Below are 57,671 nucleotides of genomic sequence, written 5' to 3'. Positions count from 1 at the left end.
ATGTCGGGCGGCCAGCGCCAGCGCGTGGCCGTCGCCCGGGCCCTGGCCATGGACCCGGAGGTGATCATCGCCGACGAGTCCACCTCGATGCTCGACGTGTCCATCCGGGTCAGCCTGCTCAACACCCTCGGGGCGCTGCGCGACGACCTCGGGGTCGGGTTCCTGTTCATCACCCACGACCTGGCTGTGGCCAAGTACTTCGCCTGGGACGGCGAGATCGCGGTCATGTACCTGGGCAAGGTCGTCGAGCAGGGCCCTGCCCCCGAGATCGTCAACGACCCCCGCCACCCCTACACGCGGGCCCTGGTATCGGCGGTGTGCGAACCCGACCCCGACCTGGCACGCACCAAGGAACGGGTCCGTCTGCGCGGCGCCGACATCCCCGACCCGACCGACCTGCCGCCCGGGTGCGACTTCCATCCCCGCTGCCCCCTGTACGAGCAGGGGCGCTGCGACACCGAGCGGCCCCCGCTGGTCGGTTCCCGGGGCCCTCGCCTCCTGGCCTGCCACGTCGTGAACGGGGCGGGGTGAGCGGTGTGCTCCTCATCGGCCGTTTCGGTCTGGCCGTCGGGGCGCTGTTGGTGGTCACCAGCGCGCTCACGGCGGCCGTCCATCCCCCCGGCACGGCCGAGTCCGTGATCAGTGTCCTCACCGTCGGCATCGGCGTGCTGGTTCTCGTCCTCGGTCTGCTTGCCCTCCTCCTCGAAAGGAAGCGCCACCAATGACCTCCGCCCCCCGACAGAACGCGTTCCTCCACGACCTGAGCCGGCGCCGTCTGCTGCGCGCGGTGGGGTTCGGTGCCGCCGGTGCGGCCGGTGCCGGGCTCCTGACCTCGTGCGCGGGCGGTGACGCCTCCGGTGACGGGCCGACCCGGTTCAACGGGGTCTTCGACTTCGACCTCGACTCCCAGACCCGCAACGTGCACACCGAGGACGGCGCCCTGCTGCTCAACTCCGTGTACAAGGACCTCTTCCTGTGCACGGGCGCGATGTTCAACTGGGCCTCCCACGAATGGGACCACTTGCTCCTGGAGGGCCACGAGTGGGACGGCGACGACCTGCTCGTCGCTCTCGAACCCGGTCTGCGTTGGAGCGACGGGGAGGAGCTCGACGCCGACGACATGATGTACAGCTACGCCATGCGGATCCTGGAGGCCCCGCCGTGGGGTTTCGGGTTCCCGCAGGTGCAGGAGATCGAGAAGGTCGACGGCCTCACCGTGCGTCTGGGTTTCGATGATCCCTTCGAGAACATCGAGCGCAGCATCCTCAAGCACCGTATCGTCTCCAAGAGCACCTACGCCGACCTGGGGGAGCGGGCCCTGGCCCTGGTCCAGGACGGGGTGCGCCAGGGCGACGACGAGCACACCGAGTGGAACGCCGAGTACATCGAGTTCGCCCCGGAGGGGATCGTCTGCAGCGGGCCGTACAAGTTCGACGAGGCCCGGATGTCGGACGCGCGTATCACCTTGGTGCGCAACGAGGACGGCTATCAGGGCACTGAGGTCAACTTCGACGAGGTCGTCGTGCACAAGGGCGACAACCGGCAGTCCGCGCTGCTGGTGCAGCAGGGCGAGGTGGACTACTCGACCCTGGCTCCTTCGGCCGCCGACCAGCGGGCCTTCCAGGAGGTGGAGGGGTTCACCTGGATCGAGCACGCCGGGTACGACGGCGTGGGCCTGATGTTCAACTACGCGGCCAAACCCGAGCTCGAGGACGTGCGGGTGCGCAAGGCCCTGGCCCACGTCCTGGACGGCGAGCAGATCGGCCAGGTGGCCCGGGGCGAGGGTTATCACCGCATCGAGTACTACGCGGGCCTGGTCGACCGGCAGGCGGAAGAGATCATGTCGGCCGAGGAGCTGGCGGAGTTCGAGACCTACGGACAGGACCTGCAGAAGGCGGAGGAGCTGTTGGAGGAGGCCGGTTGGACGAAGGAGGGCGGGTCCTGGCTCCTGCCCGACGGGTCTGCGGCCGAGTTCGAGGTCATCGGGGTGGCCGGCTGGAACGACTTCGAACTCACCGCGACCCAGGTCGAGGAGGCCTGGAACGGTTTCGGGATCAGTACCACGGCCCGCAATGTGCCCAAGGACAACCCGTGGGGCATCTGGGGCGCGGGTGACTTCGAGGTGGCGGTGCGCCATTGGGGCAACCCCGAGCAGCCCGATCACTGGGGTGCCTTCCAGATGAACTTCCTGACCGAGAACGACCCGGGCGGTGAGGCCCCGGGACAGTCCTTCGAGCTGCAGGTGGAGAGTCCTTCACGGGGAGAGGTCGATCTGGAGGAGCTGGTGGCGACCGCGCAGCGGGGTGGAACGGAGGAGGAGCGTACCGAGGCGCTCAGGACGATGATGATCGTCTTCAACGAGCTGCTGCCGCGCGTGCCGATCTGGGGGTACACCTATCTGTCGCCCGCGGTCGAAGGGGTGCGGGTGGAGTCCTTCGCCGAGGACCACCCGGCCGACCAGAACGAGCAGTACCAGGACAACCACGTGATCCTGCAGCTCATCCAGGGGGACCTCCGTCCTGTGCAGGAGTGATGTGGAATTTTCGGGCAGGGGCAGCCTGTGATCCCGGCGGGTGCCCCTGTCTTCTTGTGTTCATAATCTCCTCCGTCCGGACGGTTGTTTTGCCGTTCCGGAGGCTCAGAATCGAGAAGTAACCACAGGAACAAAACGGGCATACTCGTACAAATCACTCTAAAGTCAGTGTACTGATCTGCCTCAGTGACAGGCGTTCCCGCATGTCAGGGCAGGAACGCTGAACCTCTTCCCGAGGGATCTCCGATTCCTCTGCCAAGGCGGTCCGGCTTTGTTAGTCTGGCGAACCGAACGACGGTTCTCGGTGTAAGTACAGGAATTGTGCGGGGTATGGATACTTGTCTGATGTCCGGCTCACACGGCCGGGTCGGCACCCGCTTCTTCCGTGCACGCACCTCCCGGGCCCGTCGCGGCGTTCCCCCGGCGAGCGGGGCGCCCGGTCGAGACGGGGGACCGANGGGGGCCCCCCGCCGACCCGCCCACCCGAGTCGAGGAGACGAGATCGTGGCACAGGCGAAGTCACCGCACGACGGCGACGACCCCCTCCTGCCCCGGACGGCGTCGACGGGGGGCGGACAGGAAATCAGGCGAGAGGGACGGCTGCGCCGGGCCATCTCGCGGATGGTCAGAGCGTACGAACCCCCGGAGACCGAACAAGGATTTCCCGTGCATCAGCCCGTGCATCGGCACTCGCAGAATCCAGACGGACACCCGTCCGGGACCAGTGGCGAAGGCGCCACGGCCCCCCGCTCCGGCTCCGCGGAGGACGGTCACCGGCCCTCTGCCCCGGCGAGTGCGCCCCACTCCCACACGATCCCGCGCGCCGATGTCGACGATGTCGACGACGGCACCGCGCAGGTCGGTACCTGGCGCGGGGTCGGACTCGACGAGTCCGAGCCGCGCAGCCCGCAGCCCCCTGTCACGACGACGGACACCATGACCGATACTCCCTTCTCGTCAGAGAACGCCGAGCCCAACGACCGCCACGGGCAGCCGCCGCAGGGATGGGGCGAGGAGCACCACCGCCCCATGCCCCCGCCGCCCCCGTATCCCGGGCAGTACCCGGCCCCGCACGGGTACGCGCCGCAGCCCCCCGCGCCGCCTCAGCCGCCCCACGACCCCTACTACTACGCCCGGCAGCCTGCGGGCCACGGCCACCAGCCCCCGCAGACCCAGGCGCCGCCGCAGGGCTACGGATACCCGCAGCAGGAGGAGTACCCGGCCCCGCCGCAGCCCTACCCGCCGCACCAGGGCTACGGGTACCCCCCGCAGGGTTACGGATACCCGCAGCGGGGAGAGCACCCGGCCCCGCCGCAGCCCTACCCGCCGCACCAGGGCTACGGGTACCCCCCGCAGGGTTACGGATACCCGCAGCGGGGAGAGCACCCGGCCCCGCCGCAGCCCTACCCGCCGCAGCCGATGCCGGCCCAGCAGAACCCCTGGCCGGTGCCCTACCAGCAGCCGGGCTCCCTCCAACCGAGCCAGCCGGTGATGTACCCGGGCCCCTTCGGGCAGCCGGTCCAGCACATCATCGTCTTCACCCCCGGCCAGCAGCCGCAGGTCATCACCGCCGACGCCGTCGCCTCCACGCTCGTGCCCGAACGCACCGAGTCCGACCGGCGCGACGACGGCAGCACCGACCGTACGCTCACCACCGCCGACCCCGCCGAGGGCGATGCCGACGATGGGCCGGGTGAGGAAGCCGCCACCGGGGCCCCCGCCCCGGAGGAGCCCACCGGGACCGCGCAGCAGCCGGCCACCCGGTCCGACGACGGGACCCGGCCCGAGCAGAAGGAGGACCAGGCCCCTGCCCCGCGCTTCGGGTCCGACCCCGACCTGCTCAACGAGGCCCTGGCCGGCCTGGCCATGCGCGACCTGTCCCTGGTGGACGCCCTGCTGGAGATGATCGAGGGACTGGAGACCGAGGCCCAGGACCCCGACCTGCTCGACAAGCTCTTCCTGATCGACAACTACGCGACCCGTATGCGACGCAACGGGGAGAACTTCCTGGTGCTCACCGGTCACGACGGCGGCGAGTCAGACGCCCACGACGAGATCGTCCCTCTGCTCGACGTCGCCCGTGCCGCGAGCTCCGAGATCAAGGACTACCCCAGGGTCCGCCTGGGCACTCTGCCGCAGACCTCGGTCACCGGTCTGGCAGCCGACGACATCAGCCACCTCCTCGCGGAACTGCTGGACAACGCCACCGCCAACTCACCGGAGCACGCGCCGGTCACGATCAGCGCCCAAGAGATGGACGACGGCCGGCTCATGATCATCGTCGAGGACGAGGGCGTGGGGATTCCCGACCGCCAGCTCGCCGACCTCAACGACCGCCTCAGCGGCGAACCGGTCCTGGACGACGAGGTCCTGCGCCACATGGGCCTGTACGTGGCCAGCCGGATCGCCCACAAGCACGGACTCGAGACCCGTCTGGAGCCCCGCTCCTACCGCGGGGTCAGCGCCTACGCCATCATTCCGAAGGACCTGCTGCGCGTAGCCACCCCTCGAACCATGAGTGCCGAGCGCGCTCCCTCCACCTCCTCGCCGGTCGCACCGGTGGTGCCCATGAAACCCACGGGACCGGTCCCGCAGCAGCCCGCCGAAGGGGCCGAACAGGCCGAGAGCGGAACCTCGGCGGTCACTTCCGCAGGGCTGCCCCGGCGCAGCGCCACCCCGCACGGTTCGCCGCTGCGGATGATGCCGCACCCCGGAAACGCTTCCGACACCCCGCCCTCCGCCAGGGAGGACACCCCTCCCAAGCTCACCGGGGAGGCCCGGGCCGAGCAGATCCGCGACGAGCTGGGCGACTTCCTGGACGGGGAGCGTGCCGCCCGCGACGGAGAGGAATTCGAAGGCGGCGGCGAGTGAGTACCAGGTCCGCCGAAGCATCCCGGGTGTGCGAGCACACCCCGACCCCCATCGAGAACGACACTCGGCCGAGGACAGGTAGAGCACACCGATGACTGAACCCGTAAACGACAGCGTTGAGAACTTCTCCTGGATCATCGATCGGTTCGTCCGGGACGTACGCGGTGTGGAGCACGCCGTCGTCGTCTCCTCCGACGGGCTGGTCCTGACGCATTCCAGCGACTTCCCCGAGGAGCACGCCGAACAGCTCGCCGCTATCGCCAGTGGACTGCACAGCCTTGCGGTGGGCGGGGCCGGACTCTTCCAGCGGGGTGAGTGCGAGCAGCTGCTGGTGCGTTTCAACCACGGGCACCTGTTCATCATGGCGATCAGTGACGGCTCCTGCATGGCCGTGCTCACCGCCCCCGGGACCGAGTTGAAGATCGTCGGTTTCCAGATGGCCAAGCTCGTGGAGAACGTCGCGCACGTGCTCACTCCGCAGCTGCGCTCGCAGCTGCGCGAAGTCATTCAGAACTGACGACCGTGGCCCGCGAGGCTTGGCAGGAATGAGGTTGCCGCGGCTATGAGCTTCCGCAGGCGAAGGAGTAACCGTGTACGGCCCTTCACTTTCACGGGTGGGCGTACGCGGTCAAGGCATCCGCTGATGGTGCAGACCCTGGTTTCGACGTCCGAGCCTGGGCAGGAGCCTCCTGGCACCCTCATGCCGGAGTCGATCAACATCTACAAACTGTGCCGGGAAACGAGGTCGCTCGCCGAAGTATCGGCCGAGCTGAACGTTCCCCTCGGTGTGACACAGGTTCTGGTCAGTGACCTGGCTGAGCAGGATCTGGTCTACATCCACCCGACCATCACCGGCAGCAGTCCGTCCGAAAACCAGGTTCTGGAGAGGGCTCTTCGTGGTCTCGAACGACTTTTCCAGTGACAAGCGGTCCAATCGTAAGAAGATGTCGAGCAAGATCGTCATCGCCGGGGGCTTCGGCGCCGGCAAGACGACCTTGGTGCGCTCGGTGTCGGAGATTCCGCCCGTCACGACCGAAGCGATCATGACCGAGGCCAGCGTGCCGCACGACGACACCTCGGTCACCCCGGACAAGACGACCACCACCGTCGCGATGGACTTCGGTCGCATCACGATCGACGACGAGCTGGTCATGTACATGTTCGGTACACCCGGCCAGGCGCGGTTCTGGTTCATGTGGGACGACCTCGTCCGCGGGGCGGTGGGAGCGGTGGTCGTGGTCGACTGCCGCCGGCTCGCCGACTCCTTCGACGCGGTCGACTACTTCGAGACCAACAAGCGCATCCCCTACATCGTGGCGCTCAACAAGTTCGAGGGCCAGCTCGATTACACGTCCGATCAGGTCAGGGAGGCTCTGGAGGTCAGTCCCGAGGTGCCGATCATCGACTTCGACGCGCGCAACCGCCTCTCCGGCGGCGAGGTGCTCAAGACCCTGCTCCGATACGCCTTGGAGCACAACCGCACGAGCGAACCCGTCGCCTGACGGGCGGAACCGGAGCTCCCCCTGACCCCGTAGGTTTCCAGGAAAGTAAGCGACACATGCGCAAGATCCTTATCGTCGGCGCGGGCCACGCCGGCCTGCATCTGGCCCACGGGCTCCTGAGCCATGGCTACGACGTCACGGTGATCACTGGGCAGTCCTCGCAGGAGATCCGGACCGCCAAACCTTCCATCTCCCAGTGGACCTATCCCACCGCGTTGGAGCACGAGCGCGCCCTCGACCTCGACTTCTGGAGCGCGCTGTCCCCTCAGGTGCGCGAGCAGAAGCTCTTTTTGGTTCCTCAGGGAGGCGAGCCGATGAGCCTGGTGGGCAACGCCAGCGCGGGCAACGGCTACGTCGTCTCGGTGGACCGCCGGGTGAAGATGGCCGACTGGCTGGAGTCGTTCGAGGACCGTGGTGGCAAGGTCGTCATCCACGGGGTCACCGTCACCGACCTCGACTACTTCTCCAGGATGTTCGACCTGGTCATCGTTGCGGTCGGGCACGGCGAGCTCGGGCAGCTCTTCGACCACGACACCAGCCGTTTCAGCGGTACGCGCCCGCGTGCGCTCGCCCAGGCCTACGTGTACGACTTGTGGCCGGATCCGGGGGAATCGGAGAACATCGGGTGGGTCGCGGCGACACACGGTGCGGGCAACATCCTCACGTTCCCTGTCCTCACGCAGGAAGGGCCGGCCCACAACCTGCTCATGGTGGACAAGAAGGGCGGGCCGATGGATGCCTGGCCCGACCGTCCCGGCCCCGAGGAACAGTTGCGTCGCATGAAGGACCTGCTGCGCAAACATCTTCCGCAGTTCTTCGAGCGGGTCAAGGACGCCGTTCTGGTGGACGGGCCCAGCACCCGGGTCGATGATCTGAACCCCCAGGTGCGCAACCCCGTGGGGCGTCTGCCCTCGGGCGGGCTGGTCCTGGGCATGGCCGACGTCGTGGTCACCATGGACCCCTTCGTGGCGCAGTCCTGGAACAACTCGACGCGGTGTGCCGAGTCCTACTTGGAGAGCATCCGTGAGCACGGTGATGGCCCGTTCGACGAGACCTTCCTGGTCAATACGTTCGACCGTTTCTGGGAATTCGGTCACCACAACCAACAGTGGGCGGAATTCGTCTCCACGATGTGGGAGGGGCAAACCCCTGACTTCATCACCAATGTGATGATGGCGGCAACGCAGTACCGGGAGATCGCCGACCGCTGGATCCAAGGCTGGGACGACCCGACCGACTACAAGAACTGGCTCTTCGACCCCGATGAGGCCCAGAAGTACCTTGCTGAAGTGAAGGCACGGTACGGCGACTGATTCGAGTCGGCCCGTACGGCGCCCGGTGCCCCTGGGGCACCGGGCTTGTCGTGTTACACGTGAACATTTGGTTTCGTCGCCACAGGTAACAGCGCTGGAGGGGAACCGAAACCTCTCTTTCCGTTGTCACACAGGTGAGTGGACGGCTACAATCCTTCGATTGATGCCCCTTCGAGTAACATTGTGACGCATGAGCTCAGTGTTGTATTTGTCGTGGTTTCCCCTGAAATGAAGATCGGTCACCCGCCGGCCGCCCAACGCTTCGGAGGGTTTGTCGTGTACTCTCACCCAGCGCCACCACTCAGCGGCCCCACACCGTGTTCGGTCGATCTCTTCCGCAGCACGGAAGGGCACGGTTGCCGTCGTCCCTTCCCCGGGCTCCACACGTGCATCTGCACGCGCGTGAGCGGAGGACGGCCGTGACCAACGCCGAGCACACTCCCGGTGCCCAGGCAGGGGCCGACGCCCCCGTCGCCGTGGTGGGCATCTCCTGCCGCCTGCCCGGGGTCTCCACCCCCGATGCGTTCTGGCGCCTGCTCTGCGAGGGGCGCGAATCGATCGCGCCGCCCCCCGAGCGGCTGGGTGAGCCTTCCCCCGAACGCGGCCCGCGCTGGGGCGGTTACCTCGACAGGGTGGAGGACTTCGACGCCGCCTTCTTCGGTATCTCCCCGCGCGAGGCCCTGGCCATGGACCCGCAGCAGCGGCTCATGCTGGAGCTGAGCTGGGAAGCGGTGGAGAACGCCCGCACCGCCCCCGAGACCCTGCGCGGCACGAACACCGGCGTGTTCACCGGCGCGGTCTCCTCCGAGTACGAGCGCCTGCTGGCCGGGTCGGCCACCCACCACACCCACACCGGCACCCAGCGCGGCATGATCGCCAACCGGGTCTCCTACACCTTCGGTCTCGGCGGACCCAGCTTCACCGTCGACAGCGGCCAGTCCTCCTCGCTGGTGAGCGTGCACATGGCCATGGAGAGCCTGCGTCGCGGTGAGTGCGACCAGGCCCTGGCCGGCGGGGTCAACCTCATCCTCACCCCTGAGGGCACCGAGAACGTCGAGCTCTTCGGCGGCCTGTCTCCCGACGCCCACTGCTACACCTTCGACTCCCGCGCCAACGGTTATGTACGCGGCGAGGGCGGCGCCGTGGTCGTCCTCAAACCCCTCGAGCGCGCCCTCGCCGACGGGGACCGGGTGCACGCCGTCCTGCGCGGAGGAGCGGTCAACAACTCCGGGCAGACCTCCTACCTCGCCCGCCCCGACACCGAGGGCCAGACCGGGGTCGTACGGGCAGCCCACCGGCGCTCCGCCGTCGAACCCGAGCAGGTCGGCTACGTCGAGCTGCACGGCACCGGTACCCCCGCCGGCGACCCGGTCGAGGCCTGCGCGCTCGGCGAGGTCTTCTCGCCCGCCCGGGAGGAGGCGCTGCGGGTCGGTTCGGTCAAGACCAACATCGGCCACCTGGAGGGCGCCGCCGGGATCGTGGGCCTGCTCAAGGTCGTGCTGAGCCTCTCGCACGGCCAGCTGCCGCCCACCCGCAACTTCGCCGAGCCCAACCCCGACATCGACCTGGAGGACCTGCGCCTGCACCCGCAGGTGGAACGCGAGGCCTGGCCGACCGAGCGCCCCCTGGCCGGGGTGTCCTCCTTCGGCATGGGCGGCACCAACTGCCACCTCGTGCTGGGCCCGCCCCCGCCGCAATCACCCGAGCAGGCCGGACCCGGCCTGGGGGAGAACGCCCTGGACCCGGTCCCGTGGGTGCTCTCGGCCCGTTCCGAGGCGGCCCTGCGCGCCCAGGCCTCGGTCCTGCACTCCTACGTCTCCCAGCGGTCGGGTCTGCGGGCCGAGGACGTCGGCTACTCGCTGGCGACCACCCGCTCGACGATGGAGCACCGCGCGGTCATCCTCGCCCCGGGCGAGAGCGGCACCCGCGAGCTCGACTCCGTGCGTCCCAGCGGACCGGCCCAGGTCCACGAGGCCGGCCCCGTCATGGTCTTCCCCGGCCAGGGCGGCCAGTGGGAGGGCATGGCCCGCGAGCTGATCGACTCCCGCGGCCCCCTGTCGCAGGTCTTCACCGCGCGCCTGCGCGAGTGCGAACGCGCCCTGGCCCCCTACGTCGACTGGTCCTTGGTGCGTGTGCTGCGCGGGGAGGCCGACAGCCCCGCCTGCACCGGCCCCGACGCGCCCGTGGACGTCGTCCAGCCCGTGCTGTGGTCCGTCATGGTCTCCCTGGCCCGGGTGTGGGAGACCATGGGGGTGCGTCCTGCCGCCGTGATCGGGCACTCCCAGGGTGAGATCGCCGCTGCCTGCGTGGCCGGTGTACTGAGCCTGGACGAGGCCGCCCGGGTGGCGGCCCAGCGCAGCCAGGCCCTGACCGAGCTCGCAGGCACCGGCGGGATGGCCTCGCTGGGGATGTCGCGCCGACGCGCCGAGGAGCTCGTCTCCCGCGTCGACGACCTGTACCTGGCCGCCGTCAACGGGCCCGAGTCGGTCATCGTCTCCGGCAGCCCCGAGGCGGTGCGCCGCGCCGTGGGCCACTGTGTCGACAACGGACTGCACGGCGCCCTGGTGGACGTGGACTACGCCTCCCACTCCGGGCACGTCGACCGCATCCGCGACGGCCTGCTCGAGCGCCTGCAGGGACTGGACCCGCAGCCGGGCCGGGTGCCGCTGCTGTCCACCCTCACCGGCGAGCCGCTGGGGGGCGAGGGCCCCGCCATGGACGGCCGTTACTGGTACCTGAGCCTGCGCGGGACCGTACGCTTCGCCCAGGCCGTCTCTGCTGCGGTCGAGGCCGGGCACACCGCCTTCATCGAGGTCGGACCGCATCCGGTGCTCTACCACGGGATCCGCCACACCCTGGAGGAGGCCGGGGTCGAGGGTGCCGTCATGGCCACCCTGCGCCGCGGCCAGGGCGACCAGGGCCGGCTCCTCACCGCCGCCGCCGAGGCGCACACCTCCGGCCTGGACGTGGACTGGGGCACCCTCCTGCGAGGCGCCGGGGCGCGCCGGGTCGACCTGCCCACCTACCCGTTCCAGCGCGCCCGGTACTGGCCCGAGAAGAGCCCTGCCGCCCCGGCCGCCGCACCCGCGCCGCGGGCCGAGGCGCCGCAGCCGTCCGCCGGCGCGGGCACGGCCACCGTGGACGCCCTCGGGCTGGTGCGCTCCCTCGGCGCACGGACCCTCGAGGTGGAGGCCCTCACCGAGGCCGACGACAGCCGGGCCTTCCGCGACCTGGGTTTCGACTCGATCATGCTCATGGAGCTGGCCGACCTGATCGAGGACGAGACCGGGTACCGGCTCGAGGACACCGACCTGTTCGACCTGCCCACACCGAGCGAGCTCGCCGCCTTCCTCACCGAGCAGCTCGGTGAGGGCGCCGCCGGTCTGGCCGCGCCCACCGCCCCGGCCCGCACCGCCCCGGCCACGCTGCCGGCATCCGCGCCCGTGGCCCGCACCGCCCCGGAGGAGGACCCGGTCGCCATCACCGCCATGGCCTGCCGCCTGCCCGGCGGGGTGCGTTCACCCGAGGCGCTGTGGTCGCTGGTCGACTCCGGCGGCGACGCCACCGGGGAGTTCCCCGACAACCGCGGCTGGGACCTGGACCGCCTCTTCGACCCCGAACAGGGCAAGGCCGGACACACCTACACCCGGCGCGGCGGTTTCCTGCACGACGCCGACCAGTTCGACGCCGCCTTCTTCGGCATCAGCCCCCGCGAGGCCGATGCCATGGATCCCCAGCAGCGCCTGCTGCTGGAGACCTCCTGGGAAGCGGTGCGGCGCGCCGGTCTGAGCACCGACGAACTGCGCGGGCAGCAGGTCGGGGTGTTCGTCGGCGCCATGCCCACCGAGTACGGGCCGCGCCTGGCCGACCCCGGCGCCGGTACCGACGGCGGGTACCGGCTCACCGGAAGCACCCTGAGCGTGGCCTCCGGGCGTATCGCCTACGTGCTGGGTCTGCGCGGGCCCGCCCTGACCATCGACACCGCCTGCTCGGCCTCCCTGGTGGCCCTGCACCAGGCCGCCGCCGCGATCCGCCGGGGCGAGTGCGCGATGGCGCTGGCCGGCGGCGCCACCGTCATGGCCACCCCCGGCATGTTCCTGGAGTTCTCCGCCCAGCGGGGGCTCTCCCCGGACGGCCGCTGCCGTGCCTTCGGCGCGGGCGCGGACGGCACCGCATGGGCCGAGGGCGCAGGCATGCTCATGCTCGAGCGCGCCTCCCAGGCCCGCCGGGCCGGACGCCCGGTCCTGGCCCTGCTGCGCGGCAGCGCCGTCAACTCCGACGGGGCCTCCAACGGACTCACCGCCCCCAACCGCGAGGCCCAGGAGCGGGTCATCCTCTCCTCGCTGGCCTCGTCCGGGCTGGAGCCCCACGACATCGACGCCGTCGAGGCGCACGGCACAGGCACCCGACTGGGCGACCCGATCGAGGCCCGCGCGCTGATGTCGGTCTACGGCGCCGGCCGGGGCGATTCGGGCCTGCCCGATCTGCGGCTGGGTTCGCTCAAGTCCAACATCGGCCACACCCAGGCCACCGCCGGTGTCGCCGGGGTCATCAAGATGGTGCAGGCCCTGCGGTTCGGCCGCCTGCCGCGCACCCTGCACGTGGACGAACCCACCGGCGAGGTCGACTGGTCCGACAGCGGCGTGCGCCTGCTCACCGAGAACGAGGAGTGGCCCGACACCGGGCGCCCGCGCCGCGCCGCGGTCTCCTCCTTCGGTATCAGCGGCACCAACGCCCACCTGCTGCTGGAGGGCGTGGCCGAGGAGGGCACGCCCGTCATCGTGCCCGACGACCCCTTCGAGCGTTCCCGCCACTGGATCGTTCCGGTACCGGCCGAGCCCGGACCCGACCCCGAGCCGATCCTCGGCCCGGGGCTGGAACTGGTCTCCGGTGAGACGGTCTTCGCCGGTTCCCTGAGCAGCGCCGACCACCCTTGGCTGCGCGACCACCGCCTGTGGGGCCGCACCGTGGTCCCGGGCACCGCGTTCGTGGAGCTGGTCGCCCACGCGGGCGCGCGTGTGGGCGCCCCGGTCGTGGCCGAGCTGACGCTGGAGGTCCCGCTCGCCCTGTCCCGGTCCGCGCCGGTGTCGGTACAGGTCGGTGTGGGCGTGCCCGGGCCCGAGGGGCGCCGCGAGGTCGTGCTGCACTCACGCGGGCCCGGTGAGAGCACCTGGACCCGCAACGCCGGCGGTGTCCTGGCCCCGGCCCCCGACACCGCCGATGCCGTGGAAGGGCCCCTCACCGAGTGGCCGCCGACCGGCGCCGAGGAGCTGGACGCCCGGGGTGCCTACCCCGCGCTGGCCCGCCGCGGCTACCAGTACGGCCCCGTCTTCCGCGGGTTGGAAGGTCTCTGGCGCCGCGGGCAGGACCTGTGGGCCGAGCTCACCCTGCCCGACGGCGGTGGCAGCGTCCCCTTCCACGGTCCCCACCCTGCCCTGCTCGACGCGGCCCTGCACGCCCCGATCATGTACGGGGCCGAGGACGACCGCGACCTGCTCGTGCCCTTCAGCTGGGACGGGGTGCGCACCCACACCCACACCGACACCCCGCCCGACCGGCTGCGCGTGCTGGCCCGCCCCCTGGGCGGGGGCCGCTACCTGGTCCGGGCCTGGGACACCGGCGGGCGCCCCGTGCTTTCGGTGAGCGACCTGTCCCTGCGTCCCCTGGCCGCCGAGGCCCTGCCCGACGACGGCCGTGAGGAACCCGGTCTGTACCGGCAGGAATGGCGTCCGGTGCGGGTCCCCATGCCCGATTCCCACCTGCCCAAGGGCCTGGCGAGCCTGGACTCGCTGACCGAGGGCACCCCGGTCCCCGACGTGGTCTTCGCCGAACCGCCCGCGCACGCCGTCTACGTCGAGGACGACGCGCCGCCCACCGCGGTGCGCCAGGGGCTGCAATGGGCCCTGGAGACCGTCCGTGCCTGGCTGTCGGACGAACGCAACGAACACGCACGCCTGGTCCTGGTGACCTGGCACGCCGTCTCCACCGGGCCCGACGACGAGATCACCGGTCTGGCCGCCGCCCCGCTGTGGGGCCTGCTGCGCACCGCTCAGCGCGAGCATCCCGGGCGCCTGGTCCTGGTCGACTCCGACGGCTCCGAGGAGTCGCACCGCCTGCTCACCGCTGCCGTCGGGCTCGGCGAACCCGAGGTGGCCCTGCGCCAGGGTGCGGCCATGGTCCCGCGCCTGGTCGCCGAGGAGCCCCAGAGCGTAGGAGCACAGGCAGGTCCGGCGGCGTCCTCCGCGCCCACCGGGCCTCTCGAGGATGGCGACGTGCGTGTCACCGTCCGAGCGGTCGGCTTCGCAGAGGGCGCATCCGTGGCCGCGCTCGGAGCGGGTGGGAAGGAAGGAGCCACGGCGTTCGAAGGCGCGGGTTCGGTCGTCGAGACCGGATCGGGGGTGGACGACCTCGCCCCCGGCGACCGCGTGATGGGGGTGCTGGACGGCATCTTCGGATCGACGGCCGCAGCCGACCATCGCCGACTGGCTGTCGTGCCCGAGGGATGGACCTGGGAAGAGGCGGCTGCTGTCCCTCTGGCCCACGTCACGGCGTACTACGCACTGGTGGATCTTGCTGCGATCCGCCCCGGGGAAAGCGTGTTGGTGCACGCAGCCGATGGCGTGATCGGACACGCCGCCGTGCAGCTGGCCCGCCACCTGGGGGCCAAGGTCTTCGGGACTGCGGACCGCGAACACTGGGCCGGGTTGACGCGTCTGGGCCTGACCGAGTCCCGTCTCGCCCCGTCGGACGACCTCTCCTTCGTCGAACGGATCCGCCACGCCAATGACGGCCGCGGTGTGGACGTGGTCCTCAACTCCCTCACGGGCGAGGTTGTTGACGCCTCCCTGGATCTGCTCCGCTCACCCGCGGACGGTGACGGCCCCGGCGGACGCTTCGTGGAGACCGGAACGGATGTGCGCGACGAGGACTGGGCCGCAGCTCACTACCCGGGGCGCGAGTACCGAGCTTTCACCTCCTCCGACATCGAGCCAGGACGATTCGGGGAGCTCCTCGACAGAATTCTCGAGCTCTTCGCTTCCGGCTCTTTCCGCCATTCGGAGACGACCGTGCACACCGCTGACGACGTACGGGGACCCGAGGAGACCGAGGGCAGCGCGAAAACCGTGCTCACGCTTCCCACGCTGTTCCCCGAGGAGGGCACCGTCCTGGTCACGGGTGGGACCGGCACTCTCGGGCACATCCTGGCGAGGCACCTGGTGACTGCGTACGGAGTGCGCCACTTGACCCTGGTCAGCCGCAAGGGCGCCGAGACCCCCGGCCAGGACGCGCGTACCGAGGAACTGCGGGCGCTGGGCGCACAGGTGGACGTGCGCGCCTGCGATGCCGCCGACCGCCAGGCCCTGGCCGGTCTGCTCGAGTCCCTGGCGCAGCCCTTGGCCGCGGTCGTGCACACCGCCGGCGTGCTCGACGACGCCACGGTGCTCGGCCTGGACACCGAGCGGATGGAGAAGGTCCTGCGCCCCAAGGTCGACGCGGCCTGGAACCTGCACGAGCTCACCCTCGCCCACCGGCCCGGGGCGTTCGTGCTCTTCTCCTCCGCGGTGGGCACGCTCGGCAACCCCGGGCAGGCCAACTACGCCGCCGCGAACGTCTTCTGCGACGTGCTCGCCCAGCACCGCCACGAACAGGGGCTGCCCGCCACGTCCCTGGCCTGGGGGCTGTGGGAGGAGACCGGCGGGATGACCGCCCACCTGGGCGCCGAGGACCTGGACGTACTGGGCCGGGGCGGCCTGCTGCCCATGCCCACCGACAAGGCCCTGGCCCTGTTCGACGCGGCGCTGGCTTCCGACACCCCGGTCCTGGTTCCGGTGCTGCTCGACCTCGTGGACGGGCCCGACCTCCCGTTGCTGCGCGAACTCGACCGCCCCGAGGGCGCGCCGGGGCCTGCCGGGGCCGAAGGCCAGGGCGGGGGACCGCGCCTGTCCGCGGAGTCCCTCCGACCGCTCGGTGTGGACGAACGGCGCCGCCGCCTGCTCACCGAGGTGCGCACACAGGCCGCCCTCGTCCTGGGCCACGACCCGGACTCCGGTGAGGCCCGGGTCCCGGCCGAACGGCCCTTCAAGGAGCTCGGCTTCGACTCCCTGACCGGTGTGGAACTGCGCAACCGGCTCGGCACGGCCGTCGGGACCCGGCTGCCCGCCACCGCCGTGTTCGACCACCCCACACCGCGTGAACTCGGACTGCTGTTGGACGAGCTCCTCTTCCCGCCGGCCACCGAGGCCCCCGGGACCACCGAGCAGGCCCCCGCAGCCGCACCTGCGCCCGCGGGAGGGGCCGACACCGACGGGATCGACGACATGGAGGTGGACGACCTGGTCAGCCTCGCGCTGCAGGGGCAGAGCACCGCGCCCGGCGAAGGGGCCGGTGACGACGGCTGGTGAACCACCGCCCCGCGCGGGCGGTGCAGGAACGACCGTGCAGGACCCCGCGGCCGCGGCCACACCCGGCCCGGCCGTGCCCAGGACGCAAGGAGAATGGCGATGACCGCCGACGAGGGGCGACTGGTCGCAGCGTTGCGCAGCGCGATGAAGGAGAACGCCCGGCTGCGCGAGGACCGCGACCGGGCCGACCGGGACGCGCAGGTGGCGATCACCGCCATGGCCTGCCGCCTGCCCGGTGGGGCCGACACCCCCGAGGCCCTGTGGGAGCTGGTGGAACGCGGCGGCGACGCCGTGGGACCGCTGCCCCGCGACCGCGGCTGGCAGGAGTCCGGCGACCCGGACCGGTCGCTCATGCGCGAGGGCGCCTTCCTCGACCGGGCCGGTGACTTCGACGCCGCCTTCTTCGGTATCTCCCCGAAGGAGGCGCTGGCCACCGATCCCCAGCAGCGGCTGCTGTTGGAGACCTCGTGGGAGGCGATCGAACGCGCCCGCCTCGACCCGGTCTCCCTGCGCGGCAGTGACACCGGCGTCTACGTCGGCCTGACCGCCCAGGAGTACGGGCCGCGCATGGCCGAGTCCACCGACGACGGGCTCGCCCTCACCGGCACGATGGCGTCGGTGGCCTCCGGGCGCATCTCCTACACCCTGGGTCTGCACGGGCCGTCCCTGAGCATGGACACCGCCTGTTCCTCCTCCCTGGTGGCGCTCCACTCGGCGGTGCGGGCCCTGCGCACCGGCGAGTGCTCCATGGCCCTGGCCGGGGGCGCCGCCGTCATGAGCAGCGACGGCCTGCTCGTGGAGTTCACCCGCAAGGGCGGGCTCTCCCCGGACGGGCGCTGCCGCGCCTTCGGGGCCGGCGCCGACGGGACCGGGTTCTCCGAGGGTGCGGTCGTCCTCGTCCTGGAACGGGTGGCCGACGCCCGCGCGGCCGGCCGCCCCGTCCTGGCCGTGGTCCGTGGCAGTGCCGTCAACTCCGACGGGGCCTCCAACGGGCTCACCGCGCCCAACGGCCCCGCACAGGCCCGCGTGATCCGCGCCGCCCTGGCCGACGCGGGCCTGGAACCGCACGAGGTCGACGCCGTGGAGGCCCACGGCACCGGAACCACCCTCGGCGACCCGATCGAGGCCCAGGCGATCGCGCGGGTCTACGGCGGTGAACGCGAGGAACCCCTGCTCCTGGGCTCGCTCAAGTCCAACATCGGCCACGCCCAGGCGGCCGCGGGCGCCGCCGGGGTGGTCAAGGCCGTGCAGTCGCTGCGTCGCGGCGTCTTCCCGTCCACGCTCCACGCCGCCGAACCCTCCCCCCACGTGGACTGGGAGGGCAGCGGCGTCGCCCTGGCCCAGAACAACCACACCTGGGCCGGGGCGTCCCGCCCGCGCCGGATCGCGGTCTCCTCCTTCGGAATCAGCGGTACCAACGTGCACCTGCTCCTCGAGCAGGCCGAGGAGGAGCACCCCCTGCCCCGAACGGCCCCCGGGCACTTCGCGGCGGTGACCGGACCCCTCGCGCAGGGCAGCGGGCCGAAGGAGGCCCCCGCACCGAACGGCGGCCCGGTGCTCTGGCCGCTCTCCGCCCGCGGCGGCCCCGCCCTGCACGGACAAGCCGTGCGCCTGCTGCGCCACCTCGACCGCGCACCCGCCGAACCCCGCGACGTCGCGCTGTCCCTGGCCACCACCCGCACCCACCTGGAGGAACGCGCCGTGGTCGTGGGTCCCGGCCCCGACGAACTGCGCCGCGGGCTGCGCGCGCTGGCCGCCGGAGAGTCCGACCCCGGCGTCGTGACCGGTTCGGCCGCCGGCGCCGGACCCACCGCGTTCCTGTTCACCGGCCAGGGCTCCCAGCGTCCCGGCATGGGGCGTGAACTCCACGCCGCCCACCCGGTGTTCGCGCGCGCCTTCGACGAGGCCGCCGCCGAGTTCGGCCGGTACCTGGAACGCCCCCTCACCGACGTCGTGTGGGCCGAACAGGGCACGCCCGAGGCCGACCTGCTGCACCGCACCGGCTGGGCCCAGATCGCGCTGTTCACCTTCGAGACCGCCCTGTACCGGCTCCTGGAGTCCTGGGGTGTGCGCCCCGACTACGTGGCCGGCCACTCCATCGGCGAGATCACCGCCGCCCACGTCTGCGGGGTGCTGGACCTGCCCGACGCGGTGCGGCTCGTGGAGGCCCGCGGGCGCCTCATGCAGGCCCTGCCCGAGGGCGGTGCCATGGTCGCCGTGCAGGCCACGCCCGAGGAGACCGGCCCCGCCCTGGAAGAGGCCGCCGAACGCACCGGTGCCCCCGTCGCGCTCGCCGCCGTCAACGCACCCGGCTCGGTCGTGGTCTCCGGCGCGGCCGAGGCGGTCGAGGACGCCGTCTCCGTCCTCGCCGAACGCGGCCACCGCATCCGCCGCCTGTCGGTCTCGCACGCCTTCCACTCCCCACTCATGGAGCCCATGCTCGAGGACTTCGCCCGGGCCGCCTCCGAGGTGCAGATGCGCCCGCCGGTCCTGCCCCTGGTGTCCAACCTCAGCGGGGGCCGGGCCGGCGAGGAGGTCTGCTCGGCCCACTACTGGGTGCGGCACGTGCGCGAACCCGTCCGGTTCGCCGAAGGCATCGCCCACCTGCGCCGCGAGGGGGTGACCGCGTTCGTGGAGGTGGGCCCCGACGCCGCACTGACCGCGATGGCGCGGCCCGCTTCCGGCGAGCGGCACCGCGCCGTGGCCCTGCAGAGCCGGCTGCGCCCCGAGACCGAGGCGCTGGCCACCGGGATCGGTGAGGCGCACGTGGCCGGGGTCCCGGTCGACTGGGCGGCCCTCAACGGCGGCGCCCGCACCGTCGACCTGCCCACCTACGCCTTCCAACACCGCCGCTACTGGTTGGCCACCGCCCCCTCCGGCGCCGCCGCACCGGCCGCGCACGCGTCGGCCGACGAGGAGGCCCCGGCCGTGCCGGCCCTGCGCGCCCGGCTCGCGGGCATGCCCGCCGACCTGCGCGAGGAGGAACTGCTGCAGATCGTGCGCCGCGAGAGCGCCGTCCTGCTCGGCCACACCGGCGCCCAGGACGTGCCCGCCGACCGCGGCTTCCTCGACCTGGGATTCGACTCCCTGGCCGCGGTCCGTCTCGGTGCCCGCCTGGGCGAGCTGACCGGCCTCGAGCTGCCCAGCACCGTGCTCCTGGACCACCCCGCGCCCCGGGCCGTGGCCACCCACCTGAGCGAGGAGATCGGAACCGGCGGGGACGGTGCCGCCGCGACAGCAGACGCCGGCACCGCACCCGGCACCGAACCCGAGCGCGGCCATGACGGCGAGGAGGTCGACGGCATGGACGTCGACGACCTCCTGCGCATGGTCTACGACAACTGAGCCGGAGGAACGCATGACGGAGACCACGGACAGCGGCGACAAGGTCGTCAAGGCGCTCCGGGACTCGGTGAAGGAGGTCCAGCGCCTCAAGAAGGAGAACCGGCGCCTGAACGAGGCCTCCCGCGAACCCGTCGCCGTCGTAGGGATGGGGTGCCGCTTCCCCGGCGGAGTGCGCACCCCCGAGGACCTGTGGGAACTCGTGGACGGGGCCACCGACGCCGTCGGTGACTTCCCCACCGACCGCGGCTGGGACCTGGACGGCCTCTTCGACGACGACCCCGACACCCCCGGCACCACCTACGCGCGCCAGGCCGGGTTCCTCTACGACGCAGGCGACTTCGACGCCGCCTTCTTCGGGATCTCCCCGAAGGAGGCCACCGCCATGGACCCCCAACAGCGGCTGCTGTTGGAGACCGCGTGGGAGGCCGTCGAACGCGGCCGCCTCGACCCGGTCTCCCTGCGCGGCAGCGACACCGGCGTCTACGTCGGCATCACCGCACCCGACTACGGCCCCCGGGCCACCCACGCCGAGGACGGCCTCGAGGGCCACCTGGCCACCGGCACCGCCACCAGCGTCGCCGCGGGCCGGGTCTCCTACACGCTGGGCCTGGAAGGGCCCGCGATGTCGGTGGACACCGCCTGCTCCTCCTCCCTGGTGGCCCTGCACAGCGCCGTGACCGCGTTGCGCCGCCGGGAGTGCACCCTGGCGCTGGCCGGCGGCGCTACCGTCTTCTCCGACCCCGGCGCGTTCCTGTCCTTCAGCCGCCAGCGCGCCCTCTCGCCCGGCAGCCGGGCCAAGGCCTTCGACGCCTCCGCCGACGGCACCGCCTGGAGCGAGGGCGCCGGTATGATCCTGCTGGCCCGCCTCGAGGACGCCGAACGCCTCGGTCTGCCCGTGCTCGCCGTCGTCCGCGGAACCGCCGTCAACCAGGACGGCGCCAGCAGCGGATTGACCGCCCCCAACGGCCTGGCCCAGCGGCGCCTGCTGCGCTCGGCCCTGGCCGACGCCGGGCTCGGCCCCGCCGACGTCGACGCCGTCGAGGCCCACGGCACCGGGACCCCGCTGGGCGACCCCATCGAGGCGCGTGCCCTCATGGACGTCTACGGGCGCGGACGCCCCGCCGACCGCCCCCTGCTCCTGGGCTCGCTCAAGTCCAACATCGGCCACAGCGTCGCCGCCGCCGGCGTGGGCGGACTCATCAAGTCCGTCATGGCCCTCAACCACGACCACGTGCCGGCCTCCCTGCACCTGAACGAACCCACCCGCGAGGTGGACTGGTCGGTGGGCACGGTGGTCCCCGTCGCCGAGCACACCCCCTGGCCCGAGGTGGAACGCCCGCATGTGGCCGGGGTGTCCTCCTTCGGGATGAGCGGCACCAACGCCCACGCCCTGCTCGAACAGCCCACGTCCGGGACGGGGAGCGCCCACGTACGGCCTGTCGGCACCGGTGGTGCCCGGCCCGCCCACGGGATCGGTTCCGTGCTCTGGCCGCTGTCCGCCCACACCCCCGGCGCCCTCGCCGCCCAGGCCCGGCGCCTGCTCGAGCACCTGGACACCCGTCCCGGCCTGGCGCCCCACGACCTCGGCCACACCCTGGCCACCACCCGCACCGGCCTCGACCACCGCGCCGTCGTCGCCTCCGCCGACCCCGGGCAGCGCCGTGAGGCGCTGACCGCGCTCGCCGACGGCGAGGACCACGACGCCCTCGTCCGCGGCCGCGCCGGCAACGGCCACCGCGTCGCCTTCGTCTTCCCCGGCCAGGGCGGCCAGTGGCCCGGTATGGTCCGCGGCCTCCTCGACGGTTCCCCCCGTTTCGCCGCCCACATCGACGAGTGCGAGAAGGCCCTGGCCCCCTACGTGGACTGGTCCCTGACCGAGGTCGTCCGGGGAGAGCCCCACGCCCCCGATCCGGCCCGCATCGACGTCGTCCAGCCCGCCCTGTTCGCGGTCATGGTCGCCCTCGCCCGCCTCTGGGCGGACCACGGGCTCACCCCCAGCGCCGTCGTCGGCCACTCCCAGGGCGAGATCGCCGCCGCCCACATCGCCGGGGCCCTCACCCTCGACGAGGCCACCCGCATCGTCGTACGCCGCGGACAGCTCTTCGCCGGGCTGTCCGGCAGCGGCGGCATGCTCGCCCTGACCCTGCCGACCATCCAGGCCGAGGAGCTGCTCGAGCGCTGGGAGGGGCGCATCGAGGTCGCCGTCGTCAACGGCCCCAACGCCGTCGTGGCCGCCGGTGACGCCGACGCCGTCACCGAACTCGCCGAGGTGTGCGAGAAGGAGAACATCCACCACCGGCGCATCGACGTCGACGTGGCCTCCCACTGCCACCACATCGTCCCGTTCCAGGACGACATCCTGAACAGCCTGCGGGGGATCGACCCCGCCGGCGCCGACCTCGAGTTCTACTCCACTGTCACCGGCGGCCCCTTCGACACCGCCGGCCTCGACCCCGCCTACTGGTACCGGAACCTGCGCGGCCGGGTCCGGCTGGAGGAGGCCGTGCGCTCCATGAGCGAGGCCGGCTACACCGCCTTCGTCGAGGTCGGACCGCACCCGGTGCTCTCCCACGGCGTCGCCCAGACCCTCGACGACACCGGCATCGAGGGCACCGCCGTGCTCTCCACCCTGCACCGCGACCACGGCGACCCCGCCGGTTTCGCCACCGCCCTGGCCCGCGCCCACACCCACGGCCTGCACCTGGACTGGGACACCGTCCACCCCGGCGCCGGCACCGTCGACCTGCCCACCTACGCCTTCGAGCACCGCACCTACTGGCTCGCCCCCGACGGCGGCGGACGCGCCCTGTCCGCCGAGGGCGTCGACGAGGCCGGCCACCCCCTCCTGGGCGCCCGCACCTTCCTGCCCGGCGCCGGGGGAGAGGTGGTGACCGGGCGGATCGGCCCCGACACCCACCCCTGGCTCGCCGACCACGCCGTGTCCGGAACCGTGCTCCTGCCCGGGGCCGCGTTCTGGGAGATGGTCCAGCACGCCGCAGCCCCCGACGAGGACGTCGCCGACCTGACCCTGCACACCCCGCTGCCGCTGCCCGGCCGTACCCGCGTGCAGATCACCCTGTCCCCGCCCGTGGCCCACCACCCCCAACGGAGGCCTTCGGCGCAGTCCTTCACCCGAGAGCCCTCCGGCAACCGCACCGTGCGCGTGCACTCACGCCCCGAGGAGGCCCCCGACGCCTCCTGGACCGAACACGCGACCGGGCTGCTCACCCCCGCCCAGGCGTCCGCCCCCGCGCCCCTGACCGCCTGGCCCCCGGAGGGTGAACGGGTCGACCTGGAGAACCTCTACAGCGACCTGGCCGAACGCGGCTACGAGTACGGGCCCGCCTTCCGGGGACTGCACGCCGCCTGGCGCGACGGTGACACCGTGCTCTCCGAGGTCGCCCTGCCCGAGGCCCTGCGCGGGGACGCCGCCGGTTTCGGTCTCCACCCCGCACTCCTCGACGCCGCCCTGCACACCGTGTCCCTGACCGCCGACACCGGGGTGCGCCTGCCCTTCGCCTGGACCGACGTCACCCTGCATGCCGAGGGCGCCACCGACCTGCGCGTACGCGTGCGCCCCCTCGGCCCGGACGAGTACACCCTCGACCTGTTCGACCCCGCCGGCCGGCCGGTCGCCACCATCGCCTCCCTGGCCGTGCGCCCCCTGCCCGACCGCCTCGGCCCCGGCGCCCCCGACGATCTGTACTCGCTGGCGTGGAACCCGGTACAGCCCCGCAGTACCGGGCTGCCGAACCTGACCGTCATCGGCGCCGACCCGCTGGACCTGCACACCCACCTCGGCGCGGCCCACGAACCGGACCCGCGCGCCCCACTGCCCGCAGGCACCACCGCCGTCCTCGCCCTGGGCGGCGACGGCGGCGGCGCCCCCGGGGCGGCCCGCCGCACCACCCGCGACGTGCTCGCCCTCCTCCAGGAATGGGCCGACGACGACACCCGCGAGGAGACCCCGCTGGTCGTCCTCACCCGCCGCGCCGTGCCCGTCCTGCCCGGCGAGGACGTCACCGACCTCGACCACGCGCCCCTGTGGGGGCTCGTGCGCTCCGCCCAGACCGAACGCCCCGGCCGGTTCGTCCTCGCCGACCTCGACGACGTCGCCGACGGGGCCCCGCACCTGGCCGCCGCACTCGCCACCGGGGAGAACCAGCTCGCCCTGCGCGAGGGCCGCACCCACGTGCCCCGCCTCGTGCGCGCCGACGCGCCCGCTCCCGCGCCCGCGACCGGGGTCGCCGGGTCCGGTGCCGGCGAGCAGGCCCCCACCGGTCTCGGCGACGGCACCGTCGTCATCACCGGCGCCACCGGCACCCTCGGCTCCGCCGTCACCCGCCGCCTCGTCCGCACCCACGGCGCACGCGACCTGCTCCTGATCAACCGCCGCGGCCCCGACGGCCCCGCCGCGCAGGAGCTGGTCGCCGAACTCTCCGGGCTCGGCGCCCGCGCCGACGTCGTGGCCTGCGACGTCTCCGACCCCGACGCCCTGCGCACGGCCCTGGGCTGCGCACGCGGACCCGTCGTCGGCGTCGTCCACCTGGCCGGCGTCCTCGACGACGGCGCCCTGACCTCCCTGACCCCCGACCACGTCGACCGGGTCATGGCGCCCAAGAGCGACGCCGCCCTCCACCTGCACCGGCTCACCCTCGACCAGCCGGTCCGGGCGTTCGTCCTGTTCTCCTCGGCCGCCAACGTCCTGGGCAGCCCCGGCCAGGCCAACTACGCCGCCGCCAACGCCGCCCTCGACGCCCTCGCCCACCACCGGCGCGCCCACGGCCTGCCCGCCACCGCCCTGGCCTGGGGCCTGTGGACCGACCGCGGCGGCATGAGCGCCCACCTGGACACCGCCGACCTGGCCCGGCTCTCCCGCATCGGTATGGCCCGCCCCTTGGACACCGACGAGGGCCTGAACCTCATGGACCACGCCCTGGACCTGCCCGCGCCCTACCTCATGCCCATGCCCGTGGACACCGCCGGACTGCGCTCACGCGCCGAACGCACCGGCACCGTCCCCACCGTCCACCGAGCCCTGGTGCCCCTGCCCCGGCGCCGCGCCGCCAAGGCCACCGACCTCGACCTGACCACCTTGCCGCCCGGACAGCGCGCCGACGCCCTGCTCGACCTCGTGCGCACCGGCACCGCCGACGTCCTGGGGCTGACCGGGCCCGCCGACGTCCCCGCCGACCGCGACTTCCTCGAACTGGGCCTGGACTCCCTGACCGCCGTGCAGCTGCGCGGCGAGCTGCGGGAGGCCACCGGCGTCCGTCTGGCCTCCGGCGCGGTCTTCACCCACCGCACACCCGAGGCGCTCGCCCGCCACCTGGACGGCGAACTGCCCACGGGGGAGGGCGGCGCTGTCCCGGCACCTGCTGCCGCGACCGCCGGGGCCGACACCGGGTTGGAAGGGGTCCTCACCCTGTTCCGGGACGCGTGTGTGCGCGGGCGCATCGACGACGGCATCGCACTCGTGCGTGCGGCAGCCGCCTTCCGTCCCGCCTTCACCGATCCCGAGGGTTTCGGCGCTCCGCCGCGCCCCGTCGAGGTCGCGGCCGGGCCCGCGCGCCCGCGCCTGATCTGCCTCCCGTCGCTGGTGATGGTCTCCGGGGTGCAGGAGTACGCGCGTTTCGGCACCGCCCTCAAGGGCGAACGCGACACCGTCGTGCTGCCCCAGCCGGGGTTCGCGCCCGGTGAGCCCCTGCCCGCCACCCGGGACGCCGCCCTCGACCTGCAGACCCGGGCGGTGCTCGAGCTGGCCGGTGAGGAACCGTTCGTCCTCGTCAGCCGCTCCTCGGGCGGGTGGATGGCCCACGCGATCGCCGAACGTCTCCAGAAGGGCGGGACCGCACCCGAGGCGGTCGTGCTCATGGACACACCCACCCCGCAGGACCGCACCACCATGCCCGTCATCGAGACCGGTGTCGTCGAACGCGAACGCCGCTTCGGGCTCATGGACCCCACCCGGGTCACCGCCATGGGCCGCTACCTGGAGCTGTTCGCCGACTGGGTCCCGGGTGAGCTGGACATGCCGCTGCTGCTCGTGCGCCCCACCGACCAGGTGCGCGACGGCGACGGCAACCCCGTCGGCGGCCCGGACTGGCGGTTCGACTGGCCGCGCGAGCACGTGCCCGTCGACGTCTCCGGCGACCACATCTCCATGCTGGAGGAACACGGTGCGGCCACCGCCGAGGCCGTGCACGCCTGGCTGAACGCACACGCGGCCCGCTGACCGCCCTCCGTGGCCGCTTCCGGCCCACCCCACCCGCACGGAACACCCGCGCCCGCGAGATTGTTGGAACCCCAGGCGCACACCCAGTGCGCCGAGCACCCGGGAAAACCGGTTGCCGCCCCTTCTACCCTTGATGACTGATGAGCACCACCATGCCCGCGACCGCGGACCCGACCCCCAGCGCCCTGCGCGCCCGGCTGCGCGACCTCATGCCTGCCGACCGGCACCGCCTGCGCAGGCGCCTGGACGGCCTGGACAAGATCCGTGACGAGCGCCGCAGGGCTTCCGTCCTCGCGCAGATCGCCCGCGACGTCGACGAGGCCGATCTGCGCGTGCAGCTGCGCCGCGAGTCCCTGCCCGAGCTCCATTACCCCGAGGAGCTCCCGGTCAGCGACCGGCGCGCCGACATCGCCGAGGCCATCCGCGACAACCAGGTCGTCATCGTGGCCGGCGAGACCGGGTCCGGCAAGACCACCCAGCTCCCCAAGATCTGCATGGACCTGGGCCGGGGCGTCATGGGCACCATCGGCCACACCCAGCCCCGGCGGCTGGCCGCCCGCACTGTCGCCGAACGCATCGCCGAAGAGGTCGGCAACCCCCTGGGCGAGACGGTCGGCTACAAGGTGCGCTTCACCGACTCCTCCAGCAGCAACACCCTGGTCAAGCTCATGACCGACGGCATCCTGCTGGCCGAGATCCAGCACGACCGGATGCTGCGCCAGTACGACACGCTCATCATCGACGAGGCGCACGAACGCAGCCTCAACATCGACTTCCTGCTGGGCTACCTCAGGCAGCTCCTGCCCAAGCGGCCCGACCTCAAGGTCATCATCACCTCGGCCACCATCGACCCCGAGCGTTTCTCCCGCCACTTCGACGACGCCCCCATCGTCGAGGTCTCCGGCCGCACCTACCCCGTGGAGGTGCGCTACCGGCCCATCAGCGACGAGATCCTCGACCCCGAGGAGAAGAACCCGGGCGGGGGCACCGACCGCGACCAGACCCAGGCGATCCTCGACGCCGTCAACGAGCTCGGCAAGGAAGCACCCGGCGACGTCCTGGTCTTCCTCAGCGGCGAGCGCGAGATCCGCGATACCGCCGAGGCCCTGGAGAAACAGAAACTCCCCGGCACCGAGGTACTGCCGCTGTACGCACGCCTGTCGGCCGCCGAACAGAAACGGGTGTGGAGCCCGCACCGGGGCCGCCGCGTCGTGCTGGCCACCAACGTCGCCGAGACCTCCCTGACGGTGCCCGGCATCAAGTACGTCATCGACCCCGGCACCGCGCGCATCTCCCGTTACAGCCACCGCACCAAGGTCCAGCGCCTGCCCATCGAGGCGGTCTCCCAGGCCTCGGCCAACCAGCGCAAGGGCCGCTGCGGGCGTGTGTCCGAAGGCATCTGCATCCGCCTGTACTCGGAGGAGGACTTCCTCTCCCGTCCCGAGTTCACCGACCCCGAGATCCTGCGCACCAACCTCGCCTCCGTCATCCTGCAGATGGCCTCCCTGGGCCTGGGCGACGTCGCCGCGTTCCCGTTCGTGGACGGTCCCGACCACCGCCAGATCAAGGACGGCGTCAACCTCCTCGACGAGCTCGGCGCCTTGGCCGGGGAGAAGGAGGTCAGCAAGCGTTCCCTGACCAAGACCGGGCGCCGGCTGGCCCAACTGCCCGTCGACCCGCGCCTGGGCCGCATGGTGCTCGAGGCCGAACAGCGCGGATGCCTGCCCGAGGTGCTGGTCATCACCTCCGCGCTGTCCATCCAGGACCCGCGCGAACGCCCCGCGGACAAGCAGCAGCAGGCCCAGCAGGCCCACGCCCGGTTCACCGAGAAGGAATCGGACTTCCTCGCCTACCTCAACCTGTGGAAGTACCTGCGCCAGAAGCAGCGCGAACTCTCCGGCAACCAGTTCCGCAAACTGTGCCGCGAGGAGTACCTCAACTACCTGCGCGTGCGCGAGTGGCAGGACATCCACGGCCAGATCAAGCAGGTCCTGCGCCAGATGGACGTGGAGGTGCCCGCGCCGAGCGAGAACGCCGCCGACCCGCGCGGTGTGCACATGTCCCTGCTGGCCGGACTGCTCTCCCACGTCGGTCTCAAGGACCCCGACAAACACGAGTACCTGGGCGGACGCGGCGCCCGGTTCGCGATCTTCCCCGGATCCGGGCTGTTCAAGAAGCAACCCCGTTACGTCATGGCCGCCGAGCTCGTGGAGACCTCCAAGCTCTGGGGCCGCATGGTCGCCAAGATCGAACCCGAGTGGGCCGAGGAGCTCGCCGGCCACATCGTCAAGCGCAACTACAGCGAACCGCACTGGGAACGCAAACGCGGCGCCGTCATGGCGTTCGAGCGCGTGACCCTGTACGGCGTGCCGATCGTGGCCCAGCGCAAGGTCTCCTACGGCAGCATCGACCCGGAACTGTCCCGGGAACTGTTCATCCGCCGGGCCCTGGTCGAGGGCGACTGGGACACCCGCCACCACTTCTTCCACGACAACCGCAAACTGTTGAACGAGGTCGAGGACCTCGAGCACCGGGCCCGCCGCCGGGACATCGTCGTCGACGACGAGGCCCTGTTCGGCTTCTACGACCGGCGCGTGCCCGAGCACGTGGTCTCGGCGGCCCACTTCGACTCCTGGTGGAAGAAGACCCGCCGCACCGACCCCGAACTGCTCGACTTCACCCGCGACGAGCTCATCAACGACGGTGTCGACGAGGTCAGCGAGGACGACTACCCCGATCTCTGGCGCCAGGGTCCGTTCGCTTTCCCGCTCACCTACCAGTTCGAGCCCGGCAGCGACTCCGACGGTGTGACCGCGCACGTGCCCGTCAAGTACCTCAACCAGGTCGAGGACAAGGGTTTCGACTGGCAGATCCCGGGTCTGCGCGACGAACTCGTCACCGCCCTGATCCGGTCCCTGCCCAAACCGCTGCGCCGCCATTTCGTGCCGGTGCCCGACAACGCGGCCAAGGCCCGAGGCGGCCTCGACCCGGCCGACGGGTCCCTGCTCGACGCGCTCGCGGCCGAACTCACCCAGATGTCGGGGGAGCGGGTGAGCCGGGCCGACTTCGACCTGGACCGGGTGCCCGACCATCTGCGGATCACCTTCCGTGCCGTGGACGACAAGCAGCGCAAGCTCGCCGAGTCCAAGGACCTGGAGAAGCTGCGCGTCAAGCTCAAGCCGCGGTTGCGCGAGGCCATCGTCACCGAGGCCAAGGGCGTGGAGCGCCGGGACATCACGTCCTGGGACTTCGGGACCCTGGAGCAGACCCTGGAACGCAAGGCCCTGGGCCCCAACGTCAAGGGGTACCCGGCGCTCGTGGACGAGGGCGAGAGCGTCGCGATCCGGATCTTCGACACCCCGACCGAGCAGCGCGCCGCCATGCGCGCCGGCACGCGCCGTCTGCTGATGCTCACGGTGCCCTCGGTCGCGCAGGCGGTCAGCAAGGGGGTCGCCAACCCCGACAAGCTGGCCCTGGCCGACAACCCGCACGGGTCGGTGAAGAGGATGCTCGCCGACGCGGAGGAGGCCGCGGTCGACCACCTGCTCATGCGCGAGGGCGGTCCGGTGTGGGACGCGGAGGCCTTCGCCTCGCTCGCCGGGCGGGTGCGCGCCGACCTGGGCCAGACCCTCTCGGAGGTCCTCGACAAGGCCGTTCGGGTACTCGTGCTCTGGCGCAAGGTCACCAAGAAGGTCAAGGGCAGCACCTCCATGGCGGTGCTGCCCTCCCTCAACGACGTGCAGGGCCAGCTCGGTGAACTCGTCTTCGACGGCTTCCTCACCCGAACGGGTCCGGAGCGTCTGGACGACGTGCACCGCTACCTGCGCGGTATCGAGCACCGCCTGGACAAGCTGCCGGAGAACCCGCGCCGCGATCAGGTGAACATGGCCAAGGTCGTGCAGATGACCCAGGCCGTGCGCCAGGTGCGCGGGCGCCTGAAGCCGGGCCGAGAGGCCGATCCCGATGTGGTCGAGCTGCGGTGGATGCTGCAGGAGTACCGGGTCAGTCTCTTCGCGCAGGAGCTGCGCACCGCTTACCCGGTCTCGGACAAGCGGATCACCAAGGCGATCGAGGCCGTCAAGTCCGCCGGGAAGAAGTGAGGGCGGATCGGGGCCTGTTCGGCAGAGAGCGGACCACCGGCTGCCCGGTGTGAGGCATCCGCCGAACAGGTCCTACTCGTCCGGTCCCCGGGTGCCGCGTTCGCGCCAGTACTCGCCGTCCCGTTTGGCGCCGAAGAAGTCCCCGCCCTTGCGCAGGGTGTCGTCGGTGCCCCAGGCCTCCTCCGAACCGCCCTTGTGCATCTGGGGGATGTGCTTGCGGCAGTGGATGTAGGCCTCCTCCACCTCGACCATGATCCACATCAACGCCTTCTGCCCGGGGATCTGGGGCAGCGGCAGGTCCGGGACGTGCGCTCGCAGGCGCTCGTCCTCCATGAGCCTGGCGCGTCCGTTGACGTGCAGGCCGATCCGGTGCCGGGAGAAGTCGAGGAACATCAAGCCGATGTGCGGGTTCTGCGCGATGTTGCCGGCGCTGGCGAAGACCCCGTTGCCGCGGTACTCCGGGTAGGCCAGAGTGCGGTCGTCGATGATGTGCACGAAACCCGGGGGCCCGGACCTGAAACTGGAGTCGCATTCGCCCCGGCTGTCCGAGGTGGCGATGAAGAGCATCTCCTGCTCGGAGACGAAGTCCCGCATCGCCGGGTTGAGATGGTTCAACATCTGGTCGCGGTAGAAGCGGGAGGCCCGCTCGGACGTGCCCAGGACGTTCTGTACGTGTCTTTCTCCCACGTTCGCGGAGGTCGGGCTCTGACTGTGCTGTGTCATGGACGGGGCGTTTCCCTCGTGTGGGGTGACGGGTCGGAAGGTGCCGGTCAGTGTGCGCCCCGGTGCCCGGAGGAGGCGGAAGCCGCCTCTTGGGCGCCGGCGAGCATGTGGGCGGTGATCCACCGGTAGACCAGCACCCAGGAGGAGCTCATCGAGGACGTCCACGTCGGCGAGACCTCGCTCACGGCCCGGACCAGGGCGCGGCCGACATGGGGATAGTGCTCGGGAAGCACCCCGAGCTGCCTGTGGTGTTGGGCGCCGAGCTGTTGGAGGTACTCCGCGATCTCGTCCGGGGAGTCGAGGTGGCGGACCACGGCCAGCAGCGCGTCGGCCATGCGTTGCTGTTGCGGTCCGAGGTCGTCGGAGAACATGTCGCGCATCTCGGGGACCATCTTGAAGAGGTTCCGGTAGAAACTGCCGGCGAGCAGGGTCGATCCCTCCGGCACATCGGAGCACGATTGGCGGACCAGGTCGATGACTTCCTGGCTGGGGAGGGAGGCGTGGGGAAGAGAACGGTAGGGCAAAGCAGGGGTCCAGAACTCTGAGAGGCGGAGCCTAAAAGTAACGGAGTGTGACCGCTCCGGCGGCAGGCGGGTGATGTCGAAGAAGGTAACAGACGAGTGTAAGAGACACATACCGGAATGAATCCGTACGCTGACTGCCCTGCGTTCCCTGGGCCCCACGGGCCCCGAGCCGGGGGCCCGGTCCTCGGGTTTCGCGGGCCCGGGCGGGGGCCGCGCGGCCGGCTCCGAACCACCGGTGGCGGTGCGCCCCTGCCCTTCGGGCGCCGGTCGTGGTAGGGACCACGTGGACCATTCGCCCCGCGGGAACGAGGACCCACGTGAACACAGGTGCCACGACGCCCACCCCCGACCCCACCGCCTCCCCTGAGAACGACCCGTCGACCGGTCGGCGCATGCTCTATGTGGGCACCTACACCCCCGGATCCGAACCCGCGGGCCGCGGCGAGGGCGTGCACCGGGTGTGGTTCGACCCGAACAGCGGCGAGTTCGCCGACGGCGGTGTGGCCGCGCGTGTGGTCGGCCCCTCCTTCCTCGCACTCAACGCCCACCGGCCCCGGGTCTACGCCGTCAGTGAGCGCGCGGACGGTGCGGTCACCGTCCTGCGCGTCGAGCACGACGGCGGCCTCACCGAACTCGGCGGCCACGCCACGTACGGTGCCTTCCCCTGCCACGTGCTCGCGCTCGGGGGCCACGAAGCGGTGGTCTCCAACTACGGCGACGGCCGGGTCGCCGTGACCGGTTTCGGTGCCGAGGGCCACCCCGACGGCGAACCCGGCCACCACTCCGGCGAGCACGAACCCTGGCAGCTCTTCGAACACACCGGTCACGGCCCCGTCCCCGAGCGGCAGGAGGGCCCCCACGCCCACAGCAGCCTCCTGGTGCCCGACACCGTGGAACCGGAGTTGCGCACCCTGCTCGTGGCAGACCTGGGCACCGACGAGTTGCGCGCCTACCGGGTGGCCGAGAGAGCCCCGGCCGACCCCTCCGCCCTGCACGAGGACGGCGCACCCGGGATGAGGTCCGTCCCCGGCGGCCTCCAGGGCCGGGTGGTCCTTCCCCCCGGTTCCGGGCCCCGGCACATGGCCCTGAGCCCGGACGGCCGTTACGTCTACGTCACCGGGGAACTGGACTCGCGCGTGCACGTGGTGCGCTGGACCGGCGACATCGACCACGCCCGGTACCTGGGGTCGGTCCCGGCCACCGCGAAGGAGGCCGCGGGAGAGAACTTCCCCGCCGAACTCGCCCTCCACCGCGACCATCTGTACGTGTCCAACCGGGGCGCGGACGTGGTCTCCACCTTCGCTCTCCACGACGGCGGTGCCCGCCCGGAACACCTCGCCGACACCCCCGTGGGCGCCTGGCCGCGCCACTTCGCCGTCGTACGCGGCCACCGCGACGAACCCGACCACCTCGTCGTGGCCGGCCAGAACGGCGACGACCTCAGGTCCCTGCGCCTGGACCCCGGTACCGGACTGCCCACCGATACCGGGCACCGTCTGGCCCTGCCCGACCCGGTGTGCGTGCTTCCGGTACCGCTGCGCCGCATCCGCCGGAACCAGCGCCCGGGAGGGTAGGTACTGCCGGCCGGAAAGTTGTCGACGGGGCGGTGGGGTCCAGGGGTTTGTCGTGGTGCCGGGGACAATAATCAGGTGACTTCGTTGGGGCCGGGGTCGTGGGGTTTCTTGTGGTGCCTGGGTTCGGTGGTTCGTCGGGGTCGGGATTGTAGCCCGGCCGGGTCTTTGCGCAACCCGCTTCGGCGCCACCCCCACACACGCTTCTTCGCGGGGAGTGTGGCGGCGTTGTGGTGGGTTGGTGTGGGGCGCCTCGGGGTGTGCGCTGCGACCCTTGACGCCGGGCTCACCCGACCCGTATCGACGAACCCCCTCGCCCCAGGCGCCCGGTCGCCGAAGAAATGGTGGGCACGGCAACGGCAACCCCCCTGTGGTGGCCGCATTGCGACCAACGCTTGCGGTGTGTGCGCGGCCGCTCGCTCCTGCGGAAGCCCTCCTGCGTAAGGCAACGGCCGGCCCCGGCACTCCCGGCGGCGCGTTGAGGCCGGGGGCGAGTGGCGTGTGCACAGTTCGGGCGTTCGGGGTTGGTGGGGTGGCGGCATCGAGCCCGCTCTGTCGCGCGTGCGGGCGATCACCGACCCCGGCCGGCTCCGGTTCCGGTTCCGTGCGGAGCCGGCTCCGCCGGGTCTTGCCCGGTGGGGTCTTGCTTGGTGGCCTCGGCCGGGGGCGTTGTCTCGGTCGGGGGTGCCCGGGTCGGTGTGTTCGGCGGTGTAGGCGGACGCTCCCCCCAACCGGGGCCATTCTCGGCGCCGAAAATGGCCCCGGTTGGGGGGAGCGTCCCCGAAAACCCCGCTGTTGGTGCTCATGGGAGCACTGTCAACGGTCGGGGTCGGCCCCGGGGCCGGCCTCGGAGCCGACCAGGCGGTCGATCCTGGCACTGGTAGCAAGATCAGCGAGATCGGCCTTCGGCAGTGACGCTGGAACCGACTTCGACCGTCGAAGTCGGCTCCAGTAGCAAGATCGGCCGTTCCTGGGCAGTTCCGGAGCCGCGCACACGCCGGTCTGCCCCGGCCTCGATGCGTCACCGGGAGCAGGCGGGGCCATGCTTGTGCCTGTCGCAGGAGCGAGCCACCGTGCACACGCCTCGACCGGTGGTCGCAATGCCGCCACCCGAGGGGGTTGGTTTTTGGGACCCCATTTCTTCGGCCGGATGGGGGCAGCGGCCGGTGGGTGTTCGGCGGCGAGAGCGGGCCGGCCCGGCGTCAAGGGGCGGACCCGCACACCCCGAGGCGCCCCACACCAGCCCATCACAACGCCGCACCTTTGGGCAGGTCCCGAGGGNACGCTCCGACGAACACCACCCACACCAGCCACAGGACCCCGACCCACCACCCACCTGAAACCAGTCCAGCAGGCCTCCACCCACCTGGACCGGCCCCGCCCCACCCGATCCCACCTGGACCCCGCCCGCCCCCACCGGTGCGTTTTCCAGATCGGCGCGTTCTCTGGATACGGATCATCGGCGCGCGGACAATGGCCACGTCCGTCCCCACGTCTCACACCTCGGGAACGGTGGAAGTCGCGCCGAGCGCCGCCCGAACCGGAAGGAAGGCCGCAGTGAGCAACGACCGTGTCCGCACGAACGAGGGCGGAGGTGACCCCGGGGCGGCCTCGACGGGGGAACCGGCCCGGACGCTGCTCGTGCTCGGTGCGGGCGGAGACCTCACCGCCAGGCTGCTCCTGCCGGGGCTGGGCGGCCTCGTCGACTCCTCCTCGATGGCCGGTCTCCTGCTTATCGGCAGCGACCGCGGTGAGGAGAGCGAGGAGGGATGGCGGTCGACCGTCGCGCGCGCCTTCTCGGACGGGGGAGCGCAGGGACCGGCCGTCGACACGGTCGTCCGCAACACGCGCTACGTCGCCGCGGACGCCACCGACGACCACGATCTCGACCACCTGTTGGCCCGCTGCCGGGGCCGCGTCACGATCTACCTCGCGCTCCCGTCGGCGGTCATGGTCGAGACCTGTCGGGCCCTGGCCCGCGTCGGTGTGCCGCACGGTACGCGGCTGGTGCTCGAAAAACCCTTCGGTACCGACACGGACAGCGCTTCCGCGTTGAACGGGCTGCTCCACGGCCTGGTGCCGGAGGACCATGTGCACCGCGTCGACCACTTCCTCGGTATGACGACGGTGCTCAACATCCTCGGGGTCCGTTTCGCCAACCGGGTGGTCGAACCGCTGCTCACCTCCGAACACGTCGAGGCGGTCGACATCACCTTCGACGAGGCGCTCGGACTCGAGGGCCGCGCCGGTTTCTACGACAGGGCGGGCGCCCTGCGCGACATGGTCCAGAGCCACCTGCTCCAGGTCCTGGCCCTGGTGGCGATGTCGCCGCCGAGCACGCTGGAGGGGGACGACGTCCGCGACGCCAAGGCGCAGGTCCTGCGTGCGACCCGCGTCTGGGGCGACCGGCCCGAGAGGTACAGCCGCCGCGCCCGCTACACCGCGGGGACCGTCGACGGCCGCTCGATGCCTTCCTACACCGACGAGGAGGGCATCGATCCGGAACGGGGCACCGAGACCCTGGCCGAGGTCGTGTTCGCGGTCCACACGTGGCGGTGGGCCGGGGTGCCCTTCCGTGTCCGGTCGGGCAAGGCGATCGGTTCCCCCTGCCAGGAGGTCACCGTCCGGTTCCGCGATCCCCAGCACATCCCTACCGGGCTCACCGGCGAGGTCCTCGAGAACCGGCTGCGTATCGGTCTCGGTTCCCGCTGTCTCCGGATGGAACTCAACGTCAACGGCCCCGGCGGCCCCTTCGACCTCTCACCGGTCACGCTCGAGACGGGTTTCGGCCCCGGTGACCTGCTCGAGTACGGCGAGGTGCTCCGGGGGGTACTCGAGGACGAGAAACCGCTGTCGGTGCGCGGCGACGTGTCGGTCGAGTCCTGGCGCATCATCGAGCCGGTACTGCACGCGTGGCGTGACGGCCGTGTCCCCCTCGAGGGTTACCGGGCCGGGAGCGCCGGCCCGGCGAACTGGGAGAGCTGGCAGACATGAGCGAACCGTTGAACACCCGCCCCGCGGCCGAGAGCCATCTGGTCGGTCTCGTCCCCGCCGTCCTTCTTTTCCTCGCGGTTCTGTGGTTGCCCGAGACGCGTGACCGCAACGCCGACGAGGTGGGCGCGGACCTGTGTCGGCGGTGGAACATGTCGGAGGGCTGATGCCTCGGGGGCGAGTCCGGTGTGCGCGGTGAAGAACAGTCCATTTGGGTAGTATCAATAGTGATACTTCCAAAGCGAAGCCGTACCAGGTGAAGCAGGTCCTCGCCGCGATCAACAGATGGGAGGAAGAGGCATGAGCAGAGCTGATCACTACGCGTACCGTGTGCGCTGGTCGGCCGAGGACGAGGCCTACCTCGGCACCGTCGCGGAGTTCCCCTCGTTGTCCTGGCTCGCCGAGGACCGGGCCGAGGCGTTCACGGGTGTCCAGGGGCTCGCCGCCGACGTGGTCGAGGACATGCTCGCTTCCGGCGAGCAACCCCCTGAGGCGATCGCGGACCGGGCCTACTCGGGCAAGTTCATGGTCCGGGTGCCCCCGGAGGTGCACCGGGAGCTGGCCATCGAGGCAGCGGAGCAGAACGTGTCGATCAACCGCTTGGCGTCCGCCCGGCTTTCCCGCCCCGCCGTGCAAGGGCCTACGAACTCCGGTCCCGATGGCCCACGCGCCTCGTCGGCCCGTTCCCGCGTCGGTGGGTCCTGCGGCGGACCCTGAAACGTGGTCGGCTCGGCGGTCAGGGCCCGGAGCGGGTGGGCCCGAGCATGTCCCGGACCGCCCCTCACTGCTACGGCGCGGCACCCCGCAGGATCCGGTCCACCGACTCGACCGGCTGCTCCGGCGACACGCGGCGGTGTCGAGCAGTGCCCGGCGGGTGCGCTGCCGGCGCTGCCGGCGGATCCCGGCCCCGGGGGGAGTCCTCCTCGGACGAGCGGTCGGAGTGCGTCGCGACCGCGCGTTGGGGCTTCCCCGCGAAGTGACCGCGAACATGAGGGCACCGAGGTTACCGAGGCAGGGGTGGACGGCCTCCCGGCGGTACGCACAGGCGGACCGGGGAATCCGTGTGTGCCGTCACGATTGCCGCCGCCTCGCGATGGCTAGGGTGGGGACGGTGAGGAGCCGCTTCGAGTCGCGCCGATCGCGGGAGGTCGACACCGCTGTGAGCAACGACTACACCACTGGCGAGGACCACGGTAAAAAACCGTTCGTCACCGACATCGAGAGCGAGAGCCTCGACAACACCGACTACCGCCGCACCCTGTGGACCGGCAGCCATCTGCAGCTCACCGTGATGAGCATCGACGTCGGTGACGACGTCGGCCTGGAAGTACACCCGGACAACGACCAGTTCCTCCGGGTGGAAGAGGGGACCGGCCGCACGCAGATGGGGCCCGCCGAGGACGACCTGAACTTCGTCCGTGACGTGGAGGACGACGACATCATCATGGTCCCGGCCGGCACCTGGCACAACGTCGTCAACACCGGCGACAAGCCGTTGAAGCTCTACGCGCTCTACGGCCCGCCGGACCACGAGCCCGCCACCGTGCACCCGGCCCACCGGGACGCCGGGAAGGACCCGAACGAGGACTAGTCTCGCGCCTTCCGGCGCCGCAGAACGCTGTCAGTGCTGGTGGGGGCACTGGCACCGTTCTCCGGTGCTCGGGGAAGCACCGCCGACGCCGCGTGTCATCCGGAGAAGGCCTGGATGAGTTCCGGTACCTCGTGCAGATGGCTGTCCAGAAGCTCCACGCTGCGGGGGCCGTCGTGCTGTTCGAGCGCCTCATGGAGTGCGCGGTGCTCACGTTCGATGGTGCTCAGACGCTCGGGGAGCTCGGTCAGGGTGCGAACCGCCAGGCGCACCTGCCGAGGGCGCATGGATTCATACATCTCGGTCAGGACCGCGTTCCCCCGGTGGCGCACGATGGAGGAGTGGAAGACCTGGTCGAGCTGGGCGACCTGGTTCCAGTCCCGGTCCCGTGCGGCGGCTTCCATCGCCTCGAGGAGTTCTCGGGAGTCGGGGGGAGAACCTTGGCGCCGTCCGCAGATCCTGCTCACGGCGTCCGCCTCGATGACGAAGCGGGCCTGGTAGATCTCGTGCATCTCCGTCGCGTTGACGACCCGTACTTGGGCGCCGCGCCGGGGGACGAGCTCGACGAAACGTTCGGCCTGCAGACGGTGGAGGGCTTCACGTACCGGTGTCCGAGAGGTCCCCACCTCCCTGGCCAGGGCGATCTCGTCGAGGAATTCGCCTTCGGTGAACACGCCCGTGAGGATGGCGTTACCGATCCAGTCGTAGGCGCGCTCACGCGCTGACGGTCGCGTTTTCTTGGCTCGGCTGCTGATCCCTTGGTCTGGCACGGGGCCACCCTACCTTTGCACGAGGGGGATACACCGTGTATACATGTCGTCCACAGCACATATTATTGGGCTGTGGGTCACATGGGAGGAATCACTTGAGAGAGCAGACACAGAGGCGGCACGGGGTCTGGCTGTCCGAGCCCTCGGCCGCGGCAGTGGAAATGGCCCGTCTGGCCGGATACGACACCGTCGTGCTCGACATCGAGCACGGATTGTTCGACCTGGCGGCCCTGGATTGGCTGATCCCGTTCATCCGTTCCAACGGCATGGACGTCATCGCCAAGGTGCTGGGTCCTGAGCGCGGTCCCATCCAGCAGGCCCTGGACTTCGGCGCGAACGCCGTGGCGATCCCGCACGTGGAGTCCGTCGAACACGCCAGGACGGTGTGCGGGTACGCGAAGTTCCCCCCGCTGGGAGACCGCTCCTTCGCCGGCGGACGCACGTCCAAGTACCGCGGGTTCACCGACGAGTGGGTCACCGAGCAGGACCAGGGCACACGCTGCTACCCGATGATCGAGGACGCCTCGGCGTTGGAGGACATCGACGCGATCCTCCGGCTCCCCGTCGTCGACGGAGTTTTCGTGGGCCCCTCCGACCTGTCCCTGCGCCGCGAGCGCGGTGCCTACACCGTTGATGAGGCCGACCTGGAGGACCTGCGCCACCTCGCCCGCGCCGCACGGTCGGCCGGCAAACCCTGGGTCATCCCCGCGTGGAGCGAGGCCGAGAAGCGTCTCGCCGTCCAGGAAGGTGCCGAGACCATCGTCGCCACCATGCAGTACGGGGCCGTGCTGTCCGGGTTCACCGGAGCGCTCGACACCCTGAAAAGCATCGAGAACGAACAGAGGAGCCTTTGATGTCCCTGACCACCGCCGTCGTGCAGTTCGCCCCCGCCGAGGACAAGGACGCGAACCTCGCCTCGATCGAGCAGCTGTTGCGTGAGGCGGCCGGCCGCGGGGTGCGCCTGGCAGTCCTTCCCGAGTACGCCGTGTTCACCGCGCCCGCCATGGACGACCGGTTCGTCGACAGCGCCGAGCCGCTCGACGGGCCGACCGTCACGCGCCTGTGCGGCCTCACCTCCGAGCTCGGCATCTCCGTCATCGCCGGCGTGAACGAGGCCGCCTCGGACGGGCGTATCCACAACACCCTCCTGGGTATCCAGGACGGCGGGATCAAGACGGTCTACCGCAAGGTGCACCTCTACGACGCGTTCGGCTACAAGGAGTCCGACCGTGTCATCGCCGCCGACCCGGCCGAGCCGCAGCTCCTGGAGGTCGACGGGTTCAAGGTCGGCATGCAGACCTGCTACGACCTGCGCTTCCCCGAGGTCTCCCGGGTCCTGGTGGACGCAGGCGCCGACATCATCGCTCTGCCCGCCGAATGGGTGCCCGGGCCGCTCAAGGAATACCACTGGAACACCCTCGTGCGCGCCCGCGCGATCGAGAACACCGTCTACGTGCTCGCGGCCGACCAGAGCGCACCCACCGGTTCGGGCAACAGCGCCGTCGTCGACCCGATGGGGATCGCCGTGGCCGCCCTCGGTGAAGCACCCGGCCTCGGCGTCGCCGACGTCGAACGCGACCGGCTCGACCACGTCCGCAAGGTCAACCCCGCACTGTCCCTCCGGCGCTACCAAGTGGCACCAACAGGAGCCTGACCATGAGAACACTCGCGATGCGCGCCCGAGCCGGCGGTCCGAAGCGGACCACCGGGATCGTGGCCTCGGGCGCGGCCCTGGCGGTACTGACCGCGTGCTCCGGCACAGCAAGCGGTGACGACACCTACGTGCTGCACTACACGACCTACTCCAACGCGGCTTCGGACCAGTCGCGCACGGTGCAGCGGTGGGCCGACGAGGTCGAGGACCTCACCGACGGCGGTGTCACCGTTCGCCTCCACTATTCGGAGAGCCTCGTGGACGCCGACGAGTCGGCCCAGGCCACGTTGGACGGGCGCGCCGACCTCTCTCAGGTCGGATCCATCTACGCCGCCTCGGACCTGTCCATGTTCACGGTCGTCGAGCTGCCGTTCGAGACCGGGAACCCCGAGGTGCAGATGACCGCGATCGAGCGCCTGTACGAGGAGAACGAGACCTACCGCGAGGACTTCGACCGCCAGGGCGTCCGTCTTCTCTTCCCGCTCCCGCTCGGCACCGCCGCCGTCGGACTCCAGGAGGAGGCCCAAAGCCTGGACGACCTGAGCGGCCGAAGTATCCGTTCGGGCGGCCTGACCTCGGACGCCATGCTTGCGGCGGACGCCAACCCGGTCGGGATGACGGCCAACGACATCTACGAGTCGATGAGCCGCGGCGTCGTGGACGGCTACACCTCGCTGGCCCTGGCGAACCTGAGCACCTTCGGTCTGTCCGAGACCACACCGCACATCGTGGACCCCGGTATCGGGGCGTACTCGTCCTCGATCGTGGTCGTCAACGAGGACCTCTTCCAGTCCATGCCCGAGCAGTACCAGGAGGCGCTGCTGGATGCCTCCGGCAACGGGATCTCCAACGGACTGGAGGAGTTGGACGCGCTCGGGGAGACCGCCTGCCGTGAGCTGACCGAGTCCGGGGCGGAGTTCACCTCCTTCTCCGACGAGGAGGTCTCCGACTGGCAGGCGGAGGCCGCCATCGCCGAGGACTGGGTGGAGCGCTACGAGGAGCGCGGCTACGACGCCCGGTCCGTGCTCGAGGACTACCGGCGGATCATCGAGGAGGAGACCCCGGACTCCGATTACACCAGTCCGCTCGCCGCATGCATGGAAGGGCAGGGACAGTGAGTCGCATCAGTTTCCCGCGGTCGGCGAGGGGGATGTCGACCGTGTTCAACCTCAGTGCCGGGCTGCTTCTTCTCGCCCTGATGACCCTGACCGTCGTCGACGTGGCCGGTCGCAGCATGTTCGGCCGGTCGGTACTGGGAACGGTGGACATCTCCACCCTGCTCCTGGTCGCCATCGCCTTCCTCGGCCTGGCCTCCGCCGAGATCGACGGAAGGCACGTCTCGGTCACCCTTCTGGAAGCACGTTTCGGGTTCCGGACGCGGATGGTGCTCTCGGGCGTGAGAGCCGTCCTGTTGCTGGGCATCGGCGCCCTGCTCGTCTGGGGGCTCGGCGACGTCATGCTCGGTGCCCTCGAACGCGGAGAGACCACCAATGACATCCTCCGGTTGGCGACGTGGCCGGCCAAGCTCGTGCTCTTCGTCTCCTTCCTGCTGTTCTTCGTGATGGCCGTCTGGAAGGAAGTCCTCGAGTTCCGTGCGTTCCGCGCCGGCGAGGTGCCCGAGACCAATGAGGTGGAGGCGGCCGTCGAACAGGCCTACTCGGCCACACACACCACCCACGAACGAGACAGCGAGGTCGCCCCATGACCGCTGGGACACTCTTCATTGTCATCGCCGTCCTCGTCCTCTTCCTGGGCCTGCTCGCGATCCGCCTCCACGTCGGGTTCTCCCTCATGTTGGCGGGCATGGTCGGTATCGTCCTCATGCGCGGTACCGACGCGGCGGTCAGCACGGCGGCCAACCAGCCCTTCTCGACGGCGGCCGACTACTCGCTGACGATCATCCCGCTGTTCATCCTCATGGGTGTGTTCGCCGTGCGCGCCCAACTCGCCCAGGCGGGGTTCGACCTCGCCTCGCGGGTACTGCGCCGGTTCCCCGGGGGTGCAGCGGTCGCCTCGCTGTCCGGATCGGGCCTCTTCGCCGCGGTGACCGGGTCCAGCGTGGCGACCGTGGCCACCATGGCGCGGGTCTCCACCGACGCGATCGTCAAGGCCGGGCACGGGATCCGTCTCGCGGCCGGGGTCGTCTGCGCCGGCGGCACCCTCGGGGTGCTCATCCCGCCGTCCATCGTGCTCGTGCTGTACGGAGTCGTCACCGACGAAAGCATCGGGGAACTGCTCCTGGCGGGGCTCGGTCCCGGACTGCTGACGGTCCTCACCTATGCGGCCACCATCGTGCTGATGGTCCTGGCCCGGCGCAAGCGCAAGGCCCGCGCGGCCGTGCAGGAGGAGAAGGAACCGGCGACCGTCGGCGGGTCCTCCACGGCCGGCGGGTCCTCCACGGCCGACGGGACGCCCGCGACGGCGGACGAACAGACCCCGCAAGCCAAGCTGGACCTGAGCGGGGTCCTGCTCCTGGGCGTCATCTTCCTGGTCTCGATCGGTTCGATCTACCTCGGTCTGGCCACCGCCAACGAGGCGGCCTCCTTCGGTGCGATGGCGGCGTTCGTCATCCTGCTCATCCGTACCCGGCCGCCCCGCTGGCTGCGTGCGATCAAGGAGTCGGTCACCGAAGCCGTCGGTCTGACCGCCATGACGTTCCTCCTCATGTTCGGCGCCGGGGTCTTCACCTACTTCCTGGCCCTGTCCGGGGCGAGCACCGCGGTGGTGGACGCCGTCATCGCGGCCGACCTGGACCCCTACGTCGTCCTGGTGCTCTGCCTGCTGCTGTTGCTGCCGCTGGGCATGTTCCTCGACGGCATCTCGATGATCCTCGTCGCCGCGCCGCTGCTGCACCCGATCCTGGTCGGCTACGGCTTCGAGGGCATCTGGCTGGGTGTGCTCATCGTGAAGGTCGCCGAGATGGCGCTGATCACGCCGCCCGTCGGGATGAACGCGTTCGTCTACTCCGGATCGGTCCCGGAGGCCGGCCTGGGCCGCATCTTCCGCGGCATCGTGCCGTTCATCATCGCCGATCTCGTGGTCGTGGCCCTGCTCATCCTGGTGCCCGACATCGTCACCTTCATCCCCGAACTCTCCAGCGCGCAGTAGTCCGTCCCGCGCTGCCTTCCGAGAAAGGACAGTTGTGTTCACCATCAACGACATGCCGCGGCAGATCGACGACAGCATCGTCGCCGAACTCGGCCAGACCTGTGTCTCCACGCTCGGCCACCTGCGGGACCACGGCTTCGCCCTGGGACTGCGGCCGAACCGGCGCCCGCTCAAGTTCGTCGGCACGGCCGTCACCGTGCGGATCCCGCACCTGGACTCCACCGCGGTCCACATCGCCGTCGACATGCTGCGCCCCGGTGACGTCCTCGTCGTGGACCAGTCCGGTGACCAGCAGCGTTCGTGCTTCGGCGGCCTGGTCTCCTACACCGCCAAGGCCCGGGGCGCCGCCGGCGCGGTGATCGACGGGGCGGTCAACGACCACGACGAGACCCTCGCCTACGACTTCCCGGTGATCTCGCGCGGGTTCAGCCCGCTGACCACGCGCATCGGCGGGATCGAGGGCGCGATCAACGTGCCGGTCTCCGTCGCCGGCGCGGTCGTGCGCCCGGGTGACGTCGTCTTCGCCGACTCCGACGGTGCCGCCTTCCTCACACCCGAGGAGGCGGTGGGCCTGGGTGACCTGCTCAAGTCCAAGGAGGACGCCGAGATCCCGGCACGGGAGAAGATCTCCGCCGGCGGCTCCCTCGCCGAGTTCTCCGGGGCCGCCAAGCACCGCCCCTGATACGGGCTCGCGCGCATGAGCCCGCGCGGGCCCATGCCCGACCTTCTCCGGTCCGGGTCTGCCGGGGGCGGCCCGGACCGGAGGAGGTCGTTTCTGCCAGAGGCTTCAGCCCATGGTCTTCTGTCCGTCGAGCGTCTCGCGGATGATGTCGGCGTGCCCGCAGTGCTGGGAGGTCTCGCGGATCAGGTGCAACAGCACCTTGCGGGCGCTCCAGAACACCTCGCCCTCCAACCAGGGGGCCGGCGCGAGCTGGTGCTCGCGCTCGAGGCCGGGCAGGGCGCGCACGTACTCCTCGGTCTCACGCGCGGCCCGCTCGTAGTCGGCCAGCACGCTCTCCAGCGTCTCCTCACCCACGAGCCGGAAGGTACGAGCGTGGTGCTCGAGGGCTTCGGGGGAGGCCTGGTCCGCTTCGAGGTCCTCACCCCGTTCGATGAAGTCCATCCACCCCCGCTCCACAGAGGTGAGGTGCTTGACCAGACCGGCGAGGGTCAGCTCGCTCGCGGTCGTGCGGGTGGTGGCCTGCTCCTGGTCCAGCCCCTGGAGGGTGTGGAGCAGGAAGCGGCGCTGCTCGGCGAGCACCTCCAACACGGCCTCGCGCTCACGGTCGAGTGTGCTGGTGGTGTCGGTGGCTGACCGGCTCATGGGTGCTCCTGATAGTCGTACGTGATGGGCGGTACGGACGTTACGCCACACCGACGACATTTCCCCGAGCGCACCGGTCTCGGATGTGCGGATGAATGAGTATCAGCGTCCGTACACGTCGCCCCGGGCGCCGATCTTGATGACAACAATGGTGATTCGACCGTCGCCCACCGTGTATACGACACGAAGGTTGCCGACACGGATTCGGTACCCGTCTCTGGCTTCGAGCTTCTTGCACCCGTCAGGACGAGGGTCCTCGGCCAGTTCTCGGATTGCGGTGGCGACCCGTTTCCGTACCATCCCGTCGAGCTTCCGAAGTTCTTCGCGGGCAGAGGCCGTGACCTCGACGTGGTACTCGCTCACTCGTAGTCCTCGGGACGGAAAGTGACGGTCTCCTCGTCCGCCCGAGCTTCGACAGCTGCGCTGTCGGCGGCGTCTTCGAGCTCCTCGAGATCTTCGGCGGACACCAGCACCAGGCCTCGGGAGGCCAACGCCTCCGCCAGCTCGGACGCCATGTCGTCGGGCTCGATGGGCTCAGCGGTCATGGTCTTGTCGCTCCCTTCCACACACCACGGCGCAGCGCGTGCACCCTGGGGACAGTTCAGAGCGCTCGACGGCTCCCAGGGGAGCTGCGCCGAATGTTGTCCTCCGCTCGGGGCTCTGTGCCCCGGGCAACAGGAGAGTCCCCACAACGCCCCGGCGGTCGGGACTGTGGTCCCCGCCCTCCACACCGGTCCTCCGCGTGACGCACAATGAACCTGGTTTCGACCTCCCACCGCCCACCCGAGGGGAAGACCCATGCCTGTGCAGCGGAGGACCGATGTCCGGTACCGGGGCCTGACCGCCCGCGACCTCGCCCTCATCGCCGTTTTCGCCGCGCTCATCGCGGCCCTGAGCGTGTCCGTGGCGATCCCGATCCCGTTCTCGCCGGTCCCGATCACGCTCCAGACCCTCGGCGTCATGCTCGTTCCCGCCCTCATCGGCTGGAAGCGCGGAACCCTCGCGGTCGTGGTCCTCATCGTGCTCGGCCTGGCGGGCCTGCCCCTGTTCGCCGGCGGACGCGGCGGTCTCGCGGTGCTGGCCGGCCCCTCCGGCGGCATGGTCGTGGGGTGGATCTTCGGTGCCCTGGTCATCGGCGTGCTCACCGATCTCATGCTCCGCAGCGGCCGGTACCGTTTCTGGCGGGGCACGGCCGTCAACGTGCTCGGCGGCATGCTCGTCATCTACGCCGTCGGGGTCCCGTGGATGGCGGTCGTGCTCGGCGACGGCGTCCTGGCTTCCCTCCTGGCCGTCGCCGTCTACCTGCCGGGCGACCTCGCCAAGGCGGTCCTCACGGCCCTGATCGCCGCGACCGTTCACCGCGCCTACCCGATCCCGCCCGCCGGCCGGCCGCTCACGCCGTCCGTGGAGGAGGACCGCTCCTGATGCTGCGCCTGGAAGGGGTGAGCCACGCCTACGACGGCCGTCGGGTCCTGCACGGGATCGACCTCGAGCTGTCCGAGCACCGCATCGGGGTGATCGGCGCCAACGGTTCGGGCAAGTCCACGCTCGCCCGCACCCTCAACGGCCTCGTCCTGCCCGACGAGGGACGGGTGTGGCTGGGGGAGTGGAACACCCACCGCCATGCCCGGCGGATCCGCCGCCGGGTGGGGTTCGTCTTCTCCGACGCCGCCAACCAGATCATCATGCCCACGGTCGCCGAGGACGTGGAGGTCGGACTGCGTCCGCTGAAACCGGGCCGGGCCGAGACCGAGCGCCGCGTCGACCGGATCCTGCAACGCTACGGGCTCGCCGGCCACCGCGATCACCCCGCGCACCTGCTCTCGGGCGGCCAACGCCAGATGCTCGCGCTCGCCTCGGTCCTGGCCACCGAGCCCGAGGTACTGGTCTGCGACGAACCCACCACCCTGCTCGACCTGCGCAACAGCCGTATGGTGCACCGGGTCCTGGACACCCTGGACCAGCGTGTCGTCCTGTTCACCCACGACCTCGACCTGCTCGCCGGCTTCGACCGGGTCCTGGTCATGGACGGCGGCCGGGTGGTGCACGACGGTGCCCCGGCGGGGGCGATCGACTTCTACACCCGCCTCATGGACGCCGCGGCCGACGATCCGGCCGCCCCGGACCCACCGGACCTGCCCGGCGGCCGTACGTGAGCGCGGTCGGCCTCTACGTCCCCGGCGCGGGTCCCCTCCACCGGGTCCCGGCCGGGGCCAAACTCCTCACCCTGCTGCTCGTGGGCGTCGTCCTGATCGCCGCCGCCCACCTGTGGGTCTCGCTCGCCGCCCTGGTCCTGGCCCTGGTCCTCTACCCCGTGGCACGCCTGTCGTTGCGCCGCGCCTACCGGGTGGTGCGGGTGCTGTGGCCGTTCCTGCTGGGCATCGCCGTGTTCCAGGTCCTGGTGGGGGAGTGGACCGAGGCCGTACGCCTGGGCGCCCAGCTCGCCGCGCTCGTCCTGCTGGCCAACGCCGTCACGCTCACCACACGGGTGAGCGCGATGCTCGAGCTGTTCCAGCGCCTGGCCCGTCCCCTACGGCACGTGGGTGTTGACCCCGACCGGGTCGGACTGGTGCTCGCCCTCACCGTGCGCTCGATCCCGATGGTCGGTCAGGCCTGGCGGGCCGCCCGCGAGGGGTATCTGGCCCGCGGGCTCTCCGGACGACCCCACCTGATCGTGGTCCCGGTGATCGTGCAGTTGCTGCGGATGGCCGAGGCGACCGGTGAGGCGTTGGTGGCGCGCGGCATGGACGAGGGCGAACGGGAAACCTGAATCCTGTTGAAGCACGTGCTCTCGACCGGTCCGTGAGACGCGGTACCGATTCGGCATCGAGTGGGTGCCTTCCGTCCCTTTCGGGTGAATAATGGCGGCACAACACCTGCTCTCCCCGTCGATGAACCCGGTGATACCGTGCTTCGGCGTCCCCCCGCCATGCCCCGAGCCCGGACCAACACCGCCGTGGCATCCGTGACCGCTCTTGCCATGTTGGTCGCCCTGCCCGCTTCGGGCGCCCCCTCCCATCCCGATCCACGGATGGTCGAGGCCCTGGTCACCTGGGACGACGTCGCTCTCGAACCCTTCGACCCGGTCGCCGAGCCCTCCGGGCAGGTCCCGCTCGGGACCGAACGCCGCACCGAACTCACCGCCGAACTCGATGTCCTGGCCGAGAGCCACGATTTCGGCCTGGCGGTGCAGGACCTGCGCACCGGTGCGACCTTCAGCCACGGAGCCCACACCCGCTTCCCGGCCGCGAGCGTGGCCAAGCTGTCGGTTCTGGCCATGCTGGTGCGCACCGCCGAACAGGAGGGCCGTGACCTCACCGACGGCGAGCGCGCCCAGGCCGAGCAGATGATCCGTTACAGCGACAACGAGGTCACCGACGACCTCTACGACCGCATCGGCTTCACGGAGGGGTTCCAGGAGGGCGCCGAGGCGTTCGGCCTGCACGGCACCGAACCGCACCCGGGAGGGAGATGGGGTTCGACGACGACGACCGCCTCCGACCAGATCCGGCTCCTGCGCGCCCTCTACCTGGAGGAGGGGCCGCTGACCCGGGAGGGCCGTGCCGAGGTCCGGGGGTTCATGGAGTCGGTCGCACCCGAACAGGTGTGGGGCGTGGCCGCGGTTGCCGGGCCCGACGACACGGTCGGGCTCAAGAACGGGTGGACCCCCCGCGAGGACGACGGCGGCCTGTGGACGATCAACTCCGTGGGCTACGTCGCCGGGCAGGACCGCGAGTACCTCCTCGCGGTGCTCTCCGACGGCCTCTCCGATTACGGGAGCGGCATCGCGATGGTCGAGGACGTGGTCGTGCGCGTCACCGGCGCCATGGAGGAGGGCGCCGAGGCCGACGAGGCGCGCCCCGCCCGCTGAGCGGCGCGGGCGGGGGCGGGGCGGCCGAGTCTCAGACCCGGTGCCGCAGCACACTCACGGCGAAGCCGGCCCCTTCCGACCACGCCTTCAGGTCCCAGGTCGCGAAACGGTGCTCCACCCTCAGCCCGGCGGCGGCCACGTGCTGGTCGAACTGTTCGATCGTGAGCGTACGGTCGAGCCCGAAACCCACGACGACGAACCCGTCGGCCCGGACGTGGCGTGCCACCGAGGACAGCACGTCGGTCTCGGAGCCGGGCGCCACGAAGCACATCACGTTGCCGGCCAGGACCGCGGCGTCGAACGGTTCCCCGATCCCGTGCGCTGCCAGGTCCAGGTCGGCCAGATCGGCGACCGCGTAGGTCGGCCCGGGATGGTCCTGCTCGGCGGCCCCGATCAGCGCGGGGTCGACGTCGACCCCGACGGCCTGGTGGCCACGGCTGTGCAGCTCACCCGCGAGACGGCCGGGCCCGCATCCGGCGTCGAGCACCCGGGCCGCGCGGGGCAGCATCGCGTCCATCAGACGTGCTTCCCCGACCAGGTCGGCTCCTTCGGCCGCCATCGCGCGGAAGCGCTCGATGTACCACTGGGAATGGCCTTCTTCGGTCTCGGTGAACCACCGTGTCGTTCTACTCATGCACCGGAGGCTAGCCGCCGGCGTCCACGTTCACCGACGGGCGGGAGGAGGGCGTTGCTCCGACCGGCACCGGCCACCCCCGCTCCCGGAAATCACCGGAGACACATGCGGGGCCCGCCGCCGGGGTCGCGCTCCTCGAAGAGCTGGTCACGGAGGTCACCGAGGCCATCGAGGCGTCCGGGGAGCACGACGAGACCACGGTTCCACCCGCTGGCAGCTCACCGGGGCCGGACTGAGGCAGTCATTCCTCGCGGGAGGAGAGGATGCAGAACTCGTTTCCGTCGGGGTCGGCGAGCACGTCCCAGGGGTGCTCGCCGGTCTGGCCCACGTCCACCCGGGTGGCACCCATGGTGAGCAGGCGCTCGATCTCGGCGTCCCGGTCGTCGTCCACGTGCGGGGCGAAGTCCAGGTGCAGCCGGTTCTTGGCTCCCTTGTCGTGCTCGACCGGCACGAACACCAGCCCCGGCGGCACCTGGTGGAAGGGCAGCGTCGGGCCGAGCTCCCCGGCCCACGGCGGCACCAGGACAACCTCTTCCTCGGTGTCGAAACGGATGTCCCAACCGATGGCCCGGGACCACCAGGCACCGAGCGCCCGGTGGTCGCGTGCCTCGATCACGGTGGTGTACCAGCGAAGCGCCATGGACGGCTCCTCTCATCGCGGACGCTGACCTTATCTCCGGGCGCCGACAATCCACGTGAACGCCCGCTCCACCGGGGCTGCCTCACCGGTTCCGGTCGGTTCCCGCAGCTTTCCCGAACTCGAGCCCCGGCACCACTCACGGCGGTGCCCCCGCCGGAACACTCCGATGGGGGCACCGCGCACCGTTCGCCCAGGAACCCAGGAGCCCAGGCGCAGCCTTCAGTCCAGCGGACCACCCGCGACGTAGATGACCTGGCCGGACACGTACCCGGCGTCCTCACTGGTGAGGAAGGAGATCGTGTTGGCGATGTCCTCGGGCTGACCCGCGCGGCGGACGGGGATCTCCGCCTCCTTGAAGGACTTCATGTCGTCGAAGTTGACCCCGATGCGCTCGGCGGTGGCGCGCGTCATCGCGGTCTCGACGAAGCCGGGGGCGACGGCGTTGCAGGTCACGCCGAACTTGCCGAGCTCGACGGAGAGGGTCTTGGTGAAGCCCTGCAGGCCGGCCTTGGCGGTGGAGTAGTTGGCCTGGCCGCGGTTGCCCTGGGCGGAGGAGCTGGAGAGGTTGACGATGCGGCCCCACCCCTGCTCGGTCATGTGCGCCTGGGCGGCCTTGCTCATGAGGAACGCACCGCGCAGGTGCACGTTCATGACGGTGTCCCAGTCCTCCACCGACATCTTGAAGAGGAGGTTGTCCCGCAGGACCCCGGCGTTGTTGACCAGGATCGCGGGCGGGCCCAGGCGCTCGGCCACGGTCCCGACGGCGGTGTCGACCTGGTCGGGGTCGGAGACGTCGCAGCCCACGGCCAGGGCGGTGCCGCCCCCGGCCGTGATGCGGTCGACGACCTCCTGGGCTTCTGCTTCCTTCAGGTCCAGCACGGCGACGGCTCGGCCCTCACGTGCGAGACGCTCGGCGGTGGCGGCTCCGATCCCGCGGGCCGCTCCGGTCACGATCGCCACTCGAGGTGTTGCGGACATAACTGCGTGTACCTCCATCTTTCACGCGGTGGGCGCGGGGGGAATACTATCTCCATGCCTGTCGGTCGGTAAGCGACCGGGGTGCCTTTCCGGAGGGGGCGAGCGACGTGCCGGCAACTTTTTCGGACGCCGCGACCAGGGGTTCGTCAGCACACATGCGCCGGGTTCCCGGTTTCCCTGATCTTTGGCAGACCGTGGATTACGATTGCCTGTAAGAGTCAGGTGCACGTGCAAAAGACCCGTGCACGGGCACGCACCCGGAGAGGGGTGGAAGGTTATGGAGTGCGCGGAGGCGATCACCGACCCCGCTCGAGGGTGGTGGCTCAAGGTCCTCACGCACGGGTCCCGGCGCTGGAACACTCCCGTCTGCGGCGACACCCACGACGCCGTCACGTGGACCTTCGACCCGCGCCCCCATACGGTCGGTGTCGCTCGTGAGATTTCCGAGGTCCTTCTGCACGAATGGGGGATGCAGTACTTGTCGGGGGGCGTCATGCTCGTCGTTTCCGAATTGGTGACCAATGCCGTCCGCCATGGAGCACCCGAGGACTCGGCCTTGCCCCGCGGCCGGGATATTCAGCTCTCTCTCATGCGTAGCGGTCGAGAATTCATCTGTGCGGTTCGTGATGGATCTGATGCCTTGCCCCGTAGAAGGCAGACCGACCTCGCCCTGGAAGGCGGGCGAGGGCTTGCCTTGGTGAGCGCTTTCGCGCGAGAGTGGGGGGTGATTCCCACACAGCCCGGCGGAAAGTTCGTCTGGGCGCAATTCGTGTGAACCCTCGAGGGCGCGCACCCGCGGTGCGGCGCCCCGAGCACGGACCCCGGCCGGCGGTGAACCGGTCTCTCCCACAGGGGTCCGGCGAACGCGGTGGGCCGACCGGTCCGGGAGGAGGCGACCTCGGTCGGAGGGCTCGCTCCGTAATGGCCCTGTCGTGTATGTGTAGTCTCCCGTTGGCACCCCCGAACTCTCCCGAACTCGGATACTCTTGTGCAGCGGAATGACAGAGAGGCGGCGAACGTGGATATCGCTCGATTGCGTGCGGGGAGCGGCCCCACTGTGCGTCGCATGCTCCTCGGCCACGAGCTGCGTGAGTATCGTGAAGCGCGCGGTATCTCACGCGAGGACGCGGGTGAGCGCATTCGCGCCTCCGCATCGAAGATCAGCCGTATGGAACTGGGCCGCGTCGGTTTCAAAGTGCGCGATATCGAGGACCTCCTGAAGATGTACGGGGTCACAGACCGTGCACGGATGAAGGCTTACCTGCAGATCGCGAAGGAGTCCAACGAACCCGGGTGGTGGAAACGCTACGGCGACTCACTGCACAAGTGGTTCACGCGGTACGTGGGTTTCGAGGAGGCCGCCGACCACATCCGGGTCTACGAGTCCCAGTTCGTTCCGGGGCTGTTGCAGACCGAACCCTACGTGCGTGAGGTCATTTCCGCAGGTGGAGCCTCCGACGAGGTCACCGAGCAGCGCATCCAGGCCAGGCTCGAGAGACAGCAGCGCGTCGAGATCGACGAGAAGATGCGCATGTGGGTGATCCTCGACGAGGCCGCGGTCCGCCGTCCCGTCGGCGGACAGACCGAAGAGGGCCTGCGCATCATGAGCGGCCAGATCCGCCGCCTCATCGACCTGGCCGAGAACTACTCCAACATCACGATCCAGATCGTGCCCTTCTCCGCCGGCGTGCACGCCGCCGAGGCCGGTTCCTTCACGATCCTGCGGTACTCGGAGTTCGAGCTCTCCGACCTGGTCTACCTGGAGAACCTGACGGGCGCGGAGATCGTCGACCGCCGCCCGGTGGTGGAGGCCTACACCAAGGCCATGACGGGGTTGAGTGTGGCTGCCGCGACCCCTGAACAGACCTGGGAGATGCTCGAGCAGATCCTCGACGACCTGGAGAAGGGCCGCTCCTCCGGCTGAAGCCCTGCCCCTGCGTGCCCGAACGCCGGTTCTTCCGGGCGGCCGACGTGTGCCCCGGGGCCTCCCGTGGGGGCCGGTGCCGTGACCGGGAACCGGGCTGCATAGGGGGGCGGGGTCGCTTCCCGGCCGCGCGCCGGCCGGGAAGCGACCCCGCGAGTCCACCCGTGTTCTGAGGTCCGGGCCGAGCGTCAGCCGAGGAGGTTGTCGAAGTCCCCGTCCTTGGCGCCCAGGATCAGGCAGTCGATCTCTTCCTGCGTGTAGACCAGGGCCGGACCGGCCGGGAAACGGGAGTTGCGCACGGCGATGGACCCGTTTCCGAGCCGGGCCATCTCGACACAGGCGCCCTGGGAGTTGCTCCGGCGCGCCTTCTGCCAAGCGGCCCCGGACAGCTCGGTCGCGCTGATGCCGTTGTGTGCAGACATGCTTGCTCCTTCTCTCGAGGGGAAAGTCGCGTGCGAATGCACTGCCAGATGCACGTGCATGCGCACTGACATTTTCATAAGCATAGCGTGACCTCGGCCACTTGTCCGGGGGTTTCCAGGGATGTAAGCGCGATGTAATCACCGCTGACGGAAGAGCGCTCCGCGCGGTGCCCCGTGCGAGGGCGGGCGTAGCCACGGGTCGCGGGTGTGCGCCGCTCGAACGGCCGACGGGGGGGGGGGGGCGACCGCCCCCCCCCCCCCCCGCGGGTGCTCACCGGCTCCGGCTCAGTCGCACCCGAGCGCGCCGGTCAGCGTCTCGAGGTTGCCGCGCATGATCGAGGGGTAGTCGTCGCCGGGGGAGTCCTCGGTGACACCCTCCAGCGGGTCGAGCACCTCCACCTCGGCGCCGGTCTCCCCGGCGATGGTGTCGGTGGTCCCGGCCGGCATGAGGGGCTCGGTGAAGATCGTGTCGATGTCGCGCTCTTCCACGATGTCGGAGATCTCGGCGATCTGGGCGGGGGAGGGCTCGGTGTCGGGGTCGACGCCGCTCAGGCCCACCTGCTCGAGGCCGTGGGCCTCGGTGAGGTAGGTGAAGGCGGTGTGGCCGACCACGACGTCGCGCTGATCGCAGGAGGCCAGGTTCTGCTCGTACTCCTCGTCGATGGCGGTGAGCGTCTGCGAGGCCTGTTCGGCGTTGGCCTCGTAGCTGTCGGCGCCCTCGGGGTCGACCTCGCCCATGCGCTCGGCCAGTGCGGTCGCGACCTCGTCCATACGCTCGGTGTCGAGCCAGAAGTGCGGGTCGTCGGGGCCGTGGTCGTGGCCTTCGTCCCCGCTCTCGTCCCCGTGGTCGTGGCCTTCGTCCCCGTGGTCGTGCCCATGGTCGTGGTCGTCGCCGCCCTGGGTCTCCTCGGCGGGAAGCAGGTCGACGGTTTCACTCACGTCGAGTGCGTTGCCGGAGGCCTCCTGCTCCACGGCCTCGTCCACGGCCGGTTGGAGGCCGGGGACGTAGAAGGCGATGTCGGCCTGGCTGACCTCTCCGATCTGGCGTCCGGTCAGCTCCAGGTCGTGCGGTTCGGCGCCCGGCTCGGTGAGCTGGCTGACGGCGACGCGGTCGCCGCCGATCTCGGTGGCCAGCCATTCGAGGGGATAGACGCCGGTGACCAGGGTCAACTGCGCATCTTCGGCAGAGGTGCCGTTCGATCCGGTTTCCTGCCCGCCGCAGGCGGTGAGCATCATCAGTGTCGCGGCGCCGAGGGCAGCGGTCCGCACGGTGGTCCCTGTTCGCATCCCCCAATGATCAGGAAAATGAAAACGGTTGTCAATTTGTCCGACTCATCTTGGTTCTCAGGGGACCTCGGAGAAGCGTTCGACGTCCTTGGTCCGTCCTGCGACGACGATGAGGTCACCCGAGTCGAGCACGGTCTGTTGCGTGGCGTAGGTGAACGGATATCCCGAGTGCTTGACCGAGACCACGGTGACCCCGAACTCCTTTCGGATGCCTGACTCACTCAAGGAGACCCCCTGCAGGCGACGCGGCGTGGGTGTCTTGATGAGGGAGAAGCCCTCCTCGATCTCCACGTAGTCCAGGACGCGTCCCGACATGAGATGGGCGACGCGCTCGCCCATGTCGTGTTCCGGCAGGACCACACGGTGGGCTCCCACCTGTTCGAGGATGCGTCCGTGGCGGCGGCTGGTGGCCTTGGCCCAGATGAGGTCGATGCCCAGGTCGACGAGCAAGGACGTGGTGAGGATGCTCTCCTCCAGGTGGGTGCCGATCGCCACCACCGCCCGGGTGAACTGCTGCGCCCCGATCTGGCGGAGGGCCTCTTCGTCGGTGGCGTCGGCCACCACGGTGTGGGTGAGGGAGTCCGCGAAGTGCTGGACACGCCGCGAGCTGGTGTCCACGGCGAGCACCTCCCAGCCGTGGTTGACCAACTCCAGGGACATAGAGCTGCCGAAGCGGCCCAGGCCGATGACCAGGACGCCTCTGTCCTTGTCACGGCTCCTTCGGTGAGACATTGCGGTTTTCTCCTGTTTCTCCTGTCGAGGTGGAAAAGAACGGGCCCGGCAGGTCAGCCGACGATCGGCCGATCCTGAGCCAAGGCGTAGCGGCGTTTTCGGTCGCTCATGGCGAGCGCGGTGACGAAGGTGATGGGCCCGAGCCGTCCGGCGATCATGAGCACGATGATCATCACTTGGGCCCATGAGGGCAGCTCGGGCGTCAGGCCGGTGGAGAGGCCGACCACACCGACGGCCGAGGCCATCTCGAACAGAACGGGCAGGAGGTTGTACGTGGTGGTGGCCAACAGGAGCAGAGTGCAGAACGCGACCACCGTGGCCGACATGAAGATCAGACTCAACGAGTGCCGGATCACCGCAGAGGGAAGCTGGCGGTCGTAGACGTGCACCTGGTCGTGGGAGCGGACCTCGGCGAGGACCACACAGAAGATGATGGCGAGCGTGGTGACCTTGATACCGCCGGCCGTGCCCGCGCTGCCCCCTCCCACGAACATGAGCATGATCGTGAACAGAAGGGTGGAATCCTCCATCGCGCCCGTGTCCGTCACATTCAGCCCGCCGCTGCGGGGCATGACCCCGTGGAAGAAACCGTCGGTGATGCGGTTCCACCAGTGGAGTTGGCCGAGGGTCTGGGGATTGTTCCATTCCAGGACCGGGACGAGCAGGCACGCGCCGACCAGGAGTACGGCGGAGGTGGTCAGGGTGATCTTGGTGTGCAGGCTCCACGTCTTGGGGAGACGGAAACGCCGCCAGAGCTCGATGATGACCGGAAAGCCGATGCCGCCCAGAATCACGGCCAGCGCGATGGGAAAGAGGATCAGGGCATCGCCCGAGAAGCGGCTCATGCTGTCGTCGTACAGGGAGAGCCCGGCATTGTTGAAAGCGGAAACGGAGTGGAAGAGGCCGGTGTAGAGCGCCTCTCGTAATTCCATGTCGTAACCGAGCCACATCCGCGGAGTGATCAGGACGAAGGTGAGGCTCTGGACCACGACGAAGATGAAAGCCACCCGGCTGACCAGTCCGCGCACGTCACCGACCCAGAGACTCTTGGTCTCGGCCTGTACGTTGAGCTGCATCCTGAGGCCGAACCTGTGGACCACCGCTGTGCCGAGCAGCGCGGCCAAGGTCATGATGCCCATGCCGCCGATCTGCATGAGTACCATCACGAGGCCTTGACCGAAGTGCGTGAGGTCACTGCCGATGGAGATGATGCTGAGCCCGCACACGGCCAGTGCCGTGGTGGAGGTGAAGAGGGCCTCGACGAAGGTGAGGTTCTCCGAGCCCGCCGATGCGGCCGGTGTGAGCAGGAGCCCGGTTCCGAGGAGATCCACGGCCACGAACATCAGGAGGAAGACCCGCGCGGGCTGGAGCCCGCCTTTCCCCTCGTTCGGTAGGCGCCGAGGGAAAACGGAGGGGCTCGGCCGCTCGGCCCTGGGGCGCCCGAACAAGCGGCGCAAGAGCGTGTTCGGGGCGAGCGCCGGCTCGCGGGTCACGTTCGTGCCCTGGAATACGCGGGTGTCACCTTTACCTCCTCATCGGTGTGGCCCGGAGGAATTCTGCCAGAGCTGCGCTGCTCAGCGGACCACGAACGACCGTTCCGCCCGTGCCGGCCCGGGCCCGCCACCCCTGGCCGGAGTGTCAGGGGTGGCGGGCGCCCTCGTGGTCGAAGTGGCCCGGCGGTTCGAGCTGGAGGGTGGAGTGCTCGACGTCGAAGTGCCCCGACAGACAGGCGTGGAGCTGGTCGAGCATGCGCCCGGTGTCGGCCAGATCCTCCTCGCGCACCACCACGTGCGCCGACATGACCGGGACACCGGAGGTGATGGTCCAGGCATGCAGGTCGTGCACGTCCACGACCGAGGGGTGACCCAGCATGTGTTCACGGACCTCGGCCAGATCCATGTCCTTGGGCGTGGCCTCCAACAGCACGTGCACGGCATCGCGCAGCAGCGACCAGGCGCGCGGCACGATGATCGCGGCGATGAGCAGGGACACGGCGGTGTCGACCCAGCTCCAGCCGCTCAGCCACACGATCGCGCCGCCGACGATGACCCCGGCCGAGGCCAGGGCGTCGCCCATGACCTCCAAGTAGGCGCCCTTGACGTTGAGGCTCTCCTTGGCCCCGGAACGCAGTACGAACAGGGCGGCGACGTTGAGGACGAGGCCGAAGGCGGCCACCGCCATCATGCCGGGACCTGAGACCTGTGCCGGTTCCTGGAGGCGGTTGAGGGCCTCGTAGGCGATGAACCCGAACAGCGCGAACAGCATGAGCGCGTTGGCGGCGGCGGCGAGGACCTCGGCGCGCTGGTAGCCGAAGGTACGCCGGTCGGTCGCGGGTTTGGCGGCGATCCAGACCGCGACGAGGGCGAGCCCGACCCCGAGGGAGTCGGTGACGGTGTGTCCGGCGTCGGCGAGCAGGGCCAGGCTTCCGCTGTAGGCGGCGCCGATGACCTGCACGACCGCGACGGTGAGCATCATCCCCAGAACGATCGCCAGGCGGCCGCGGTTGGCGGCCCCGGCGGTCACGTGTCCGTGATCGTGCCCTGCACCCATGTGTGTACCTTTCTCAGGAACAGTTCAGCCGCCACTGTTTATACAGCCTCAGCTGTCTATACACCAAACTTTGTACAAT

The 57,671-nt window shown here is 70.6% G+C and carries 43 protein-coding genes (1 of these 43 running past the window's edge); 29 read left to right on the top strand and 14 right to left on the bottom strand.

What is annotated here, in order from left to right; genetic code table 11:
- From D473_RS0113760 to hrpA, 12 genes are all read left to right on the top strand, one after another.
- Window positions 1-531, top strand: the 3' portion of a protein-coding gene (locus D473_RS0113760; RefSeq protein ID WP_017609644.1) for an ABC transporter ATP-binding protein. It extends 534 nt beyond the left edge of the window; the window shows 531 of its 1,065 coding nt (coding positions 535-1,065); its start codon lies off the left edge, out of view; its stop codon occupies window positions 529-531.
- Window positions 528-725 (top strand): hypothetical protein, encoded by a 198-nt coding sequence (locus D473_RS0113755; RefSeq protein WP_017609643.1) that lies wholly within the window; start codon window positions 528-530, stop codon window positions 723-725. The genes D473_RS0113760 and D473_RS0113755 overlap by 4 nt, the downstream gene beginning before the upstream one ends.
- The gene (locus D473_RS0113750) at window positions 722-2,533 is read left to right on the top strand and encodes an ABC transporter substrate-binding protein (RefSeq protein ID WP_017609642.1); all 1,812 of its coding nucleotides are present in this window, start codon (window positions 722-724) and stop codon (window positions 2,531-2,533) included. The genes D473_RS0113755 and D473_RS0113750 overlap by 4 nt, the downstream gene beginning before the upstream one ends.
- 936 nt (window positions 2,534-3,469) lie before the next feature.
- The gene (locus D473_RS0113745; protein WP_241474793.1) at window positions 3,470-5,404 is read left to right on the top strand and encodes a sensor histidine kinase; all 1,935 of its coding nucleotides are present in this window, start codon (window positions 3,470-3,472) and stop codon (window positions 5,402-5,404) included.
- A 91-nt stretch (window positions 5,405-5,495) separates the two neighbouring features.
- Window positions 5,496-5,921 carry a roadblock/LC7 domain-containing protein gene (locus D473_RS0113740; protein WP_017609641.1) on the top strand — a complete coding sequence of 142 codons (426 nt, stop codon included), beginning with the start codon at window positions 5,496-5,498 and terminating at the stop codon, window positions 5,919-5,921.
- 45 nt (window positions 5,922-5,966) lie between these two features.
- Window positions 5,967-6,326 (top strand): DUF742 domain-containing protein, encoded by a 360-nt coding sequence (locus D473_RS0113735; RefSeq protein ID WP_083904564.1) that lies wholly within the window; start codon window positions 5,967-5,969, stop codon window positions 6,324-6,326.
- 22 nt (window positions 6,327-6,348) lie between these two features.
- On the top strand, window positions 6,349-6,906 hold the full coding sequence (locus D473_RS0113730; protein WP_017609640.1) for a GTP-binding protein: 558 nt from the start codon (window positions 6,349-6,351) through the stop codon (window positions 6,904-6,906).
- A 56-nt stretch (window positions 6,907-6,962) separates the two neighbouring features.
- Window positions 6,963-8,219: a styrene monooxygenase/indole monooxygenase family protein gene (locus D473_RS0113725; RefSeq protein ID WP_017609639.1), complete on the top strand. Its 1,257-nt coding sequence runs from the start codon at window positions 6,963-6,965 to the stop codon at window positions 8,217-8,219.
- Window positions 8,220-8,638: 419 nt separating this feature from the next.
- Window positions 8,639-16,621 carry a type I polyketide synthase gene (locus tag D473_RS0113720; protein ID WP_017609638.1) on the top strand — a complete coding sequence of 2,661 codons (7,983 nt, stop codon included), beginning with the start codon at window positions 8,639-8,641 and terminating at the stop codon, window positions 16,619-16,621.
- Between the two features lie 99 nt (window positions 16,622-16,720).
- Complete coding sequence (locus D473_RS0113715) at window positions 16,721-19,966, top strand: type I polyketide synthase (RefSeq protein ID WP_017609637.1); 3,246 nt, start codon at window positions 16,721-16,723, stop codon at window positions 19,964-19,966.
- Between the two features lie 13 nt (window positions 19,967-19,979).
- Window positions 19,980-26,201, top strand: coding sequence for a type I polyketide synthase (locus D473_RS0113710; protein WP_017609636.1), 6,222 nt, complete (start codon window positions 19,980-19,982; stop codon window positions 26,199-26,201).
- 140 nt (window positions 26,202-26,341) lie between these two features.
- Complete coding sequence (gene hrpA, locus D473_RS0113705) at window positions 26,342-30,301, top strand: ATP-dependent RNA helicase HrpA (RefSeq protein ID WP_017609635.1); 3,960 nt, start codon at window positions 26,342-26,344, stop codon at window positions 30,299-30,301.
- Window positions 30,302-30,373: 72 nt separating this feature from the next.
- Here hrpA and D473_RS0113700 read toward each other — a convergent pair whose 3' ends face one another.
- Both D473_RS0113700 and D473_RS0113695 read right to left on the bottom strand, forming a co-directional pair.
- Window positions 30,374-31,024, bottom strand: coding sequence for a pyridoxamine 5'-phosphate oxidase family protein (locus D473_RS0113700; RefSeq protein WP_017609634.1), 651 nt, complete (start codon window positions 31,022-31,024; stop codon window positions 30,374-30,376).
- 47 nt (window positions 31,025-31,071) lie between these two features.
- Window positions 31,072-31,548: a globin domain-containing protein gene (locus tag D473_RS0113695; RefSeq protein WP_017609633.1), complete on the bottom strand. Its 477-nt coding sequence runs from the start codon at window positions 31,546-31,548 to the stop codon at window positions 31,072-31,074.
- Window positions 31,549-31,865: 317 nt separating this feature from the next.
- Here D473_RS0113695 and D473_RS0113690 point away from each other — a divergent pair, with 317 nt between their 5' ends.
- From D473_RS0113690 to D473_RS0113670, 5 genes are all read left to right on the top strand, one after another.
- A complete protein-coding gene (locus D473_RS0113690) occupies window positions 31,866-33,122 on the top strand; it encodes a lactonase family protein (protein ID WP_017609632.1) in 1,257 nt (418 codons plus the stop codon).
- A gap of 1,554 nt (window positions 33,123-34,676) precedes the next feature.
- Window positions 34,677-36,113 carry a glucose-6-phosphate dehydrogenase gene (locus tag D473_RS0113685; protein ID WP_017609631.1) on the top strand — a complete coding sequence of 479 codons (1,437 nt, stop codon included), beginning with the start codon at window positions 34,677-34,679 and terminating at the stop codon, window positions 36,111-36,113.
- Window positions 36,110-36,277: a hypothetical protein gene (locus D473_RS27695; RefSeq protein ID WP_017609630.1), complete on the top strand. Its 168-nt coding sequence runs from the start codon at window positions 36,110-36,112 to the stop codon at window positions 36,275-36,277. Before D473_RS0113685 ends, D473_RS27695 begins: the two co-directional genes overlap by 4 nt.
- Window positions 36,278-36,410: 133 nt before the next feature.
- On the top strand, window positions 36,411-36,827 hold the full coding sequence (locus D473_RS24870) for a type II toxin-antitoxin system HicB family antitoxin (protein WP_017609629.1): 417 nt from the start codon (window positions 36,411-36,413) through the stop codon (window positions 36,825-36,827).
- 394 nt (window positions 36,828-37,221) lie between these two features.
- On the top strand, window positions 37,222-37,701 hold the full coding sequence (locus D473_RS0113670; RefSeq protein ID WP_017609628.1) for a cupin domain-containing protein: 480 nt from the start codon (window positions 37,222-37,224) through the stop codon (window positions 37,699-37,701).
- A gap of 95 nt (window positions 37,702-37,796) precedes the next feature.
- On the opposite strand, the gene D473_RS0113665 is transcribed toward D473_RS0113670, so the two are convergent.
- Window positions 37,797-38,468 carry a GntR family transcriptional regulator gene (locus D473_RS0113665; RefSeq protein ID WP_241474792.1) on the bottom strand — a complete coding sequence of 224 codons (672 nt, stop codon included), beginning with the start codon at window positions 38,466-38,468 and terminating at the stop codon, window positions 37,797-37,799.
- 95 nt (window positions 38,469-38,563) lie between these two features.
- Between D473_RS0113665 and D473_RS0113660 the strand changes: the two genes are divergently transcribed.
- The 6 genes from D473_RS0113660 to D473_RS0113635 are packed head-to-tail and all read left to right on the top strand — an operon-like array spanning window position 38,564 to window position 43,912.
- Window positions 38,564-39,322 carry an HpcH/HpaI aldolase family protein gene (locus D473_RS0113660; RefSeq protein WP_026126925.1) on the top strand — a complete coding sequence of 253 codons (759 nt, stop codon included), beginning with the start codon at window positions 38,564-38,566 and terminating at the stop codon, window positions 39,320-39,322.
- Window positions 39,322-40,122 (top strand): carbon-nitrogen hydrolase family protein, encoded by an 801-nt coding sequence (locus D473_RS0113655; protein ID WP_017609625.1) that lies wholly within the window; start codon window positions 39,322-39,324, stop codon window positions 40,120-40,122. The genes D473_RS0113660 and D473_RS0113655 overlap by 1 nt, the downstream gene beginning before the upstream one ends.
- A 2-nt stretch (window positions 40,123-40,124) precedes the next feature.
- The gene (locus D473_RS0113650; RefSeq protein WP_051043065.1) at window positions 40,125-41,240 is read left to right on the top strand and encodes a C4-dicarboxylate TRAP transporter substrate-binding protein; all 1,116 of its coding nucleotides are present in this window, start codon (window positions 40,125-40,127) and stop codon (window positions 41,238-41,240) included.
- Between the two features lie 32 nt (window positions 41,241-41,272).
- Entirely contained in the window at window positions 41,273-41,827 is a 555-nt protein-coding gene (locus tag D473_RS0113645; protein ID WP_017609623.1) for a TRAP transporter small permease subunit, read from the top strand.
- Window positions 41,824-43,230, top strand: coding sequence for a TRAP transporter large permease (locus tag D473_RS0113640; RefSeq protein ID WP_017609622.1), 1,407 nt, complete (start codon window positions 41,824-41,826; stop codon window positions 43,228-43,230). The genes D473_RS0113645 and D473_RS0113640 overlap by 4 nt, the downstream gene beginning before the upstream one ends.
- A gap of 34 nt (window positions 43,231-43,264) precedes the next feature.
- Entirely contained in the window at window positions 43,265-43,912 is a 648-nt protein-coding gene (locus tag D473_RS0113635; RefSeq protein ID WP_017609621.1) for an RraA family protein, read from the top strand.
- A gap of 105 nt (window positions 43,913-44,017) precedes the next feature.
- Here D473_RS0113635 and D473_RS0113630 read toward each other — a convergent pair whose 3' ends face one another.
- The 3 genes from D473_RS0113630 to D473_RS0113620 all read right to left on the bottom strand — a co-directional run bounded on the left by D473_RS0113630 (window position 44,018) and on the right by D473_RS0113620 (window position 45,099).
- Window positions 44,018-44,554: a DinB family protein gene (locus tag D473_RS0113630; protein ID WP_017609620.1), complete on the bottom strand. Its 537-nt coding sequence runs from the start codon at window positions 44,552-44,554 to the stop codon at window positions 44,018-44,020.
- A 102-nt stretch (window positions 44,555-44,656) separates the two neighbouring features.
- Window positions 44,657-44,917, bottom strand: a complete 261-nt coding sequence (locus tag D473_RS0113625; protein WP_017609619.1) for a type II toxin-antitoxin system RelE family toxin — start codon at window positions 44,915-44,917, stop codon at window positions 44,657-44,659.
- On the bottom strand, window positions 44,914-45,099 hold the full coding sequence (locus D473_RS0113620; protein WP_017609618.1) for a hypothetical protein: 186 nt from the start codon (window positions 45,097-45,099) through the stop codon (window positions 44,914-44,916). The genes D473_RS0113625 and D473_RS0113620 overlap by 4 nt, the downstream gene beginning before the upstream one ends.
- A gap of 253 nt (window positions 45,100-45,352) precedes the next feature.
- On the opposite strand from D473_RS0113620, the gene D473_RS0113615 reads away from it, so the two are divergent.
- From D473_RS0113615 to D473_RS0113600, 4 genes are all read left to right on the top strand, one after another.
- Complete coding sequence (locus D473_RS0113615) at window positions 45,353-45,979, top strand: biotin transporter BioY (RefSeq protein WP_017609617.1); 627 nt, start codon at window positions 45,353-45,355, stop codon at window positions 45,977-45,979.
- Window positions 45,979-46,710: an energy-coupling factor ABC transporter ATP-binding protein gene (locus tag D473_RS0113610; protein WP_017609616.1), complete on the top strand. Its 732-nt coding sequence runs from the start codon at window positions 45,979-45,981 to the stop codon at window positions 46,708-46,710. Before D473_RS0113615 ends, D473_RS0113610 begins: the two co-directional genes overlap by 1 nt.
- Entirely contained in the window at window positions 46,707-47,324 is a 618-nt protein-coding gene (locus D473_RS0113605; RefSeq protein ID WP_017609615.1) for an energy-coupling factor transporter transmembrane component T family protein, read from the top strand. The genes D473_RS0113610 and D473_RS0113605 overlap by 4 nt, the downstream gene beginning before the upstream one ends.
- A 159-nt stretch (window positions 47,325-47,483) precedes the next feature.
- Window positions 47,484-48,425: a serine hydrolase gene (locus tag D473_RS0113600; protein ID WP_026126923.1), complete on the top strand. Its 942-nt coding sequence runs from the start codon at window positions 47,484-47,486 to the stop codon at window positions 48,423-48,425.
- 31 nt (window positions 48,426-48,456) lie between these two features.
- Here D473_RS0113600 and D473_RS0113595 read toward each other — a convergent pair whose 3' ends face one another.
- The 3 genes from D473_RS0113595 to D473_RS0113580 all read right to left on the bottom strand — a co-directional run bounded on the left by D473_RS0113595 (window position 48,457) and on the right by D473_RS0113580 (window position 50,677).
- Window positions 48,457-49,059, bottom strand: coding sequence for a class I SAM-dependent methyltransferase (locus tag D473_RS0113595; RefSeq protein ID WP_017609613.1), 603 nt, complete (start codon window positions 49,057-49,059; stop codon window positions 48,457-48,459).
- 241 nt (window positions 49,060-49,300) lie between these two features.
- Complete coding sequence (locus D473_RS0113585) at window positions 49,301-49,699, bottom strand: VOC family protein (protein WP_017609612.1); 399 nt, start codon at window positions 49,697-49,699, stop codon at window positions 49,301-49,303.
- A gap of 219 nt (window positions 49,700-49,918) precedes the next feature.
- Window positions 49,919-50,677 (bottom strand): SDR family oxidoreductase, encoded by a 759-nt coding sequence (locus D473_RS0113580; protein WP_026126922.1) that lies wholly within the window; start codon window positions 50,675-50,677, stop codon window positions 49,919-49,921.
- Between the two features lie 277 nt (window positions 50,678-50,954).
- On the opposite strand from D473_RS0113580, the gene D473_RS28440 reads away from it, so the two are divergent.
- Window positions 50,955-51,452, top strand: a complete 498-nt coding sequence (locus D473_RS28440) for an ATP-binding protein (protein ID WP_017609610.1) — start codon at window positions 50,955-50,957, stop codon at window positions 51,450-51,452.
- 291 nt (window positions 51,453-51,743) lie between these two features.
- Window positions 51,744-52,601, top strand: a complete 858-nt coding sequence (locus D473_RS0113570) for a helix-turn-helix domain-containing protein (protein ID WP_017609609.1) — start codon at window positions 51,744-51,746, stop codon at window positions 52,599-52,601.
- Window positions 52,602-52,789: 188 nt separating this feature from the next.
- Here D473_RS0113570 and D473_RS0113565 read toward each other — a convergent pair whose 3' ends face one another.
- The 5 genes from D473_RS0113565 to D473_RS0113545 form a co-directional block, all read right to left on the bottom strand.
- On the bottom strand, window positions 52,790-53,023 hold the full coding sequence (locus tag D473_RS0113565) for a DUF397 domain-containing protein (protein WP_017609608.1): 234 nt from the start codon (window positions 53,021-53,023) through the stop codon (window positions 52,790-52,792).
- Window positions 53,024-53,308: 285 nt separating this feature from the next.
- Window positions 53,309-54,310: a metal ABC transporter substrate-binding protein gene (locus tag D473_RS0113560; RefSeq protein WP_026126921.1), complete on the bottom strand. Its 1,002-nt coding sequence runs from the start codon at window positions 54,308-54,310 to the stop codon at window positions 53,309-53,311.
- 57 nt (window positions 54,311-54,367) lie between these two features.
- Entirely contained in the window at window positions 54,368-55,042 is a 675-nt protein-coding gene (locus D473_RS0113555; RefSeq protein ID WP_017609606.1) for a potassium channel family protein, read from the bottom strand.
- Window positions 55,043-55,095: 53 nt separating this feature from the next.
- Window positions 55,096-56,385 carry a TrkH family potassium uptake protein gene (locus D473_RS0113550; RefSeq protein WP_017609605.1) on the bottom strand — a complete coding sequence of 430 codons (1,290 nt, stop codon included), beginning with the start codon at window positions 56,383-56,385 and terminating at the stop codon, window positions 55,096-55,098.
- A gap of 295 nt (window positions 56,386-56,680) precedes the next feature.
- Window positions 56,681-57,592: a cation diffusion facilitator family transporter gene (locus D473_RS0113545; protein ID WP_017609604.1), complete on the bottom strand. Its 912-nt coding sequence runs from the start codon at window positions 57,590-57,592 to the stop codon at window positions 56,681-56,683.
- Window positions 57,593-57,671: the final 79 nt, after the last annotated feature.

Source organism: Nocardiopsis xinjiangensis YIM 90004, from assembly GCF_000341145.1.
Taxonomy (GTDB): domain Bacteria; phylum Actinomycetota; class Actinomycetes; order Streptosporangiales; family Streptosporangiaceae; genus Nocardiopsis; species Nocardiopsis xinjiangensis.
This window is presented reverse-complemented; position numbering and strand designations above follow the sequence as displayed.

What these genes read in the sequence shown, in the direction of transcription:
- D473_RS0113745 (WP_241474793.1), top strand. Translation starts at nt 3,470, where the DNA reads ATGACCGATACTCCCTTCTCGTCAGAGAACGCCGAGCCCAACGACCGC.
- D473_RS0113595 (WP_017609613.1), bottom strand. Translation starts at nt 49,059, where the DNA reads ATGAGTAGAACGACACGGTGGTTCACCGAGACCGAAGAAGGCCATTCC.
- D473_RS0113545 (WP_017609604.1), bottom strand. Translation starts at nt 57,592, where the DNA reads ATGGGTGCAGGGCACGATCACGGACACGTGACCGCCGGGGCCGCCAAC.
- D473_RS24870 (WP_017609629.1), top strand. Translation starts at nt 36,411, where the DNA reads ATGAGCAGAGCTGATCACTACGCGTACCGTGTGCGCTGGTCGGCCGAG.
- D473_RS0113655 (WP_017609625.1), top strand. Translation starts at nt 39,322, where the DNA reads ATGTCCCTGACCACCGCCGTCGTGCAGTTCGCCCCCGCCGAGGACAAG.
- D473_RS0113735 (WP_083904564.1), top strand. Translation starts at nt 5,967, where the DNA reads ATGAGCTTCCGCAGGCGAAGGAGTAACCGTGTACGGCCCTTCACTTTC.
- D473_RS0113700 (WP_017609634.1), bottom strand. Translation starts at nt 31,024, where the DNA reads ATGACACAGCACAGTCAGAGCCCGACCTCCGCGAACGTGGGAGAAAGA.
- D473_RS0113740 (WP_017609641.1), top strand. Translation starts at nt 5,496, where the DNA reads ATGACTGAACCCGTAAACGACAGCGTTGAGAACTTCTCCTGGATCATC.
- D473_RS0113630 (WP_017609620.1), bottom strand. Translation starts at nt 44,554, where the DNA reads ATGAGCCGGTCAGCCACCGACACCACCAGCACACTCGACCGTGAGCGC.
- D473_RS0113645 (WP_017609623.1), top strand. Translation starts at nt 41,273, where the DNA reads ATGTCGACCGTGTTCAACCTCAGTGCCGGGCTGCTTCTTCTCGCCCTG.
- D473_RS0113585 (WP_017609612.1), bottom strand. Translation starts at nt 49,699, where the DNA reads ATGGCGCTTCGCTGGTACACCACCGTGATCGAGGCACGCGACCACCGG.
- D473_RS0113725 (WP_017609639.1), top strand. Translation starts at nt 6,963, where the DNA reads ATGCGCAAGATCCTTATCGTCGGCGCGGGCCACGCCGGCCTGCATCTG.
- D473_RS0113580 (WP_026126922.1), bottom strand. Translation starts at nt 50,677, where the DNA reads ATGTCCGCAACACCTCGAGTGGCGATCGTGACCGGAGCGGCCCGCGGG.
- D473_RS0113570 (WP_017609609.1), top strand. Translation starts at nt 51,744, where the DNA reads ATGCTCCTCGGCCACGAGCTGCGTGAGTATCGTGAAGCGCGCGGTATC.
- D473_RS0113715 (WP_017609637.1), top strand. Translation starts at nt 16,721, where the DNA reads ATGACCGCCGACGAGGGGCGACTGGTCGCAGCGTTGCGCAGCGCGATG.
- D473_RS0113610 (WP_017609616.1), top strand. Translation starts at nt 45,979, where the DNA reads ATGCTGCGCCTGGAAGGGGTGAGCCACGCCTACGACGGCCGTCGGGTC.
- D473_RS0113650 (WP_051043065.1), top strand. Translation starts at nt 40,125, where the DNA reads ATGAGAACACTCGCGATGCGCGCCCGAGCCGGCGGTCCGAAGCGGACC.
- D473_RS0113640 (WP_017609622.1), top strand. Translation starts at nt 41,824, where the DNA reads ATGACCGCTGGGACACTCTTCATTGTCATCGCCGTCCTCGTCCTCTTC.
- D473_RS0113555 (WP_017609606.1), bottom strand. Translation starts at nt 55,042, where the DNA reads ATGTCTCACCGAAGGAGCCGTGACAAGGACAGAGGCGTCCTGGTCATC.
- D473_RS0113560 (WP_026126921.1), bottom strand. Translation starts at nt 54,310, where the DNA reads ATGCGAACAGGGACCACCGTGCGGACCGCTGCCCTCGGCGCCGCGACA.
- D473_RS28440 (WP_017609610.1), top strand. Translation starts at nt 50,955, where the DNA reads ATGGAGTGCGCGGAGGCGATCACCGACCCCGCTCGAGGGTGGTGGCTC.
- D473_RS0113750 (WP_017609642.1), top strand. Translation starts at nt 722, where the DNA reads ATGACCTCCGCCCCCCGACAGAACGCGTTCCTCCACGACCTGAGCCGG.
- D473_RS0113600 (WP_026126923.1), top strand. Translation starts at nt 47,484, where the DNA reads ATGCCCCGAGCCCGGACCAACACCGCCGTGGCATCCGTGACCGCTCTT.
- D473_RS0113550 (WP_017609605.1), bottom strand. Translation starts at nt 56,385, where the DNA reads ATGTTCGTGGCCGTGGATCTCCTCGGAACCGGGCTCCTGCTCACACCG.
- hrpA (WP_017609635.1), top strand. Translation starts at nt 26,342, where the DNA reads ATGAGCACCACCATGCCCGCGACCGCGGACCCGACCCCCAGCGCCCTG.
- D473_RS0113615 (WP_017609617.1), top strand. Translation starts at nt 45,353, where the DNA reads ATGCCTGTGCAGCGGAGGACCGATGTCCGGTACCGGGGCCTGACCGCC.
- D473_RS0113730 (WP_017609640.1), top strand. Translation starts at nt 6,349, where the DNA reads ATGTCGAGCAAGATCGTCATCGCCGGGGGCTTCGGCGCCGGCAAGACG.
- D473_RS0113620 (WP_017609618.1), bottom strand. Translation starts at nt 45,099, where the DNA reads ATGACCGCTGAGCCCATCGAGCCCGACGACATGGCGTCCGAGCTGGCG.
- D473_RS0113565 (WP_017609608.1), bottom strand. Translation starts at nt 53,023, where the DNA reads ATGTCTGCACACAACGGCATCAGCGCGACCGAGCTGTCCGGGGCCGCT.
- D473_RS0113710 (WP_017609636.1), top strand. Translation starts at nt 19,980, where the DNA reads ATGACGGAGACCACGGACAGCGGCGACAAGGTCGTCAAGGCGCTCCGG.
- D473_RS27695 (WP_017609630.1), top strand. Translation starts at nt 36,110, where the DNA reads ATGAGCGAACCGTTGAACACCCGCCCCGCGGCCGAGAGCCATCTGGTC.